Annotated in this window: 79 protein-coding genes, 1 tRNA gene and 1 riboswitch (2 of these 81 running past the window's edge); of the genes, 16 read left to right on the plus strand and 64 right to left on the minus strand. The window is 47.5% G+C overall.

What is annotated here, in order from left to right:
- The 32 genes from WDN47_01950 to tuf form a co-directional block, all read right to left on the minus strand.
- A protein-coding gene (locus tag WDN47_01950; GenBank protein MEJ0021326.1) for a hypothetical protein crosses the window boundary here: on the minus strand, nt 1-77 show its 5' end (the start). The gene continues 97 nt to the left of window position 1, outside the view; only the first 77 of its 174 coding nucleotides appear in the window; its start codon is at nt 75-77; the stop codon falls past the left edge of the window.
- Between the two features lie 74 nt (nt 78-151).
- Entirely contained in the window at nt 152-916 is a 765-nt protein-coding gene (map, locus tag WDN47_01955) for a type I methionyl aminopeptidase (GenBank protein ID MEJ0021327.1), read from the minus strand.
- Nucleotides 888-1,472: a nucleoside monophosphate kinase gene (locus tag WDN47_01960; GenBank protein MEJ0021328.1), complete on the minus strand. Its 585-nt coding sequence runs from the start codon at nt 1,470-1,472 to the stop codon at nt 888-890. The genes map and WDN47_01960 overlap by 29 nt, the downstream gene beginning before the upstream one ends.
- Nucleotides 1,469-2,044: a nucleoside monophosphate kinase gene (locus tag WDN47_01965; GenBank protein ID MEJ0021329.1), complete on the minus strand. Its 576-nt coding sequence runs from the start codon at nt 2,042-2,044 to the stop codon at nt 1,469-1,471. Before WDN47_01965 ends, WDN47_01960 begins: the two co-directional genes overlap by 4 nt.
- A 59-nt stretch (nt 2,045-2,103) precedes the next feature.
- A complete protein-coding gene (locus WDN47_01970; protein MEJ0021330.1) occupies nt 2,104-2,346 on the minus strand; it encodes a hypothetical protein in 243 nt (80 codons plus the stop codon).
- Between the two features lie 19 nt (nt 2,347-2,365).
- Nucleotides 2,366-3,667 carry a preprotein translocase subunit SecY gene (gene secY, locus WDN47_01975; protein ID MEJ0021331.1) on the minus strand — a complete coding sequence of 434 codons (1,302 nt, stop codon included), beginning with the start codon at nt 3,665-3,667 and terminating at the stop codon, nt 2,366-2,368.
- 2 nt (nt 3,668-3,669) lie between these two features.
- Nucleotides 3,670-4,140: a 50S ribosomal protein L15 gene (gene rplO, locus WDN47_01980; protein MEJ0021332.1), complete on the minus strand. Its 471-nt coding sequence runs from the start codon at nt 4,138-4,140 to the stop codon at nt 3,670-3,672.
- 1 nt (nt 4,141) lies between these two features.
- Entirely contained in the window at nt 4,142-4,636 is a 495-nt protein-coding gene (gene rpsE, locus WDN47_01985) for a 30S ribosomal protein S5 (GenBank protein MEJ0021333.1), read from the minus strand.
- Between the two features lies 1 nt (nt 4,637).
- Entirely contained in the window at nt 4,638-4,982 is a 345-nt protein-coding gene (gene rplR, locus WDN47_01990; GenBank protein ID MEJ0021334.1) for a 50S ribosomal protein L18, read from the minus strand.
- Nucleotide 4,983: 1 nt separating this feature from the next.
- On the minus strand, nt 4,984-5,538 hold the full coding sequence (rplF, locus tag WDN47_01995; GenBank protein MEJ0021335.1) for a 50S ribosomal protein L6: 555 nt from the start codon (nt 5,536-5,538) through the stop codon (nt 4,984-4,986).
- Nucleotides 5,539-5,680: 142 nt separating this feature from the next.
- The gene (gene rpsH, locus WDN47_02000; GenBank protein MEJ0021336.1) at nt 5,681-6,079 is read right to left on the minus strand and encodes a 30S ribosomal protein S8; all 399 of its coding nucleotides are present in this window, start codon (nt 6,077-6,079) and stop codon (nt 5,681-5,683) included.
- Between the two features lie 6 nt (nt 6,080-6,085).
- Nucleotides 6,086-6,280 carry a type Z 30S ribosomal protein S14 gene (locus tag WDN47_02005; GenBank protein MEJ0021337.1) on the minus strand — a complete coding sequence of 65 codons (195 nt, stop codon included), beginning with the start codon at nt 6,278-6,280 and terminating at the stop codon, nt 6,086-6,088.
- A 4-nt stretch (nt 6,281-6,284) separates the two neighbouring features.
- Nucleotides 6,285-6,824 (minus strand): 50S ribosomal protein L5, encoded by a 540-nt coding sequence (gene rplE / locus WDN47_02010; protein MEJ0021338.1) that lies wholly within the window; start codon nt 6,822-6,824, stop codon nt 6,285-6,287.
- 4 nt (nt 6,825-6,828) lie between these two features.
- Nucleotides 6,829-7,143: a 50S ribosomal protein L24 gene (gene rplX / locus WDN47_02015; protein MEJ0021339.1), complete on the minus strand. Its 315-nt coding sequence runs from the start codon at nt 7,141-7,143 to the stop codon at nt 6,829-6,831.
- Nucleotides 7,140-7,511: a 50S ribosomal protein L14 gene (gene rplN, locus WDN47_02020; GenBank protein ID MEJ0021340.1), complete on the minus strand. Its 372-nt coding sequence runs from the start codon at nt 7,509-7,511 to the stop codon at nt 7,140-7,142. The genes rplX and rplN overlap by 4 nt, the downstream gene beginning before the upstream one ends.
- Nucleotides 7,512-7,523: 12 nt before the next feature.
- Nucleotides 7,524-7,772, minus strand: a complete 249-nt coding sequence (gene rpsQ / locus WDN47_02025) for a 30S ribosomal protein S17 (protein MEJ0021341.1) — start codon at nt 7,770-7,772, stop codon at nt 7,524-7,526.
- On the minus strand, nt 7,762-7,944 hold the full coding sequence (gene rpmC / locus WDN47_02030; protein MEJ0021342.1) for a 50S ribosomal protein L29: 183 nt from the start codon (nt 7,942-7,944) through the stop codon (nt 7,762-7,764). The genes rpsQ and rpmC overlap by 11 nt, the downstream gene beginning before the upstream one ends.
- A 4-nt stretch (nt 7,945-7,948) precedes the next feature.
- Nucleotides 7,949-8,362: a 50S ribosomal protein L16 gene (rplP, locus tag WDN47_02035; protein MEJ0021343.1), complete on the minus strand. Its 414-nt coding sequence runs from the start codon at nt 8,360-8,362 to the stop codon at nt 7,949-7,951.
- Between the two features lie 3 nt (nt 8,363-8,365).
- Nucleotides 8,366-9,028 carry a 30S ribosomal protein S3 gene (gene rpsC / locus WDN47_02040; GenBank protein ID MEJ0021344.1) on the minus strand — a complete coding sequence of 221 codons (663 nt, stop codon included), beginning with the start codon at nt 9,026-9,028 and terminating at the stop codon, nt 8,366-8,368.
- A 1-nt stretch (nt 9,029) separates the two neighbouring features.
- Nucleotides 9,030-9,611, minus strand: coding sequence for a 50S ribosomal protein L22 (rplV, locus tag WDN47_02045; protein MEJ0021345.1), 582 nt, complete (start codon nt 9,609-9,611; stop codon nt 9,030-9,032).
- 27 nt (nt 9,612-9,638) lie between these two features.
- Nucleotides 9,639-9,962, minus strand: a complete 324-nt coding sequence (gene rpsS / locus WDN47_02050) for a 30S ribosomal protein S19 (protein ID MEJ0021346.1) — start codon at nt 9,960-9,962, stop codon at nt 9,639-9,641.
- Nucleotides 9,963-9,965: 3 nt separating this feature from the next.
- Nucleotides 9,966-10,421: a DUF5818 domain-containing protein gene (locus WDN47_02055; GenBank protein ID MEJ0021347.1), complete on the minus strand. Its 456-nt coding sequence runs from the start codon at nt 10,419-10,421 to the stop codon at nt 9,966-9,968.
- 18 nt (nt 10,422-10,439) lie between these two features.
- Nucleotides 10,440-11,027, minus strand: a complete 588-nt coding sequence (locus tag WDN47_02060) for a hypothetical protein (protein ID MEJ0021348.1) — start codon at nt 11,025-11,027, stop codon at nt 10,440-10,442.
- Nucleotide 11,028: 1 nt separating this feature from the next.
- Entirely contained in the window at nt 11,029-11,670 is a 642-nt protein-coding gene (locus WDN47_02065; protein MEJ0021349.1) for a hypothetical protein, read from the minus strand.
- A 4-nt stretch (nt 11,671-11,674) separates the two neighbouring features.
- Complete coding sequence (rplB, locus tag WDN47_02070; GenBank protein MEJ0021350.1) at nt 11,675-12,505, minus strand: 50S ribosomal protein L2; 831 nt, start codon at nt 12,503-12,505, stop codon at nt 11,675-11,677.
- Between the two features lies 1 nt (nt 12,506).
- Complete coding sequence (rplW, locus tag WDN47_02075) at nt 12,507-12,929, minus strand: 50S ribosomal protein L23 (GenBank protein MEJ0021351.1); 423 nt, start codon at nt 12,927-12,929, stop codon at nt 12,507-12,509.
- Nucleotides 12,930-12,933: 4 nt separating this feature from the next.
- Nucleotides 12,934-13,575, minus strand: a complete 642-nt coding sequence (gene rplD / locus WDN47_02080; GenBank protein ID MEJ0021352.1) for a 50S ribosomal protein L4 — start codon at nt 13,573-13,575, stop codon at nt 12,934-12,936.
- Nucleotide 13,576: 1 nt separating this feature from the next.
- Entirely contained in the window at nt 13,577-14,170 is a 594-nt protein-coding gene (locus WDN47_02085) for a glycerophosphodiester phosphodiesterase (protein ID MEJ0021353.1), read from the minus strand.
- A 58-nt stretch (nt 14,171-14,228) separates the two neighbouring features.
- Entirely contained in the window at nt 14,229-14,834 is a 606-nt protein-coding gene (gene rplC, locus WDN47_02090) for a 50S ribosomal protein L3 (GenBank protein MEJ0021354.1), read from the minus strand.
- Nucleotides 14,835-14,948: 114 nt separating this feature from the next.
- Nucleotides 14,949-15,275: a 30S ribosomal protein S10 gene (gene rpsJ, locus WDN47_02095; protein ID MEJ0021355.1), complete on the minus strand. Its 327-nt coding sequence runs from the start codon at nt 15,273-15,275 to the stop codon at nt 14,949-14,951.
- Between the two features lie 75 nt (nt 15,276-15,350).
- Nucleotides 15,351-15,899: a hypothetical protein gene (locus tag WDN47_02100; protein ID MEJ0021356.1), complete on the minus strand. Its 549-nt coding sequence runs from the start codon at nt 15,897-15,899 to the stop codon at nt 15,351-15,353.
- 56 nt (nt 15,900-15,955) lie between these two features.
- A complete protein-coding gene (gene tuf, locus WDN47_02105) occupies nt 15,956-17,143 on the minus strand; it encodes an elongation factor Tu (protein MEJ0021357.1) in 1,188 nt (395 codons plus the stop codon).
- Between the two features lie 226 nt (nt 17,144-17,369).
- Here tuf and WDN47_02110 point away from each other — a divergent pair, with 226 nt between their 5' ends.
- The 4 genes from WDN47_02110 to WDN47_02125 all read left to right on the plus strand — a co-directional run bounded on the left by WDN47_02110 (nt 17,370) and on the right by WDN47_02125 (nt 19,121).
- On the plus strand, nt 17,370-17,684 hold the full coding sequence (locus WDN47_02110; protein MEJ0021358.1) for a hypothetical protein: 315 nt from the start codon (nt 17,370-17,372) through the stop codon (nt 17,682-17,684).
- A 41-nt stretch (nt 17,685-17,725) separates the two neighbouring features.
- Nucleotides 17,726-18,118 carry a hypothetical protein gene (locus WDN47_02115; protein MEJ0021359.1) on the plus strand — a complete coding sequence of 131 codons (393 nt, stop codon included), beginning with the start codon at nt 17,726-17,728 and terminating at the stop codon, nt 18,116-18,118.
- 475 nt (nt 18,119-18,593) lie between these two features.
- Nucleotides 18,594-18,884, plus strand: coding sequence for a hypothetical protein (locus WDN47_02120; protein MEJ0021360.1), 291 nt, complete (start codon nt 18,594-18,596; stop codon nt 18,882-18,884).
- An 18-nt stretch (nt 18,885-18,902) separates the two neighbouring features.
- On the plus strand, nt 18,903-19,121 hold the full coding sequence (locus tag WDN47_02125; protein ID MEJ0021361.1) for a hypothetical protein: 219 nt from the start codon (nt 18,903-18,905) through the stop codon (nt 19,119-19,121).
- 251 nt (nt 19,122-19,372) lie between these two features.
- Here the strand turns inward: WDN47_02125 and fusA are convergent, their stop codons facing one another.
- From fusA to rpsL, 3 genes are read right to left on the minus strand one after another with little or no spacing between them, the layout of a single operon-like run.
- Nucleotides 19,373-21,505, minus strand: coding sequence for an elongation factor G (fusA, locus tag WDN47_02130; protein MEJ0021362.1), 2,133 nt, complete (start codon nt 21,503-21,505; stop codon nt 19,373-19,375).
- Between the two features lie 4 nt (nt 21,506-21,509).
- Nucleotides 21,510-21,995, minus strand: a complete 486-nt coding sequence (rpsG, locus tag WDN47_02135; protein MEJ0021363.1) for a 30S ribosomal protein S7 — start codon at nt 21,993-21,995, stop codon at nt 21,510-21,512.
- A 1-nt stretch (nt 21,996) separates the two neighbouring features.
- Nucleotides 21,997-22,413 (minus strand): 30S ribosomal protein S12, encoded by a 417-nt coding sequence (gene rpsL, locus WDN47_02140; protein ID MEJ0021364.1) that lies wholly within the window; start codon nt 22,411-22,413, stop codon nt 21,997-21,999.
- 349 nt (nt 22,414-22,762) lie between these two features.
- Here rpsL and WDN47_02145 point away from each other — a divergent pair, with 349 nt between their 5' ends.
- The 4 genes from WDN47_02145 to WDN47_02160 all read left to right on the plus strand — a co-directional run bounded on the left by WDN47_02145 (nt 22,763) and on the right by WDN47_02160 (nt 24,665).
- Nucleotides 22,763-22,933: a hypothetical protein gene (locus tag WDN47_02145; protein ID MEJ0021365.1), complete on the plus strand. Its 171-nt coding sequence runs from the start codon at nt 22,763-22,765 to the stop codon at nt 22,931-22,933.
- Between the two features lie 7 nt (nt 22,934-22,940).
- Nucleotides 22,941-23,255, plus strand: coding sequence for a hypothetical protein (locus WDN47_02150; GenBank protein MEJ0021366.1), 315 nt, complete (start codon nt 22,941-22,943; stop codon nt 23,253-23,255).
- Nucleotides 23,256-23,499: 244 nt separating this feature from the next.
- Nucleotides 23,500-23,985 carry a hypothetical protein gene (locus WDN47_02155; GenBank protein MEJ0021367.1) on the plus strand — a complete coding sequence of 162 codons (486 nt, stop codon included), beginning with the start codon at nt 23,500-23,502 and terminating at the stop codon, nt 23,983-23,985.
- A 128-nt stretch (nt 23,986-24,113) separates the two neighbouring features.
- Nucleotides 24,114-24,665 (plus strand): hypothetical protein, encoded by a 552-nt coding sequence (locus tag WDN47_02160; GenBank protein ID MEJ0021368.1) that lies wholly within the window; start codon nt 24,114-24,116, stop codon nt 24,663-24,665.
- Between the two features lie 41 nt (nt 24,666-24,706).
- Here WDN47_02160 and WDN47_02165 read toward each other — a convergent pair whose 3' ends face one another.
- Nucleotides 24,707-25,360: a site-2 protease family protein gene (locus WDN47_02165; GenBank protein ID MEJ0021369.1), complete on the minus strand. Its 654-nt coding sequence runs from the start codon at nt 25,358-25,360 to the stop codon at nt 24,707-24,709.
- A gap of 91 nt (nt 25,361-25,451) precedes the next feature.
- On the opposite strand from WDN47_02165, the gene rpmB reads away from it, so the two are divergent.
- Nucleotides 25,452-25,643, plus strand: a complete 192-nt coding sequence (gene rpmB, locus WDN47_02170) for a 50S ribosomal protein L28 (GenBank protein ID MEJ0021370.1) — start codon at nt 25,452-25,454, stop codon at nt 25,641-25,643.
- A 33-nt stretch (nt 25,644-25,676) separates the two neighbouring features.
- Here rpmB and mscL read toward each other — a convergent pair whose 3' ends face one another.
- From mscL to leuS, 17 genes are all read right to left on the minus strand, one after another.
- On the minus strand, nt 25,677-26,063 hold the full coding sequence (gene mscL, locus WDN47_02175; protein ID MEJ0021371.1) for a large conductance mechanosensitive channel protein MscL: 387 nt from the start codon (nt 26,061-26,063) through the stop codon (nt 25,677-25,679).
- A gap of 10 nt (nt 26,064-26,073) precedes the next feature.
- Nucleotides 26,074-27,063 carry a DMT family transporter gene (locus tag WDN47_02180; protein ID MEJ0021372.1) on the minus strand — a complete coding sequence of 330 codons (990 nt, stop codon included), beginning with the start codon at nt 27,061-27,063 and terminating at the stop codon, nt 26,074-26,076.
- Nucleotides 27,048-27,184: riboswitch (FMN riboswitch) on the minus strand. (Overlaps the previous gene by 16 nt.)
- Nucleotides 27,183-27,542, minus strand: a complete 360-nt coding sequence (locus WDN47_02185; protein ID MEJ0021373.1) for a riboflavin kinase — start codon at nt 27,540-27,542, stop codon at nt 27,183-27,185. (Overlaps the previous riboswitch by 2 nt.)
- A complete protein-coding gene (locus WDN47_02190; protein MEJ0021374.1) occupies nt 27,539-27,949 on the minus strand; it encodes an adenylyltransferase/cytidyltransferase family protein in 411 nt (136 codons plus the stop codon). Before WDN47_02190 ends, WDN47_02185 begins: the two co-directional genes overlap by 4 nt.
- Before the next feature lie 373 nt (nt 27,950-28,322).
- A complete protein-coding gene (locus WDN47_02195; GenBank protein MEJ0021375.1) occupies nt 28,323-28,532 on the minus strand; it encodes a hypothetical protein in 210 nt (69 codons plus the stop codon).
- A 13-nt stretch (nt 28,533-28,545) separates the two neighbouring features.
- Nucleotides 28,546-28,797 carry a hypothetical protein gene (locus WDN47_02200; GenBank protein MEJ0021376.1) on the minus strand — a complete coding sequence of 84 codons (252 nt, stop codon included), beginning with the start codon at nt 28,795-28,797 and terminating at the stop codon, nt 28,546-28,548.
- A gap of 266 nt (nt 28,798-29,063) precedes the next feature.
- Nucleotides 29,064-29,252: a hypothetical protein gene (locus WDN47_02205; protein ID MEJ0021377.1), complete on the minus strand. Its 189-nt coding sequence runs from the start codon at nt 29,250-29,252 to the stop codon at nt 29,064-29,066.
- 175 nt (nt 29,253-29,427) lie between these two features.
- A complete protein-coding gene (locus tag WDN47_02210) occupies nt 29,428-30,279 on the minus strand; it encodes a ParB/RepB/Spo0J family partition protein (GenBank protein ID MEJ0021378.1) in 852 nt (283 codons plus the stop codon).
- A gap of 14 nt (nt 30,280-30,293) precedes the next feature.
- Nucleotides 30,294-31,031 (minus strand): ABC transporter ATP-binding protein, encoded by a 738-nt coding sequence (locus WDN47_02215; GenBank protein MEJ0021379.1) that lies wholly within the window; start codon nt 31,029-31,031, stop codon nt 30,294-30,296.
- 21 nt (nt 31,032-31,052) lie between these two features.
- Nucleotides 31,053-31,628 carry an ABC transporter permease subunit gene (locus WDN47_02220; protein MEJ0021380.1) on the minus strand — a complete coding sequence of 192 codons (576 nt, stop codon included), beginning with the start codon at nt 31,626-31,628 and terminating at the stop codon, nt 31,053-31,055.
- Nucleotides 31,629-31,850: 222 nt separating this feature from the next.
- Nucleotides 31,851-31,936: transfer RNA gene (locus WDN47_02225), tRNA-Leu, on the minus strand.
- A gap of 12 nt (nt 31,937-31,948) precedes the next feature.
- Entirely contained in the window at nt 31,949-32,461 is a 513-nt protein-coding gene (locus WDN47_02230) for a phosphatase PAP2 family protein (GenBank protein MEJ0021381.1), read from the minus strand.
- On the minus strand, nt 32,454-33,224 hold the full coding sequence (locus WDN47_02235) for an undecaprenyl-diphosphate phosphatase (GenBank protein MEJ0021382.1): 771 nt from the start codon (nt 33,222-33,224) through the stop codon (nt 32,454-32,456). The genes WDN47_02230 and WDN47_02235 overlap by 8 nt, the downstream gene beginning before the upstream one ends.
- On the minus strand, nt 33,221-34,456 hold the full coding sequence (glyA, locus tag WDN47_02240; GenBank protein MEJ0021383.1) for a serine hydroxymethyltransferase: 1,236 nt from the start codon (nt 34,454-34,456) through the stop codon (nt 33,221-33,223). The genes WDN47_02235 and glyA overlap by 4 nt, the downstream gene beginning before the upstream one ends.
- A gap of 93 nt (nt 34,457-34,549) precedes the next feature.
- Nucleotides 34,550-35,716, minus strand: coding sequence for an MFS transporter (locus WDN47_02245; GenBank protein ID MEJ0021384.1), 1,167 nt, complete (start codon nt 35,714-35,716; stop codon nt 34,550-34,552).
- A 51-nt stretch (nt 35,717-35,767) separates the two neighbouring features.
- Nucleotides 35,768-36,406, minus strand: coding sequence for an L-threonylcarbamoyladenylate synthase (locus tag WDN47_02250; protein ID MEJ0021385.1), 639 nt, complete (start codon nt 36,404-36,406; stop codon nt 35,768-35,770).
- Nucleotides 36,407-36,413: 7 nt separating this feature from the next.
- The gene (gene leuS / locus WDN47_02255; protein ID MEJ0021386.1) at nt 36,414-38,687 is read right to left on the minus strand and encodes a leucine--tRNA ligase; all 2,274 of its coding nucleotides are present in this window, start codon (nt 38,685-38,687) and stop codon (nt 36,414-36,416) included.
- A gap of 86 nt (nt 38,688-38,773) precedes the next feature.
- Between leuS and WDN47_02260 the strand changes: the two genes are divergently transcribed.
- Nucleotides 38,774-39,238 carry a hypothetical protein gene (locus WDN47_02260; GenBank protein MEJ0021387.1) on the plus strand — a complete coding sequence of 155 codons (465 nt, stop codon included), beginning with the start codon at nt 38,774-38,776 and terminating at the stop codon, nt 39,236-39,238.
- Here the strand turns inward: WDN47_02260 and WDN47_02265 are convergent.
- The 3 genes from WDN47_02265 to WDN47_02275 all read right to left on the minus strand — a co-directional run bounded on the left by WDN47_02265 (nt 39,235) and on the right by WDN47_02275 (nt 42,669).
- Nucleotides 39,235-40,068 (minus strand): TatD family hydrolase, encoded by an 834-nt coding sequence (locus WDN47_02265; GenBank protein ID MEJ0021388.1) that lies wholly within the window; start codon nt 40,066-40,068, stop codon nt 39,235-39,237. The two genes, WDN47_02260 and WDN47_02265, sit on opposite strands and share 4 nt — an antisense overlap.
- 75 nt (nt 40,069-40,143) lie before the next feature.
- Nucleotides 40,144-41,580: a methionine--tRNA ligase gene (gene metG, locus WDN47_02270; protein MEJ0021389.1), complete on the minus strand. Its 1,437-nt coding sequence runs from the start codon at nt 41,578-41,580 to the stop codon at nt 40,144-40,146.
- 63 nt (nt 41,581-41,643) lie between these two features.
- Nucleotides 41,644-42,669 (minus strand): AI-2E family transporter, encoded by a 1,026-nt coding sequence (locus WDN47_02275; GenBank protein ID MEJ0021390.1) that lies wholly within the window; start codon nt 42,667-42,669, stop codon nt 41,644-41,646.
- A 72-nt stretch (nt 42,670-42,741) separates the two neighbouring features.
- Here WDN47_02275 and WDN47_02280 point away from each other — a divergent pair, with 72 nt between their 5' ends.
- Entirely contained in the window at nt 42,742-42,996 is a 255-nt protein-coding gene (locus tag WDN47_02280; protein MEJ0021391.1) for a hypothetical protein, read from the plus strand.
- Nucleotides 42,997-43,015: 19 nt separating this feature from the next.
- Here the strand turns inward: WDN47_02280 and WDN47_02285 are convergent, their stop codons facing one another.
- The gene (locus WDN47_02285) at nt 43,016-43,858 is read right to left on the minus strand and encodes a deoxyribonuclease IV (protein ID MEJ0021392.1); all 843 of its coding nucleotides are present in this window, start codon (nt 43,856-43,858) and stop codon (nt 43,016-43,018) included.
- Nucleotides 43,859-43,880: 22 nt separating this feature from the next.
- Here WDN47_02285 and WDN47_02290 point away from each other — a divergent pair, with 22 nt between their 5' ends.
- Nucleotides 43,881-44,063, plus strand: coding sequence for a hypothetical protein (locus WDN47_02290; protein MEJ0021393.1), 183 nt, complete (start codon nt 43,881-43,883; stop codon nt 44,061-44,063).
- Between the two features lie 35 nt (nt 44,064-44,098).
- Here WDN47_02290 and WDN47_02295 read toward each other — a convergent pair whose 3' ends face one another.
- The 4 genes from WDN47_02295 to tgt form a co-directional block, all read right to left on the minus strand.
- Nucleotides 44,099-45,364, minus strand: a complete 1,266-nt coding sequence (locus WDN47_02295; protein ID MEJ0021394.1) for a pitrilysin family protein — start codon at nt 45,362-45,364, stop codon at nt 44,099-44,101.
- Nucleotide 45,365: 1 nt separating this feature from the next.
- Nucleotides 45,366-46,715 (minus strand): glycine--tRNA ligase, encoded by a 1,350-nt coding sequence (locus tag WDN47_02300; protein MEJ0021395.1) that lies wholly within the window; start codon nt 46,713-46,715, stop codon nt 45,366-45,368.
- Between the two features lie 146 nt (nt 46,716-46,861).
- Entirely contained in the window at nt 46,862-47,215 is a 354-nt protein-coding gene (locus tag WDN47_02305; protein MEJ0021396.1) for a hypothetical protein, read from the minus strand.
- Nucleotides 47,216-47,268: 53 nt separating this feature from the next.
- Nucleotides 47,269-48,414 carry a tRNA guanosine(34) transglycosylase Tgt gene (gene tgt / locus WDN47_02310; GenBank protein MEJ0021397.1) on the minus strand — a complete coding sequence of 382 codons (1,146 nt, stop codon included), beginning with the start codon at nt 48,412-48,414 and terminating at the stop codon, nt 47,269-47,271.
- Nucleotides 48,415-48,451: 37 nt separating this feature from the next.
- Here tgt and WDN47_02315 point away from each other — a divergent pair, with 37 nt between their 5' ends.
- The 3 genes from WDN47_02315 to WDN47_02325 all read left to right on the plus strand — a co-directional run bounded on the left by WDN47_02315 (nt 48,452) and on the right by WDN47_02325 (nt 50,416).
- A complete protein-coding gene (locus WDN47_02315; protein ID MEJ0021398.1) occupies nt 48,452-49,048 on the plus strand; it encodes a hypothetical protein in 597 nt (198 codons plus the stop codon).
- Nucleotides 49,049-49,091: 43 nt separating this feature from the next.
- On the plus strand, nt 49,092-49,283 hold the full coding sequence (locus WDN47_02320; GenBank protein MEJ0021399.1) for a hypothetical protein: 192 nt from the start codon (nt 49,092-49,094) through the stop codon (nt 49,281-49,283).
- 146 nt (nt 49,284-49,429) lie between these two features.
- Nucleotides 49,430-50,416, plus strand: a complete 987-nt coding sequence (locus WDN47_02325) for a DUF5666 domain-containing protein (protein MEJ0021400.1) — start codon at nt 49,430-49,432, stop codon at nt 50,414-50,416.
- A 60-nt stretch (nt 50,417-50,476) separates the two neighbouring features.
- On the opposite strand, the gene WDN47_02330 is transcribed toward WDN47_02325, so the two are convergent.
- Genes WDN47_02330 through WDN47_02340 form a run of 3 tightly spaced genes read right to left on the minus strand, consistent with a single transcriptional unit; the run spans nt 50,477 to nt 51,609 of the window.
- Entirely contained in the window at nt 50,477-50,986 is a 510-nt protein-coding gene (locus WDN47_02330) for a hypothetical protein (GenBank protein ID MEJ0021401.1), read from the minus strand.
- A 9-nt stretch (nt 50,987-50,995) separates the two neighbouring features.
- The gene (locus WDN47_02335; protein ID MEJ0021402.1) at nt 50,996-51,382 is read right to left on the minus strand and encodes a metallopeptidase family protein; all 387 of its coding nucleotides are present in this window, start codon (nt 51,380-51,382) and stop codon (nt 50,996-50,998) included.
- A gap of 14 nt (nt 51,383-51,396) precedes the next feature.
- Entirely contained in the window at nt 51,397-51,609 is a 213-nt protein-coding gene (locus WDN47_02340) for a hypothetical protein (protein ID MEJ0021403.1), read from the minus strand.
- Nucleotides 51,610-51,716: 107 nt separating this feature from the next.
- Here WDN47_02340 and WDN47_02345 point away from each other — a divergent pair, with 107 nt between their 5' ends.
- Nucleotides 51,717-52,027, plus strand: partial view of a hypothetical protein gene (locus tag WDN47_02345; GenBank protein ID MEJ0021404.1) — the 5' portion only. 79 nt of this gene lie beyond the right edge of the window; the window shows 311 of its 390 coding nt (coding positions 1-311); its start codon is at nt 51,717-51,719; the stop codon falls past the right edge of the window.

The following is a 52,027-nucleotide window of genomic DNA, read 5'->3' on the forward strand; positions in this document are numbered from 1 at the left end:
ACCAGCTTAAAATTGGACTTATCCGCGTTTTCCCGCAGATCCTCGGTGAGATTTTTTTCGTTATGTAAATTTGTCATATTTCTATTAACGATTTTGGCTATCAGGTATTACAGGTTGGTATATTATAACATATTCCACGTCAAGTTCAAAATCATTGCAAGGTAAGGATCTCGCATCCGTTATCGGTTATCATAACCGTATGTTCAAAGTGGGATGATCGGCCATGATCAGAAGTTTTAATGGTCCAGTTGTCTTGTGCAAAGTAAACCTTCCAGCCAAATTCATTGACCATGGGTTCTACCGCGATCACCATGCCTTTGATAAGTTTAGTTCCTGTGCCGTGTTTGCCAAAACACGGAACTTCCGGCTCTTCATGCACGGCTTTTCCCACTCCGTGCCCCACCAGCTCCCTGACAACCTGGAATCCGTAGTCTTTTGCTATCGATTCAATCGCAAACCCGACATCACCTGTATAATTATCCGGTTTCACCTGCATAAGTCCGGCTTTCAAAGCTTCTTGAGCTGCTGCGATCAATTTCAGGTACTTTCCAGAAACTTTACCCACAGGTACGGTGATTGCGGCGTCCGTGAACAACCCTTGATATTGCACTCCGAGATCCAGGCCGACGATATCGCCGTCCTGCATAATTTTATCTTTGCCAGGAATGCCGTGCACGACCTCATCATTGACGGAAACGCAGAGGCTGGCAGGAAAAGGCGTATCGCCCGGCTGCGGGCGGTAATTTTTGAACGACGGAATCCCTCCGAGCTTCCTGATCTCCGATTCTGCCAGCTGGTCCAGGTCAAAAGCCGAGACTCCCGGTTTCACTTGCTTTGCGACCAGATCCAAAACAGCGGCCAAGATCTTGCCTCCTTGGCGCAGAATTTCAAGCTCTTTTGGATCTTGAGTAATCATCTATTGCCTTTTTAACATCCAGGGCAACTTTCACGATAGTTTGGTTGCCATTGATGAATTTAACTTTATGGAATTTCTGGAAATATCGGATCGTTTCCATAACCTGTTTTTTATGGTAACTGATCCGGGATCGGATGTACTGCATGTCTAAATCCTTTTTTTCTCTATCTCTGTGAAAAGAACGTTTTTTTACCAATGCATCAGGCAGGCGGAGGTAGATCGCAAAAAAATCGCGGTGCTTGCGGTCCAGAATTTTTTTTAACAACACAGCCTCGCTTTTCAGTCTTGGTGTGCCGACAAACAACAAGTTTTTACTTCTCGGGGCTCGTTCGACTGATCTTTTGATATATTCGTCAATAATTTTTGAAGGCACGGGAAGACCCCTGTCATAAGTCTGCAAAAAAATTTTTTTATATCTCGGATTTTCCCTCAATTTTCGCAGATACTCGCCGGATTTTACAAGCTTGAACTCATAATAACTTGCCAATAAATCAGCTTGGGTGTCTTTACCGGAAACCGGGGAACCGAGAATTATAAGATCAAAGCCGAGTTTCATAAGATCCCCAGTTGGCTTAAAATTTCCTGCTGGACTCCTTCAATCGACTGATCTCCGTTTATATGGATCAGCATTTCTTTTGATTCATAGTAATCGCGGATCTGGGCGGTCTTTTTTTCATATTCTTCAAAGCGTTTTTCAACTCTGGCAATATCCGAGTCATCAACCCGGCCTTCCGTAGCGCTCCGTAAAGATAACCGGGTCAACAATTTTACCTTATCGACATCAAGCACAAAAATTCTCTGGTCACTTATATTATGCTTAGCTAAGACCGAATTCAGCATCTCCACTTGTCCGGCCGTTCTGGGAAAGCCGTCCAAAATTAAGCCCGGTTTACCCATGACCTTCTCGATCTCCTGATCGAAAACTTGCTTTGTCAGTTCATCCGATACGATCATGCCCTGGTCAATTGTGGTTTTTATCAGGCGGCCCAGATCATTGTCTTGTTTTGCCGCTTCGCGGAAAGTATCGCCCATACTAAAATAGCCGTACCCGAGCTTTTCCATCAGAAGTCTGCTTTGAGTGCCCTTGCCGCTCCCAGGCGGACCCATGAGAATAATGATTTGTTTCATATCAATATTATAGCGTAAAATCGGGACAAAAAAAACGGCTTTTGAATCATTATTGATTCTTAAGCCTGGTCTAGATGCTGCATCCACTTCAAGTATTTCGTCCTCTTGTCCTCGTTGGTCGTGTAGAGCTGATGGCTTTCGATGATCTCTCTGGCCAGCAAAGGATCACCTTCATCTAACGCGCCCGCGGCAAGGTCATAAGGCTCGGCATAACGCACGTTGTTCACATGACCGTTCCGCATTTGCTGAGCCAGGTCCCGCAACCATCGTGAAATTTTTGGCCGAACTTGCTCTGATCCCATTGACACGCATCCTCCTAATCTAGAAATCTTCGTAATCCCGCATGACCATTTGCGACTGGACTTGTTTCATAACTTCAATGACCACGGACACCACGATCAAAAGCGAAGTGCCGCCCAAGGTCAGCGATTGGGTATGAGTGAAAGCCTGGATAATGTTCGGCAGCACAGCCACTAATCCTAAGAAAATCGCGCCGACCAGAGTAATGCGGTTCAAAACTTTATACAAAAATTCGGCGGTCTGCAATCCCGGCCGCAGGCCTGGGATAAACCCGCCTTGCTTCTGGATATTTTCGGAAATTTCTTCGGGATTGAATACGATGGCAGTATAGAAGTAAGTGAAAGCCACGACCAAAATAAAGTAAACAATACCCTGATAAGTAGGATTTTGGAAAAAATTATTGATGGCAGTCGCGGCGTGCGCGATAAATACGGTCTTGGCGTTGGCAAAAAAATTGGCGATCAGGCCCGGGAACAGCAGGATGGAAATGGCAAAAATGATCGGAATGACCCCTGCCTGGTTGACGCGCAGAGGCAAATGCGTGTTCACTCCGCCGTACATTTTATTGCCGCGGATCCTTTTCGCATAAGACACGGGAATATTGCGCTGGGCCTCGGTGATCAAAACCACCGCGCCGATGACCACGACAGCGACCGCCAGATAAGAAAGCGCAGTTATCAAATTCTGAGGGCTTAGAACCGAAGACGAGTTGGTCAAACTCAGGTAAGCCTGCTGGGCGGCAGTTGGCAGCCTGGCCACAATGCCGGCAAAAATGATCAGGGATATGCCATTGCCGATCTTGTATTCAGAAATGATCTCACCCAGCCAGAGCAGGATCATGGTGCCGGTGGTGATGGACAGCAAGGTCACAAACCACTGGAAAGGCGTGAACCCGGACGTGATGTCAATGTTGCTGGTGCGCGCCAGCAAAAGTATCGTGCCGTAGCCCTGGATCGGGGTTAAAAAAACCGTAAGGTAGCGCATATACTGGTTGATCTTCATCCTGCCGGCCTCTCCGCCCTCTTTGCTCAATTCACCAAGACTGGGAATAATAATTGTCAGAAGCTGGATAATGATGGACGCGGTAATGTATGGCCCGATGCCAAGCATGACGATAGAAAAATTACGCAGACCGCCGCCGGAAAAAATATCAAATAATCCCAGCAGCTGGTTGTTATTGAGTAGTGCCCGCAAACTGGTCACATCGATCCCAGGGATGGGAATATGTGCCAGAACCCTGGTGGCGACCAAAAGCAGCGCCACAATGATAATGCGGTTCCTGAGGTCTTTGACTTTCCAAATTTGTGAAATTCTATTAGCCATAACTATTGACCGGCCTTCTCGGTTTCAGTTTTAAGAATGACCTTCCCGCCCGCCTTTTCAATTTTTTCGCGGGCAGCGGCCGAAACCGCGATCTTTTCGAAATTAAGCGCTTTCTTGATCTCGCCGGAGGACAAAACTTTTACCCTGGAACTGCCTGATTTGATGAGGCCCAGATTATATAAAATTTTGGGATTAACCGTATCCCCGGCTTTGAACTTATCACTCAGATCATCCAGGTTGAGTATTGTGGCTTTCGTGTTTCTGCTGGTAAAGCCGCGCCGCTTCGGCAGCTGGCGCTGCAGCGGCATTCGTCCGCCCTCAAATCCGATAGGAATTGAAGAGCCGGCGCGGGCTTTCTGGCCCTTGGCGCCGCGGCCGGAAAAAGTGCCATGGCCAGACCCAACGCCTCTCCCTACGACTTTACGGCGTTTAGTGGATCCTTTATGCGGTTTTAAGCTGTGTAAATTAAGCATATTACTTCCTTAGTTCCGCCATTTCTTCCTTGGAACGCAATTTGGACAAAGCCAAATAAGTGGCCATGGCGTTATTGACCTTGTTTGAAGACCCGAGCATTTTCGACAGGACATTCTTAACACCAACAAGGTCCAACACCTGGCGGATAGCTCCGCCGGCGATGACTCCGGTGCCGGGCTGGGCCGGCTTTAGGAATACAACGGATGATTTATATTTAAACTTGATCTCATGCGGAATGGTATCGTTGACGATCTTGATCGGGATCATGGTTTTTTTGGCAGCCGCCACTGACTTGTTCACGGCTTCGGACACGTCAGCTCCTTTCCGCAGGCCCACACCCACGCGCCCTTTCTTATCTCCGATGACGACCAGCGCCCGAAAACGCATGCGCTTACCGCCTGCCACCACGCGCGTGACGCGCTTGATCTCCACGATCTTTTGTTCAAAATCGCGCTTGCCTGCATCCTGATTTCTGCCTCTTGATTGTCTGCGCATATTAAAACTCCAATCCGGAAGCTCTTGCCGCTTCTGCTAATTCTTTCACGCGGCCATGGTACTGATATCCGCCGCGGTCAAACACGACTTTTTTAATTCCCAATTTTTGCGCTTTTTCTGCCGCCAATTTTCCGACTGCCGCTGCAATTTCCGATTTCTTGCCTTTCATTTTTACTTCAGTGCTGCTTGCTGCGGCCAAGGTCTTACCTGTTTCATCATCGATCAGCTGTACATAAATGTGAGACAACGAGCGAAAAACATTCAGTCGCGGTTTGCTTCCGCTGCCTGAAACTTTTGCCCGAACTCGGCGCTGTCTTAGTTTTCTCTGGGTTCGTCTGGAGTTCATATTATTTGCCTCCGCCGACGGCTTTGACGACCTTGCCCGCTTTGCGCCTGATAACTTCATCGCTGTATTTAATTCCTTTGCCTTTGTACGGTTCCGGCTCCCGCTGCGAACGCACCACAGCCGCAAACTGGCCGACTGCCTGGCGATCGGAGCCGGTAATGGTAATGATATTTTTTTCCACTTTTGCTTCCAGTCCTGTTGGCACTTCCATTTCGATAGGATGAGAATAGCCCAAATTAAGCACTAACTTTTTGCCTGAAATCGCGGCCTTGTATCCGACCCCGTTGATCTCCAAAATTTTGGTAAAACCGGTGGTGACGCCGGTGACCATGTTATTTATCAGTGAGCGGAACAGCCCCCACAAAGCGCGCTCGGATTTTTCATCCGGTTTTTTAACTGTGACAATTATCTCCGTGTCTTTGTGTTCAATCAAAACTTTCGGGTGAATGGTCAGCATTAATTCGCCCTTTGGTCCTTTGACCCTGAGGGTTTCATCTTTGATGTCCACAGTGACGCCTGCGGGAATGACTACTGGTTTTTTGCCTATTCTGCTCATAATTATTGCTTTAGCGAGGATGTTGAATAAAAAAGAATTCTGAGGCCGAAGTTGCTTTGTCGCAACGAGGCCGAGGACTTAGGTCTAAATTACTGCGACTAGCATAATTTAGACCGTCTTTTTTTTGCAACATCCGAGCGCCTCACCAAATCTGGCAGACAATCTCGCCGCCGACTTTGTTCGCCCGCGCTTCCTTGTCTGTCATTAATCCTTTTGAAGTTGAAACGATAGTGGTCCCGATGCCACCCATGACTTTGGGGATCTCAGTCCGGGTGGAGTAGATCCGCTGGCCGGGCTTGCTCACGCGCTTGATACCGGAAATAACCGGGGTACCTGTCTTGTCATACTTTAGTTCCAGCGACAGACTCTTTATCCCTTCGGTTTCTTTCACTTCCACGTTTTTGATATATCCTTCCGACTGCAAAACTTTCGCCAGACTGTGCTTGAAATTGGAATACGGCAAAACCACGTCTGATTTCTTTGCCATCAGGCCGTTGCGGATGCGGGTCAGCATGTCGGAAATTGTATCGCTCATTGTCATATATTTTTACCAGGAAGCCTTAAATACGCCGGGGATCTCGCCGTTTGAAGCCAGCTCGCGGAAACAAATGCGGCAAATATCAAAATCGCGCATGTAGCCGTGCTTTCGGCCGCAGCGCCAGCAGCGCCGCACGATCCGCGACGAATACTTCGCATTGGTGCGGGAACGGAACGATCTGATTGTCTGTGCTTTTGTAGCCATATATTTAGTCCTTTTGAAACGGGAATCCTAATGATTTTAACAATTCCAGTGCTTTCTTGTCATCATTGGTCGAAGTTTGGATGTTGACCTCAAGGCCAAAAACATATTCCAAATGCTCGCGCGTGGTTTCCGGAAAAACGATCTGTTCTTTGATCCCGACATTGTAATTCCCGTGGCCGTCGAATTTTTTCGGATTCAGGCCCCTAAAATCCCGCACACGGGGCAACGCCACATTTACGAACTTTTCCAAAAAATCATACATCCGGCGGCCCCGAAGCGTGACAGTCAGGCCGACGACCTGATTTTCGCGGATTTTAAATCCGGCTATGGATTTCTTAGCCAGCGTTTTGACCGGAGCCAGACCCGCAATGCGCTTAACATCCTCAATGATCGCCTCAAGCATCTTCGGGTCTTTTAGGGTCTTGCCCACGCCCACGTTCAGCACGACTTTCTCAACTTTGGGTACAGCCATAGGATTGGTCAATCCGAAAGCTTGCTTCAACGTTGGCACCGATTTTTCTTTGTAAATAGTCTTAAGACTCATATGATTATATTGCTTTTCCGCAATGCTTGCATTTGCGTAAATTTCCCTGCGCAGTTATTTCATGGCCGATCCTGGTCGGCTTGCCGCAATTCGGACATATCAGCATGACTTTGGAAACATTCAAAGGGGCGGGCAATTCCAAACGCTGGCCTTTCTCGCCCTGATTCTTCGGCCGGGAAAACCGGACGTGGATATTCAAGCCTTCCACAGACACTCTTTTGTCCTTTGGGAACACTTCCAAAACCTTGCCGGATTTGCCTCTTTCCTTGCCGGCCAGCACTTTTACCATATCGCCTTTTTTAATGCTCATCTTCTTCATATTACTTCCTCTGCCAATGAAATGATCTTGGTAAATCCGAGATCCCGAAGCTCGCGCGGAATAGGCCCGAAAATGCGCGTGCCGCGTGGTTCCGGATTGTCTTTATTCACCAATACTGCGGCATTATCGTCAAACCGGATGTAAGAACCGTCAGCGCGCCGGACTTCCTTATGCGTGCGGACGATAACAGCATAAACCTTGTCGCCTTTTTTCACCTGGCCTTTGGGGCTGGCGATCTTAACCGAAGCTGCGACCACGTCGCCTAGCCTTGCCCAGCGGCGGTGGTTTTTGCCGGACACGCCGAACACTGCGATCTCTCGAGCGCCTGTATTGTCCGCGACTTTTAATCTGGTTCTTAGCTGGATCATGGATCTAAATAATTAAACTTTGCTTAATACTTTCCAAAAGACCGTTTTGCTGTAAGGCTTTGACTCTTCAATTATAACCTTATCGCCTATGGCAAACTGCTCTTCCGCGTGCGCCGGGAATTTCTTAAAGACCTTGTAGCGTTTATGGTATTTCGGGTGGACCTTCACGCTCTCAACTTTCACGATCACCGTTTTGTTCATCTTGTTTGAGGTCACGATCCCCGTTAATTTTCGCTTGATGGCATCCATATTATTTGGCATTCATTAAGGTTAAAATTCGGGCAATGTCGCGCTTTACGGCTTTGAGCATATGGTTATTCTTCACTTCGCGCGAGTGCAGCTTGAAAGACAGGTCCCGCACCTGCTCCCGCAGGGTGGCTAGCGTTTTTACCAATTCAGCCTGGCCCATTACTTGTAATTCCTTGATCTTCATAAGATTATGCCTGATTCCTTAATACAAATTTAGTCTTGATTGGCAATTTATGAGAGGCCAACCGCATGGCTTCAGCCGCCTGATCTGACGTAACCCCATCCATCTCGAACATCACGCGCCCTTTTTGCACTACCGCCACAAAGTGATCCACCGCGCCTTTGCCGCCGCCCATGGGCGATTCGTTGCCGTGAGAAGTAATGGGTTTATCCGGAAAGATCCGGATCCAGATCTTGCCGCCGCGCTGAATATATCTGGTCATGGCTCGCCTAGCCGCTTCTATCTGGCGGCTGGTGACCCAGCTGTTTTCCATGGCTTTCAATCCAAAACTTCCAAATGCCACAAAGTTGCCGGACATGGATTTGCCGGAGGAGCGCCCTCTGTGATGCTTTCTGTGCTTAACTTTTTTCGGGATCAGCATAAATTATTCGCCTTTCAGCTTAAGCTTCTTGCCGTCAAAAACTTCGCCTTTATTGATCCAAACCTTCACGCCTATGGTGCCATAGGTGGTAAATGCCGTAACTCTGGCAAAATCAATATTGGCGCGCAAAGTATGCAGTGGCAATTTGCCTTTGAACAACCGTTCACTGCGGGCAATTTCCGCGCCGCCCAGTCTTCCCGCGCATTCTATCTTAACGCCCAAAGCCCCGGCTTCCATGACCTGCTCTATCGCGCCTTTCATGGCGCGGCGGAAGGCGATGCGCTTTTCGATCTGGTCCACGATATTCTGCGCCACAACCTGGGCCTGCAGATTCATGTCTTTGACTTCTTCAATATTGATCTTCATGTCCAATTTCTTCAGCTCCAGATTCTTCAGGATCTTTTTCTTCAGATCTTCAATGCCGGCCCCGCCTTTGCCGATGATCATGCCCGGCTTGGTGGTTTTCACTGTGACGATCAGGTTCTGGCCGAATCGCTCAATATCAATCCTGACCAAACCGGCGCGGCGCAATTCTTGCATCAGAAAAGCGCGGATCCGGGTATCCTGCTGGAGTTTCGCGGCAAAACCGGTCTTGGCCAGCCATTTGGATTTCCAAGTTTCGGTAATGTTCAGTCTTAAACTGTTGGCATTAACTTTCTGTCCCATATTATTCTCCGCTCTTTCTGTTAAATAACCGGCGCTTCAAAGACACTATATTCTGCTTGAGCTTTTCAGAAGGCCTCGGAGCCTGTTTGGCCTTGGTCTTTATAGCCTGTACTTCACCGGCTTTAGGCTGTTCTATCTGGCCTGTGTGCGGCTCTTTTACTTCCGGCGCTGCGGCCCTTGGCCTCAAAGAGAAAATTGACCGGGTTTGCTTGGATTTGGCCCGCTCGCGGGATTCCAAAACAACATTGATATGGCTGGTGCGCTTGCGCTCCACAAATGCCCGGCCCTGGGCTCTGGGTGCATAGCGTTTGAATACCGGGCCTTGGTCTATGGTCACGGCTTTTACGAATAAATTTTCTTTTTTCAGGTCAAAATTATGCACGGCATTGGCCACAGCTGAATTGATGGCTTTGGTCAGGGGCAAAGCGGCATTCTTGGAAGAAAACCGGAGCTGTTCTAAGGCCACATCCACAGGAGTCCTTCGGATAAGGTCCGCCACAAGTCGAAGCTTGCGCGGAGACACATGGATGTATCTGGCGAATGCTTTGACCTCTTTAACTTTTGATAAATCTTGTTTAGCCATAATTATTTCTTAGGAGCAGCAGCTGGTTCAGCTTTTGCAGCTTCCAATGACCGTTTTTTCCGCTTCCTGGGCCGCAATCGCCTCTTCTTTGGCCATGCGTCCGCCGTGTCTGACGAATTTGCGGCTTGGTGAAAACTCGCCTAATTTGTGCCCGACCATGTTTTCCGAACAATGCACGGTTATAAAATTCTTGCCGTTGTGAACAAGGAAAGTCAGGCCTACCATTTCGGGAAAAATAGTGGAGTCGCGCGACCAGGTCTTGATCTCAACTTTCTGCCCAGGCCGAACCTTCTGGATCTTCTCCAGAAGTTTAGGATCTATAAATGGTCCTTTTTTCAGTGATCGTGACATATATTAATTAGTAGATTTATTTGGATCAGGACCGCAAATGATATGTCCCGGGATACTCTGGGTTGTTCCGATCGGCACTTGTCCGGCAGGACATGGCCCGGGTGACGGGATCGGCGCTGGCGCTTCCGCACCAACTGGTGTTTGATCAGCAAGAGTAATTGTGGAAACAGCAATGGTTCCTTCTCCTTGCTGACAAGTGCTCATTTCTTGCAAAGTACCTTTAATATCCACCGCATCACCTGTTTTGAATCCGGCAAGATTGCCTGTCAAAGTGTATTGTTTGCCGTCATCGGTTTGGAACAATTGGCATTCAGCGCCACCTGCTATTAACTTCCCGCTGAAAGAAGTTCCATTGCCTGGCTGATTTCCAGGCCCAACAGGTGCCTGTTTGTTGCAAGCTGCGGCTATTAAAATAATAGCCGGGATCAGGATAATTAATTTTTTCAGCGATCGTGACATGTAATGCTTAATTTGGATTTAATTGTTCTTGTCAGGAGGACATGGCTTGCCCATGTTCGGATCACAAGGATTTAGGCCATTAAGGTTGTTCTGATTTGCTTGAGATTGAGTAAATTTGAAAGTGGAAATTATCTGTTTGAATTCAGCGATCTTATCATTATTTTTCCCGTCAAAAGTTATAAACCTTACTTCTATGGCAGCGCCGGTGCTGGACTGGAAAGTAACCTCATATGAGATCCCTCCTGTTGGAGAGGCTGTCACTACCGGGGATTCATAAGCCGTAATTCCATTTACTTTGGTCTTATTTGGTATGTTTGCGAAATTCTTGTTCAAAAGGAAATCCATCGTGGAATAAGCTGAAGAAAAAGCCGGAGCCTGGGTACTGCCAAACATGCTGACCACATTCTTTGAAACGCTGTAATTGGAAGGGTACATTATCTGAAATCCATATTGAGCGTTCGTATACGTCTGCCAATCAGCCATTGAAACCGTTGAAGGAGCCGGTTGTTGTGTTTGCTGATTTTGGGCAGGTTGAACAGCCGCTTGTTGGTTGCAGGCCGCGGCCACTAATATTATTGAAGCTGTAACTGCCAGGATCTTTTTCATATTATTTTTGTTTAATTTCTAATGTTTTAATTATATTGGTCATATCAATAAGCGCGGTGTTCAAACTTGCGCTGCCCTTCACGGGCAAACTGTTCACGTCCTTTGAATTATAAGCCATTGTCACTACCAAACCGGGAGGCTGATCATCTGTGTAATAATTGAAGTAGCCATTTCTGCTGTCCGTCAGATAAGAAAAATACCAAACAGTAGAACCATTGGTCGGAACATTACAGTAATCTTTTTTGTCAGCAGCGGCAACATACAGATCCGCTCGGGAATAGTCATCAAATGCCGGATTTTTTTCTGAAGTCCCGCAGGGAGGGCTTGGCTGTTCGGTCACAACAGCATCAGCGCTTGGCGCCCCCATGGCAATTTCCGCAAAACGACCTCCCTCAACACCGCTGGCTTGTGAAGCCTGAGTGTTAACATAAAGAATATAGTTTCCCTTGGTAATATTGACCGCTGCGGAATTTGAACCGGCCTGAGCGGCTGTCCATCCGGCAGGGATCGTGATTTTCATGAATTGATTTTCGTAAACCTGGCTCTGTGGCGGCGGAGGTGGAGTAGGCTGAACAGCCGCTTGTTTGTTGCAAGCCGCGGCAAGTAGCAAAATTCCGATTGTAGCTACAAAAATCTTTTTCATAAAATTATTTTTCCCGTCTCTTAACTATAAACTTATTAGATTTCTTTTTATCTCGTGTCTTTACGCCCAAAGCGTGTTTGCCCCACGGGGTTTTCGGGTATTTCAAACCGATAGGATTATGCCCTTCGCCCCCGCCGTGCGGGTGGTCTATCGGGTTCATGGCCTTGCCGCGGACCGAAGGCCGGACTCCCATGTGGCGGACTCTCCCTGCCTTGCCGATCCGCACATACATCCAGTCAGTGTTGGAAACCTGTCCGATCGTGGCGTACGATTTGACCGGTACTTTGCGAAGCTCGCTGGAAGGCAGTTTCAGAGTCGTGTAATCCGGCTCCTGGGCAGCGACGATTGCATATGTTCCGGCAGATCTGGCGAGCAAGCCTCCCTGCCCGCCCAAAATTTCCACATTATGGACATTAGTGCCGAGGGGGATGTGTTTGAGCATCATGCGGTTTCCCGGCTTGATCTCCGCGCGTTCGGAAGTCACCAGAACTTCGCCCATCTTTACTCCGTCAGGTGCGAGAATGTACCGTCTTTCGCCGTCGCGGTAAGCCAAAAGGGAAATGAACGCCGAACGGCCCGGATCGTATTCCAAAGTTTTGACGATTGCCGGAATATCCATCTTGTCGCGCTTAAAATCTATCAGGCGGTTTATCTGCTTATGCCCGCCGCCCTGGTGGCGGATAGTGATCTTACCCTGGTTGTTGCGACCCGCGGTGCGGGCGGCTGATCGCATCAAAGATTTCACGGGTTTGGAATTTTTGGTCAAAACCGAATAATCCGTCACGGAATGGATGCGGCGGCCGGGTGAAGTTGGTTTGTAAATCTTGATAGCCATATTATACTCCTTCGGATAATCCTGCTATCCGTTCTCCGCTCTTTAAAGTAACTATTGCTTTCTTCCAATCCTGGGTTCTTCCCACTGACTTGCCTTGGCGGCGGTTCTTGCCGGAAACATTTATCATATTGACCGCAGAGACATGCACGTCATATACAGCCTCAACCGCTTTTTTGACCTCTATCTTATTGGCGGTCTTGGCTACTTTGAAAACATATCGGCCGATGGAGGAAAACTGGTTGGTTTTTTCCGACAAATGATAACGATGCAGAATATGATGCGCACGACCCGTGTTTTCTTTCAAAACAGTCGGCGTTGAATCGGTCTTTCCTGCAACAGGTTCTTTGACCAAATCCAAAACATTGTCCTCTTTCGGGGCTTTCTTGCTGCCTTGTTTGCTTTTAAATCTGTCTAAGAGCGCCATATCATTAAACTTTTAAATACGTTTTCTCAATAATTGGCAACGCATCTTTCAAAACCAATACATCATGCTTCAAAAGATCCAAAACATTCAGCCGATCGGCGTATAGGACTTTCACATTTTCCAGATTTCGCGCAGCCCGTTCCAGGTCTTTATTATGCGTGGCCAGAACCAGCAAATATTTCTTGCCGAACTCGGCTTTGCCGGCAACAACCGCCAGTTTTGCCGCCAGTTCTTTCGATTTGGCGGTATTATCAAAACTTTCCACGATAACTAACTTATGCTCATTGACCTTGTCGGTCAAAACGCTGAACATTGCTTTTCTTTGGGCTGACTTGTTCATTTTCAAGGACCAATTGCGGGCGCTGGTCGGGCCAAAAGTGACTCCGCCGTGCCGCCAAATAGGCGAACGGACCGAGCCGGCTCTGGCGCGTCCGGTGCCTTTTTGCTTCCACGGCTTTTTGCCGGAACCGGCTACCTCGCCGCGGTTTTTCGTATGGGCGATCGACCGGCGGGCGTTATTTCTCTGCGTTCGCACAGCCGAGTGGACCAGATTACCGTCAATTTTTTCAATGCCAAAGATCTTCGGATTCAGGTCCAGTTCCGTTACTTTTTCGCCTGTTTGGTTGTAGACTGATGTTTTTGCCATATTAGTTCCTAATCAAATTAGGGCAATCAGTAAACACACCGTCTATCTGAAATTCTTTAAGCTTTTCAAATCTTTCCCGGTCATTTACTGTCCAGATGAAGATCTTTTTATTCAGCTTTTTCAGATACTCGATCGTGATCCTGTTGCAAAAAAACGATTTTGGATGAATGGAATAAAGCTGCAGAGTGCGGTCCAGCTTCGGAATGAGCGGAAGAAGAAAAAAATTCTCTCCCAGTATCAGCCCGAGTTTGATATTTTCATCCAAACTTCTGATCTTCTTCAGTATCGACGGATACTTGGAGGAAACCAGAACTTCAGAGGAAAAATTCTTAAGCAATTCTACGAGCTGGGTTTCAAAACCCGTCTCTTTAACTTCCAGGTTCAGCGCAACCTTCGCGACCCGAAGCAGTTCTTCCAAGGTTGCCGGCTGGTTGTGTTTGTTCAAAAAATTATGGCACAGAACGATCTGGCCGTCGGAATTGAGGCGCAAGTCGGTTTCAAGCATGTCCACTCCCAGCTCCTGCGCTTTTTGAAAAGAACGGATAGTATTCTCAGGTTCCAGGCTTGGCGCTCCTCTGTGTCCTATTATTAGCATAAATATTGAATTTTGATTTTAGTTTTTAACCTGTCGCGCATGATCGTCAACGTTGTTACTAACTCTGCGTCTGGATCCTGACTATACCGCCGTTTGCGCCCGGAACCGCTCCTTTCACTGCTATCAGATTTCTCTTGAGGTCCACATCCACGACTTCCAGATTGATGACTGTCCGCACGCCGCCCATGCGTCCGGCCATATGCAAACCTTTTCTGACATGCTGGGGAAACCTGCCGCCGATGGCGCCCACGGCTCTCGGATGGTCATGGCCGTGGGAAGCCGGCGCGCCTTTGAACCTGTAACGCTTGATCGGTCCTGCAAATCCCCGGCCTTTCATTTCTGCCGTAACTTTCACCTTGTCGCCGACGGCAAACGCGTCAACTTTTATCTCCTGGCCTTTTTCAAAACTGTCTTTTTCGGAAATTCTGAATTCCGCCAAAGTTTTAAATGCGCCCGCCTCTTTGCCGTGCCCTAGTTCTGCTTTGTTTGCGTTCTTCTTCTTGCCAAACCCAACCTGCACGGCCTGGTATTTGTCTTTATCCAAGGTTTTGACCTGCACGACTTTGACCGGTCCTGCCAAAAGAATGGTTACGGGCACGACCTTGCCGTCTTTCGTGAACATCTGCGACATATTCAGTTTTTCAGCGAGAATGAATTTGGACATAAATTTGGCTTAAAGAAAAACCATTCAGATCCCAGAAAGCTTCAGAAACCTGAATGGTTCTTCTTCGTTGGCGATTTCCGGGAGGATCTATCCAACATACACTATTATAATTTTTTACATTTTGATCTCTATATCCACTCCTGCCGGCAAATTCAGATTACTTAATGCATCAATTGTTTTCGGCGTAGGAGAAGCAATATCTATCAGGCGCTTATGAATGCGCATCTCAAACTGCTCGCGGGCATTCTTATGCACGAAGGTCGAGCGGTTCACGGTATACTTTGTCTTTTCAGTCGGAAGCGGAACAGGCCCGATGACCGCAGCGCCTGTTCGCTTGGCAGTTTCTACGATCTGCTTCGCGGACTGGTCTATCAGCTTATGGTCATAAGCCCGGATCTTGATCCTTATTCTGCCTTTATTCTCGTCAGTATCTTGCGCCATCTGGTTTGTAAATATTACTTAACGCTCTTGTTAAAATACACATTTTCGAAGGGTTTGTCAACACCGGAAGGGATGTTATTTGGTAAATTTAACACTGGCCAGAATATAGTTTAATATTTGATCGTTCGTGGAATTTTTAAATCTGTTATCATAAGAAATCGCCAAGTAATTGTTAGCTGAAAAAGGAATCGAGATAAGTTGTTCCTTCGCGTCCGAAATACTGGTCGCTTGCTTGCCGCCGACGGTCAATTGCGTAGGGTTCCCTAATTTGCTTAAATTTCCCGTACCATTACCAACACTAAGCGAAAATATACAAACCGCCGAGGCCAAATTCTGCGGGTCAAAACAAGATTTTGATTCACTGACCAGCTTTAATCCCGAAACAAAAAGTGGGGATGGCTGCATAATTTCCATTTGTAAGCTTGTCGGATACTTGAACTCAAATCCATATTGCGCATTGGTATAAGTTTTCCAACCTGCTGTCGGGTCAGTTGTGGGGGCAGGGGCTGGTGCAGGAGTTTGAGTTACCGGCTGCGGGGCGGGAGCGGGCTGAACAGCCGCCTGATTGTTGCAAGCCGCGGCGAGGAGCAAAACTGCTGATGTAATTACTAGAATCTTCTTCATAACTTCCAACCTAACCAAAGGACTACTTGGGGTTTCCTCAAGTAGTCCTTTATTTTTTACTTTGTGATCTTGAGCACTACGCCGGCTCCTACGGTGTGTCCGCCTTCGCGGATGGCGAAACGCATCTTCTCTTCCATGGCCACGGGTGTGATCAATTTAATTTTTAAGGTAACGGTGTCGCCCGGCATGACCATTTCCTGCCCTGCTGGCAGTTCAACTTCTCCGGTCACGTCAGTGGTTCGGATATAAAATTGGGGTTTGTAGCCTTTGAAGAAAGGAGTATGACGGCCGCCTTCTTCCTTGGTCAGAATGTAGACTTCAGCGTCAAATTCAGTGTGAGGGGTCACAGAACCCGGCTTGGCCAAAACTTGTCCGCGTTCAACATCTTCTTTCTTGGTGCCGCGGAGCAAAACCCCGGCATTGTCGCCGGCCCGGCCTTCTTCCAATTGCTTGTTGAACATTTCAATACCGGTCACAACCGTCTTTGTGGTCGGGCGGATGCCGACGATCTCAATTTCTTCGCCGATCTTGACTATGCCGCGTTCAATTCTTCCTGTGACCACAGTGCCGCGTCCTTCAATTGAAAAAATATCTTCTATCGGCATCAGATATGGCTTGTCGGTTTCTCGCACCGGTTCAGGGATATAAGTGTCCAATGCTTCTACCAATTTCAGAATTGAAGGCTCGCCGATCTCTGACTGGTCGCCTTCCAACGCTTTGAGCGCGGAACCGCGGATGATAGGAGTATCTTTTCCCGGAAAGCCGTATTTGGTCAAAAGGTCGCGAATTTCTTCTTCCACCAGATCAAGCAATTCCTTGTCATCCACCATATCCACTTTGTTCATATAAACCACGATGTAAGGAACGCCAACCTGCTTGGCAAGCAAAATATGTTCGCGGGTCTGAGGCATGGGACCGTCAGTTGCTGACACGACCAAGATCGCGCCGTCCATCTGGGCTGCACCCGTGATCATATTCTTGATGTAATCTGCGTGTCCCGGACAGTCCACGTGCGCATAGTGGCGCTTGTCTGATTCGTATTCAACGTGCGTGGTGTTGATGGTTATACCGCGCGCCTTTTCTTCCGGTGATTTATCAATATCATCATACGCGCGGGCCTTAGCCTTGCCGGTTTTGGCCAGCACGTTGGTGATTGCCGCAGTCAATGTAGTCTTGCCATGGTCAACGTGGCCAATGGTGCCGATGTTGATATGCGGTTTGGAACGGTCAAATTTCTCTGCCATACAAAATAGCCTTATTTTATTAAGGTTTAAGCGCTTATCATTCTGATCCTAAGCCAAGGATCTTTCGACCATGACACTTGGCCAAGTTCAGGATGAGGGCTCAAAACCTATATTTAATTATAGTCACTTGGAGATTATATAGGATTTGGAGGGCCTTAGCAAGTCCTCCAACCCTTGTGGATAAATACCCTAAATGATATGCTAGGAAACCATAAGGAGGACGTTTGTGATTGATCCTACTGAGGAGACCATCCTGGCGATCACCGTATATTTGAAAAGACAACGCGCTATCTTTGAAACAATGAGCCAAGGCCTGGATGAAAATGCAAACCTATTCAAGGAAACCCTTGCCCAGATAGATGAGGCCATCGCCCATCTGCAGGCTGGCGCTTTTTCTCGGACAATCAGTCTATTAGAGGAACAACGTCACATTACCTCGAAGATAAATTTAAACACGATCGAAAAAGATGAGGTCAACAGAGTAGTGTTTAAACTGCTGGACGAATGGCTCAGAGTTCTTAAAAAACAGATCCAGTCATAAGCTAAGTTTCTGGAATAATCGGGTCAAAAAGGAGGGCTTAATTGCCCAAGAACATACGACCGCGGGTGAACCGGCTGGCCCGAAACAAGCAAGACGACAAACTTAGCTTTGTGATCAAAGAGGTCGAAGAATATGTGAGAGCCAGGATCAAGTTGCATACAAAGGCAGCTCGGCGAAAAGGCGATAAGCTCTTGGCTCAAATTTTTCTGGTCCAAGACAAAAATGCCCTGAAATATTTGAACACGGGGCATCTGCCGAAAGTAGTTCAATTCCTGGCCGACGAACAGGAACTGTGCCGGGAGTTGGCCAAGAGCGCCCGCGAGGTAATGAAAGAGTTGCCGCGAGCCCAGCTCCTGGTACAAATCCGTGAGGCCCAGATCGAAGCTGAAATGGTCGGTCAGTGGATCAAGGTTCTTTCCAAACAACAGCGATGATCTGCCAAGATCAGCTGCCCCGCCCGCCCAAGCTAAATGCTGCTGCGGGTTCTTTTTTTATACAAAAAAATGATATACTGGAGGCCAAACAAGGAGGAGGATGTGAAATACATGATAGGACTCTTCCGAAGACTGCGTGCTTTGATGCCCGGCAGAAAAGACTGGTATCTAGGAACTTGGGGGCCTGATGTTTGCAAAGGTACGTGGAACTTTGACAACGGACGAGCCGTAATATTCGAACTTACTCCGCTCATATCCGTGGCTCGCTACCATACCCAAAGGGAAGCCGAGGATATAGCGTTGTATCTCAATCAGGTAAATTTTTGCATTGTGCGGCCGGACAAAAGCATCTACGACGCGCCTGTGAGGATGCTGACCCTTTCGCCTGAAAACGACAGGTGGAACAAAATGGCTCTGGGCATCGCAGACAAGAAAACGCACGCTTGGCCGTTTGATTCCATCATAGGAGGACCGAATGAAGATCGAGCTCAACCTTTCGATAAGGGTGACGCAACAAATCCAAACGCTTCCTCTGATCAGGCGGTTTAGGAAAAAGATCGAGATCGACCTGCCCGAGGGAGCCACGGTCGCGGATGTGAAGCTCGGACCAAACAACGAGATCCGCGTCTCAATAAATGCCGATGGGATTGTCAACGAAGCCAGTTTCTGGAAGCTGGATCTTGATTGGCAACCGAACGGTCTGGCTTACACCAAGCAGATGGCACGGCCTATTGATCCGGAAGCCTGGCGCGCGGCCGTGGACTAATGATTATCCGGAGGAGACATGAACAGACTGACCCGCTCAGAACGCTCAATCGGTCTGCGGCAGGCTCAACAGTCGAACCCGGAGCATTTCGCCGCCAAGTTCGAACTCGAACAGAACTATCGCAAAAAAGTCAGGAACGGTAAGCTGGTTCTGCTTGCGATCGTTGTTGTGGTTGTCTGGTGGCCTGATATCTTCAGATCAATAAGCCGGATCATGCACATGGTCGCTCGCAACTGACGACCTGCCGCGAGGAGGAAAACTCCGTGTACTACCCGTCCCGATTCGACCGCTTCATCGTGCGCTTGGCCTACTGGGCCGGATGGCTCACTGATGTGGACAAAGAACTGGTGCAAGCCTTTCTGAACTCGCCCAGACACCCGCCCAAACTCACGCCAAAGTGAATTTGGGTCTTTTTTTTGCTCATGACTTTGCTGCTGAGCATTATCTGGAACAAAAAACCGCCTTTCGGCGGTTTTAAAATTTTAAGTTTACTTACCTACCTGCCCGACTCTTATCTTTCCTGCTTCGCCGATGATCTTTTCTGACACGTGCTTCGGCACTTCTTCGTATTTGAGAAATTCCATGGTATAAGAAGCCTGGCCCTGCGACATGGACCTGATCTGCGTGGCGTAGCCGAACATTTCGGCCAATGGCACTTCCGCATCCACGACTTTGATGTTGCCGCGCTCGGTCATTTCCAGGATCTTGCCCCGCTTGGCGTTGAGGTCTCCGATGACATCGCCCAAAGATGATTCCGGGGTCAGCACTTCCACTTTCATAATAGGTTCCAAAAGAATTGGCTGGGCTTTTTTCACGGCATCCTGGAAAGCCATGGAGCCGGCGATCTTGAAAGCTATTTCGGATGAGTCAACTTCATGGTAGCTTCCATCGTAGAGAGTGGTTTTTACATTCAGCACCGGGAAACCCGCGATGACGCCGCGGTCTTCCGCTTCTTCTATTCCTTTTTCCACCGGCTTGATGTATTCCTTGGGGATCGTTCCGCCTACGACCTCGTTAACAAACTCGTTGCCTTTTGTCGGGTCATCCTGAGGCTCAATGCGGATGTAAACATGCCCGTATTGGCCGCGGCCGCCGGTCTGTCGGATGTATTTGCCTTCCGCTTCGGATTTTCCTTTGATAGTTTCTTTGTATGCGACCTGGGGACGGCCGACATTGGCTTCAACTTTAAATTCCCGCTTCATGCGGTCCACAATGATTTCCAGATGCAGTTCGCCCATGCCGGAGATCAGGGTCTGATTGGTTTCTTCATCTGAGCGGATCCTGAAGGTCGGGTCTTCCTCGGCCAGTTTCTGCATGGCCAGGCCCATTTTCTCCTGGTCCTGCTTGGTCTTAGGTTCAATAGCCACCGAAATGACCGGTTCAGGGAATTTGATGCGCTCCAGTAAAATCGGATGATCGGCATCGCAAAGTGTATCGCCTGTGAATGTGTCTTTCGGCCCCACTAAGGCTGCGATGTCGCCGGAAAAAACTTCTTTCACTTCTTCGCGCGAATCGGCATGCAGGCGGACCAGTCGGCCCACGCGTTCTTTGTTGCCTGACCGGGCATTGAGAATATACGAGCCGGTCTGCAGGGTCCCGGTGTAAACGCGGAAGAATGCCAATTTTCCCACGAACGGGTCAGTGGCTATTTTAAATGCCAAAGCTACGAACTTGTCCGAATCTTTCGGGGTCAATAAAATCTCTTCTTTGGTCTTCAGATTCGTGGCTTTGATCGGCGGCTTGTCCAGAGGAGACGGCAGATAATTCACCACGGCATCCAAAATACTGGTTACTATCAACCCGCGGCCATCACCGCCCAGAACCGGATAGAATTTTCCGGTCAAAGTGCTAAGCCTTATCGCTCTTACTAATTCTTCATCGCTGATCTCGGTTCCCGCCAGATACTTTTCCATCAAGGCATCGTCCGCCTCCACAACTTTTTCCATAAGTTTCAAACGATATTCTTTGCACTTGGCCAGCATGTCAGCAGGCACTTCGCCTTCCACAAAACCTTTGTCTTTAAAATCTGTATAAGTATAAGACTTCATTTTTACCAGATCCACGATACCGACGATGTCTTTTTCAAAACCGATCGGCAGCTGGATAGGATATGCGTTCGGGGACAGCCGCTTATGGATCGCATCCAAGGATTTATAAAAATCTCCGCCGGTTTGGTTGATCTTGTTTATAAAACACATGCGGGGCACCGAATATTTATCTGCCTGGCGCCACACAGTTTCGGATTGCGGTTCCACTCCCATTTTCCCGTCAAACACCACGACCGCGCCGTCCAGCACACGCAAAGAACGCTCCACTTCCACCGTAAAGTCTACGTGGCCCGGAGTATCAATGATATTTATGCGGTGCGTATCTTCGGCCTTGCCGCCACTATGCAAACTTGGAGACCAAAAAGCCGTAGTGGCTGCAGCCGTGATCGTAATGCCGCGCTCGCGCTCCTGTTCCATCCAGTCCATGGCTGTGTTGCCTTCGTGCACTTCGCCTATCTTGTGGATCTTTCCCGTGTAAAACAAAATCGCCTCGGTAGTGGTGGTCTTACCGGCGTCAATGTGGGCAATTATCCCGATATTGCGTGTCTGTTCTAATGAATACTCACGTGGCATTTATTTACCTTCGTTGGAATCTTGCAAAATGAGCGAAGGCTTTGTTCGCTTCCGCCATCTTATGCACGTCTTCGCGCTTTTTGATGGCTGCGCCCTGCTTGTTGTAGGCTTCCATCAATTCCGTGGCCAGTTTTTCGGCCATGGGCTTTCCTTTTTTGGCGCGGGCCGCATCAATCACCCATTTCATGCCGAGCGTGGTTTTGCGCGGCTCCTGCACTTCCATCGGCACCTGATAATTGGCTCCGCCGATGCGGCGGCCCTTGACTTCAACCATCGGCGACACGTTGCGGATAGCCTGCTCAAAAACAGTTTTCGGATCCGCCTTCATATCAGTTTCAATTTTATCCATCGCGCCGTAAACCACTTTTGAAGCCACGGTCTTTTTGCCGCGGGTCATGACATAGTTAATGAACTTCGCGATCTTCACGCTATTGTATTTGTTATCCGCCGTGACCGGATGTTTTTTATAGCTTCTTGCTTTCCTAGGCATACTATTCGGTCCTCTTCGCTCCGTACTTTGACCGGCCTTGCTTGCGGCCTTCCACTCCGGAGGCATCCAGTTTTCCGCGGACAATGTGATATCGAACGCCTGGTAAATCCTTCACGCGGCCGCCGCGGATCATGACCACTGAGTGCTCCTGCAAATTATGGCCGATACCCGGGATATAGGCCGTGACTTCCATGCCGTTTGATAATCTAACGCGCGCGATCTTCCGCAAAGCCGAGTTTGGCTTTTTCGGCGTGGTGGTGGTGACTTTGATGCAAACTCCGCGCTTAAAAGGCGAACCCTTTGGCAAAGAATAAGGACTCCCTTGGAGCAGGTTAAAGCCGCGGTCCAGGGCCGGGGTTTTGGATTTATAAACTGATTTGGTTCGTCCTTTCCGGACAAGTTGATTTACTGTAGGCATGTCGTCGCAATTGGTCGAACCTTCGCAATTTTGCTTTGCAAAATATGCTACGGTCGACGTATTGCTCCTCTCGAAAAAATTGTTCTCGACGCTTCGCGTCTGCGACTCAATTTTTTCGTAATATTAATTTAGTTAAATTCGGCAAATTAAAACGGCTCATTAGCCGTTGTTGCAACTCAAAACAACGAATTTAATTACTGGCAAATCCTAACAAGTTTTTGAAGGTGTGTCAACAAATAAAGCAAAAAATCTGGCAATTGACAAACTAAACATTTTATGCTAAAATAATAAGTTGGCAATACTGTCAACCTGTGATGTGCACAGCGATGTGTGCTTAGAGGAGAACAGTGTGGCGAAACCAAGTAAGAAAAAGGTCTGGACGAATCGAGAGATCTTTGAAGCCGCTCAATTCAAGGCTCTCAAAGTTCTAGATAAATCGCGCCGGCAAAAACTGAGGCCCGATCCGATCGACGATGAGCCTCAACTGAGTCTCGGCCTCGGTATCCATCTCAAGCGTTAGGAGAATGATGGCTGCCAAACGGATCGAGAACTACAAACTTGGGAACATAGCGAACTTCGACAGATTGAAAAACACAGGCATTATCACACCCGAGATTGACGGTTGCAAACTGCAGTTCAGTTTCGAGAGTATCGCCCAACCGAGATTTGAAAACGGCATCATCGTCTGCCGTGGTCTAGTGCAGCCGATAAATCACAGGCGACCCAGGATCGGAGAGCAGATTCTCTATCTGACATCAGGCAATCGGCGCCCGGAGGTCATATCCTGGATAACCCTCACCGACGTCGGCAAGCTTGTCTGGCAAGAGGGGGCAACATCATAGTATAACGTTCGCAGAAATTGGCAAGATCGCCTGGGAGAAGTCTTGCGGACAATACAACATGGCAACTCGCAATAACGAGTAGCTGACAGGAGGATGAACGAAAACTACAAAGGCGAGTTTGCATTAATGCAAACTCGCCTATTCTTTTTGTTCGAAAATTTGCGGCATTGACGGGAACGAAAAAAAATGATAGAAAAAATGCATTGTTCTCATCTAGCCATTTTCAACTGACCAAGGGGGGAAAATGTCAGGGCAACCGAAACTTGCGGACGGCATTGAGCATGGCAAAGTGAAATTCTTCACCAGCACCGGAGGCAGGAACTTCGGGTTCATCACACGCATCGGCAAACCTGATCTCCACTTCCATCACGACTTAGGTACTGCTTGGACATGCGTTAACGGCGAATTCTGTTTCGCAGGCAGGCACTGCAATCTGCCGAGCAGATTTGCCAAGCAGCATGACGATATCTATTTTATCGAAGGCCGGACCAAGAAAGGCCCGACCGCCGCTCCCTGGGCCCTTGGCGAGGACCTCGATCGGTTGATCAAAGCGCGAAGCAGAAACACGGTCACCAACACCGGCACAGAGGCCATCCGTCGGCCGCGCGAGCCCGTGACCTCAGAAGACCGTTTCGAAACCGGCGACGACTTTGTCGATCGGATCGATCGAATAGAAGGTCGCAGAGCCACGGACAGGATGTTGTCGCGAATGCTTCACGATGATGACTGAATCGGCAACGATTTGGAAGATAAAAAACAAAGGCGCCCGGTCATAAAAGACCCGGACGCCTCTTCTTTTTGCCATTGACTTATAGCTCCAATAAGTCTAGAATTATCTCCTCACAACAGGAGGATGAAATGTACAAGGCTGGTACGATCACGCTTGTCGCGCCAAGCCTTGGAACGGCTTTGGCAGTCAATGGCGGAGAAAAATGGCTTGTTCAGCAGAACCGCAGAGGTCAGTTTATACAAGGACTGGAACAACCCGAACTGACTGAATCTTCGGCGGAAACTAGGCAACGTCTGCCGATACGGTCTGAGGTCATTTATTTCATTGAGGATGAGAATGACCCTGCTGCGGTAAAGCTGTGGGCCACAAAACAGGACTACCTGGACATAGAAGAAATCATTCGGCAGCGAAAAGAATCAGACCAGCAGAAAGAAGAAATGGCGTCTCGGCCCAAGATCCGTGTCATGGAGCAACTCATCGAGCGAGGTATCCTGATCGGTGAGGCGAAACCGGTCATAAACGAAATATTCCTTGATGACTTTCTCAGGCAATATTCGATCATCAGACGCCACGATACGTTCGCTACATCAGGCGATTTTTATCAAACCCGCAAACGCTGGTTTGAACAACTAACGCCGGAAGGCTGGGTTCAAACTCCGGACCCGCGCCGGAAGTTATAACACGGCGAGTTTGCGCAGCGCGCTAGCTCGCCTCTTTTTTATTAAAAACCCAGCGGCGCGTTGGGACCCAGCAAAAATTTCAGGAAAAAAACCAGCGGCGGCAGAACTATGCTTTGCAAAACACCTGTATACAGCAATATGGCCAAAACCGCGAACAGCCAAATGCCAAACCGCTCCAAGGATAAAATAGCGTACATCCATGCTTCATTAAAATAACCTAAAATGCTCGCTAAAACTTTGGAACCGTCCAGAGGCGGAACCGGGATGAGATTAAAAAAACAAAGCACTAAATTCAAGCTCACGGTTTCTATCAGCAGATCTTGCCCCATTGCGGAAATATTCGGCACCAGCCTGAAAACTGCGGCCGCCAAAATTGCCAGCAAAAAATTCGTAGCTACGCCCGCAATTGCGACCAAAAACATATCACGCTTAAGATTTTTGAAATTCCTGTAATCCACCGGCACCGGCTTGGCCGCACCGAACACGAACATACCGTGAGTGGCCCAAAACAAAAATAGAGGCAGTAAAATTGAGCCGAACGGATCTATGTGCGGTATGGGATTAAGGGTCAGCCGTCCTGCTTCACGCGCAGTCGGGTCCCCCAGTTTTTCCGCCACCAAACCATGCGCGACTTCATGAAAGATCACGGAGAACAGCAAGATCAAAATAAATATGATGATCGAGATCGGGTCCATATGACTTGATAAATTCCTTTTATTATGCTAACCTTAACCAGTGCTTATTCATCATAAGCATTATTTATTTCTTTAACAAGTGGAGCATTTTATGGCAAGAGTTTGCGAAATTTGCGGCAAAGGCTATCTCGCCACGTTTACGCGGTCCCATTCCATGCGCAAGACCAAGGTCCGGCTCTATCCCAATCTCCAACGGTTGACCTTGGATCACGGCAAGAGGGTCAAGGCTTGTACCAAATGTATCAAGACGCACAACCGTAAAATGGTGGCAGTCGCCGTATAAAAAATCCCCGTCAAATGACCGGGGATTTTTTGTTTAGCTTAATTGCGAGGTGCAGTTCGGGCAGCGTGTGGCTTTCAGTGCTATCGGCGTGATACAGAACGGACATTCTTTCGTATTCGGGACGTCTTTAGGTACACGGCTCAAACGGTTGAACTGCTTGATCACCAAAAATACGGCAAATGCCACAATGAAAAAATTTATAAGCGCATTCAGGAAAGATCCGAAAGCCAATGAATGGTGAAAAAATACCAATTTTAAATTGGCAAAATAAATATGCCCGGTGAATATACTTATGATCGGATTGATGATATCGGTAACCAAAGAGTTGACCACTTGGCCAAAAGCCGCCCCGATCACTACGCCGACCGCCAGTTCTAAGGCGCTGCCTCTGATTGCGAATTCCTTAAATTCTTTCCACATATACCCTATCTTACACTGTTCGGGCTTCGGCTTCAACCGCTTTTTTATCCGGCAGATTTTCGTTCACAATTGTCAGTTTCGTGATCGCAAACAGCAAAATTGCCCCGCCATAAATTTGCATCCCAGATAAAGTAGCACCAAGGAATTTCCAGTTCACGATCACGGCCGCGAACGGAAAAGCCAGCTCGCAAAGCGTCGCTACTGAGGCTTTGGTTGAGCGCAGGCCGTAATAATAGATCATAAGCGAAATAAACCCTGCGACAATGGCGGTGATAAACACGAATCCCCAATCTTTTTTTGTGGTCAAGGCCAGCTCCGGCAAAGCATGATAATAAATTTCAAGAAAGAAAAGAAAAACCAAGGCTGAGAGAAACCGAAGCCCGGTCATAACTTGAAAACTGACTTTATTCAGCACAAACCTCCCGAACACGGTTGACCCGCCCCAGAAAAACGCGGCTCCCAAAGCCAGCAGCACTCCTAAGGTATTGGAGTTCCAGGTAAAACCCGTCGGCCGCAGGTCAGGAAATGAAATAATGTAGGCGCCAAAAATCGCCACAACGGCCCAAAGCCAAAAATTCTTGGACAAATTTTCTTTCAAGATCCAGGCGGCCAGACCGATCGCGATCAAGGGCTGGAGTTTTTGCAATAAAATCGCGACAGTAGGGTTCAAATAGTGGAAGCTTTGCGTAAACAAAACTGTGGCCAGGGCGGAACCGCCAAAACCGATGAAAATAACTGACAGCCATTCGCGCCATGTCAGATTTTTTAATTCATGCAAGCGAGGCAATAAGATCGCTATTGCCAGAACTGCGATCATGATGTGTTCCATCAAAACGATCGTGGTCGATGACAGCTGAGTCGTTAAATATTTGCGGAACGGCGCGTCCACTGCCCACAAAATCGCCGCAAAGGTCACGAACCAAGGCCCAAATTTGTCGTTTTTCATAAAAATAAAACCCTGTTCTTTCAGGGCAAACGCAAAAAACCTGCCTTCTTTCATCCGGACTTTACCGTCGCCTCTGGAATTGCACCAGATCAGCCCAGTTCCAGTTCTTCAAACTGGGGCTGGGGTCGCGGGGTTTACCGCCGGTGGGGACTTACACCCCGCCCTGAAGGATATTAATTGCTTGAATTATAACTTTTGAAAAACTCTCTTGCAAGCTGCTCATCCTGCTTCATTTGTTCGATCAGCGCTTGTTCGGATTCAAATTTTTGATTCTCACGCAGTTTTTTTATTGTCTCTACCTCAATTTTTTGGTTATAAAGGTCATCTGAAAAATCTAAAATATAAATTTCCGCTTTTCGGTCAGTCTCGCCAAAGGTTTGAGCCGCACCAATAAAAACCAAAGCCGGTTTGCTGTTTGCCAGCCCGATATAAAGTCCGTCTGGCAGATCTTTCGGAACGTCAAGATTTGCCGTTGCAAATCCCAGATCTTTTCCGCGCCCTGCTCCTTTTTTTACAATTCCCGAAAACTTCATCTGCTCTTTTTTCTGATTATTGAGCTCTTAAATACCTCGGGTCGAAAGGGTTTGAGTCTTATTACTTTGGTCTTCAACCCTCGCTTCTGCAATTCTTTGGGCAGATTTCCAACAAAAGACCCTTGGTCATAACCAAGCGCAATTAAGTCAGGTTTTTCTTTTTTGATGTGCGGCCACGGGTCTTTGGTGCCGCCCAAAACGACTCTGTTTGCAAGCTTCAGTTGTTTGACATGCTGAGCGCGTTTTTTTTCGTCAAAAACAGGGGACTTCTCTTTGATTCTTTTCACATTCAAATCTCTGGCAACGGAAACTATCAAAAACGTCCCCAATTTTTTTGCCTGCTTAATAAAACTAATATGCCCCGGATGCAGCAGATCAAAAACTCCGAATACCATGACTTTCTTCATGACCAAATCATAGCGAATTTTGGGAAAAAAAAGAAGACTTTGATTATATCTAACATAAAGACTATAATAGACTAGCTAAAAAATTATCGGGGTGTAGTATACCGGTAGTACGCGCCCATGGGGTGGGTGTAGACCGGGTCCAATTCCCGGCACCCCGACCAAGAAAAAATCTCAACGTCTGTTGGGATTTTTTCTATAATAGACAAATATAAAAAAGAAGCCCGAAGATTGCTCTTCAGGCTATATGGTGGCACGAATTTCCGCGATTGTGCGGATAGGCGGACAAACTTTCTCCTGCTCATCGGCGCGGCGCTGCTGGGGTACTGGACGATCATCTGTTCGGCGAGTTTGCTCAGACATGGCTCTCTGTCCTTTATGTTGCGGAGCGGGCTGTGATCCGGAAGATTTTGACTAGTTCGTTGCGGCGTCCGTACCGGAAGCTTTGTTCCGTGTAGATACAAAGTTCCGGCGGAAAGCAAGTCGCATACACGCTTCTCTCCTCTGCCCGGATCAATGCCTCGTTCTCTGATACGGCAAGTTTGTACCCTGTATAGTCCCTTCCGAGACCGATTAGTTCGCGCATGTCCTTCTCCGCGCTAGACGCCATGACCATAGCCCTTCGGGTGCTCATCCGGTTTTCTGGTCAGCTGAGCCGAAAGAAAGACCTGTCCGGGTGCTCCCTGCAGCACTGCGGCTATCCTGTTCGCGGCGGCGCGCTGCGCTGCGAGAGTGCGAGTCAACGCCTGTTTACGGAACTCCGGCACTCTCGGATTGTTCAGGCGGGCCTGGATTCCGATGATATTGGCCTCGATCCGGGTATACCTGGCCATGACCGGACAATGCGGCATATCGTGCATCTTATTCCCCCTTCACTTTCTGAAATTTACGCCTCAATAAAAATCCGACCACTTGGTCGGTTCATTCTAGAATTAAGTTTTGCCTACAACTTACATTCTATGAACCGACATCAACCAAGACAATATTAAGAGCGGCCAAAAGGTTTTGGCTAACGGGCTTAATAAGGTTGCTGAACAAATGTCCGTTCATAGATTTATGCATAGAATATAGTAAATAAAATAACTTGTCAAAAAAAGACCGAGAAAATTTCTCGATCTTAGGAACCCCACAAGGGTTCGATGCTTTCAGGCCAATTGATGGTGGAAGCATTCGCCTTGGGTTTATTGCCGGCAGGGCAATTCGCTTTTTGCCAGTCTTCTTTGTTGGGGTACTTCGTCTTGCAATTCGGACACCTCATGCCGCCGCCCTTTAGGTTGATGCCGCCGAAACTCATGCACTTTGCCATCGTTTCCTCCAATTTTGTGCAACAAAAACACCGACTTTCCGTCGGGTTTGTTTGCTGTTATCTGACAAGCAAAAACGCCCGACTAGCCGGTGAAATAAAACCAAAATGAATTGGTGTTTACATGCGCTTTGCTCATATTAAAAACATTATAATCTTCAAACTAAAAATCGTCAAATTATTGTTCCAATTTATTGATCTTATCCAAAAAACTGTTCAACTCTTCATTTGAAAAAAATTCAATGGTGATCTTACCCGACTCTCCTGACTTCTGTACTCTAACTTTAGTACCCAGCTTTCCTCGAAGCTCAGATTCAAGCGCCGCCACATCGGGATCGGAAGTTCCTCTCGTAGCTCTGATCGCTTTTGGCCGCTCCAGGAGTTCTCGGACTTTTTCTTCCACCTGGCGGACCGTCATCTCTTCTTTGATGATCAGCTCGAGCAGGGCTATTTGTTTTTCCATGCCCGGCAATGCCAAAATTGACCGTGCATGACCTTCGGAAATGCTTCCTTCAGCCAATGAGTTCTGAATTTTTAAAGGCAAATGCAGGAGCCTGAGCATGTTCGTGACCGTCGTTCGTCCTTTGCCGACTCTTTTCGCCACTTCTTCCTGGGTGATCTTATATTCATCGATCAGCTGCTGATAGGCCAGCGCTTCTTCGATCGGATCCAGATTATGCCGCTGGATGTTCTCGATCAATGCCAACTCCAGCTTTTTCTGCTCCTCCATAAAATCACGGATCATGACCGGGACTTTGGTCAGGCCCGCGATCTTTGATGCGCGCAATCTTCGCTCACCGACGATCAGCTGGTACGTACCGTCGGGCAAAGGAACTACGACCAATGGCTGCAAAATACCGTGCTCGCGGATAGAATCGGCCAACTCCTGCAGAGCCTGCTCATTGAACGTCCGCCTCGGCTGCCAGGGATTGGGTTTGATCAGGTCAATCGAAATTTCCGCCAAATTCAAAACCGGCAGATTCTCTGGGGGCGGGACGTATAATACTTCACCTGAATCGATATCATCCATAAAAATATTTTAATTCACGGCCGGATCAGCTGATACAGATGGTCTTCCAAATGGAAGAAGTCAGTCGAACGCAAGGACCTTGGCCTGGGCAGATTATTTTTTACCACCCGCTCAAGCTTTGCGGGTCTTTGCGTAAGTACTGCCACGCGATCCGCCAGCTCCAAGGCCTCAGCAATGATGTGCGTGACCAGCACGATCGTGGTCTTCCGATCGGTCCAGATCTTCAAAAGTTCGTGACGCAGTTCTTCGGCGGTAAAAGAATCCAGTTCAGAAAACGGTTCATCCATAAAAATAATTTTCGGATTTGTGGCCCAGGCCCTGGCGATCCCGACTCTTTGCTTCATCCCGCCGGACAAATCTTTAGGATAAACATGAGCAAATTTCTCAAGGCCGAATTGTTTAAGTTCCTTGGCGACCACGCTGTTACGCAAATTTTCATCCAATTTTTTTGAAAACAAGCCTAGTTCGATATTCTGACGGACAGTCAGCCACGGCAGAAGAGCAAACTGCTGGAAAACAAAACTCATATCCAAATCCGTAATATCCTTGCCCAAAATCACCTCACCTTTGTAATCTTTTTCCAAACCCGAGGCAATGCGCAGAATGGTCGATTTGCCGCTCCCTGACGGCCCTACCAACACGAAAAATTCACCCGCCTCGATCTCCAAACTGATATTATCCAAGATCAAAAGCTGCTTTTTATCTTCTTCAAAATATTTAGTGATATTTTTCAGGGTAATTACTGCTGACATTTGTTAAATTAATCCTATTTTTTATTCTTCCATGAGTCTGTGGCTGGCATCCAGAAGAGGTATCCAGACCAGCTTATTGATGCTGAAAACAATAATCAATAATGCTAAAATTCCCAACAAAGTAATGGTCGTGTCGAGAGAATGGATCTGAAAAAACTCTCCCACTCCGCCGGGCAGTTTGACTATAATTTCTGTTGCCACAAGCGCGCCCCAGCCTTCACCCAAACCGATGATCGAACCGGTGACCAGGCCCGGAATACTAAGCGGCAAAATAAATTTACGGAAATAATTCCAGCCGGACAGATGATAGATCTCAACCGCTTCCTCCACTTCGTGCTTGACCAACCGAAGCGAGCTTAAAACTGAAAACACAACCGGCCAAATAATCGTCAATACCAGAAAAAAAATGACTGTAAAATTAGATTGACCAAAATAGTGGACGGCAAACGGCAAGATCGCAAACTCGGGAAAACTTTGCAGAATGTCAAAAAGCGGCAAAACCACATGCGACAAAATCCCGCGATAAAAAAGTGTGGCTAAAGACCAGCCTAATAAAACGGCGATCACGTAGGCCGCAAACAGGCGTCCGATAGACATAAACATGTCACTAAATAGGCTCAATACATCGAGCTGTTCGACTTTTGCGAAAAAAAGCAGAAATAGGAAAGGTGCGACTATGATCAAAAAAGTTGCAGCCAAATGAATTCCTGAACGATAAATTTTGATTCTATGTTTTGGATTTCGGTTCATACAAAGTGTTGCTTCGCGCTTTGATTATACCATAAAAAACAAAAAAGCGCTTATGCGCTTAATATAATCTGGTGCCGAAGGAGAGAGTCGAACTCTCATGGGATTACTCCCGCGCGATTTTGAGTCGCGTGCGTCTGCCATTCCGCCACTCCGGCATGCATTATATTTTAGCTTAAAAACCTTTTTTTGAGAAGACGGCGGAAAAACAGCACGGTCGCCAAGGCGATGACCATGCTGGCCAGAACATCTGACGGATAATGCACTCCGATAAAAATTCGTGCCACCGAAGCCACTGTGGCCAAAACCAGTAACGGATAAAACAGCTTAGTGCCATAAAAACTGAAGGCAATACAAAACAAGATCACGGCATGGCCGGAAGAAAATGACAGCCCTTTTTCGGTATCCGATACTATTTGATGGACCGGAAAAATTTCATAAGGCCTCGGCCGGTTGACCAGCCTTTTTATGACCTCAACGATCAGAAGTCTGGCTACCAAAGAACTAATGATCGCGAGAATCGAATTCCAAAAGTACCGTTTGTAGAAAAGCAAGATCAATACCCACCCTGCAAGAAAATAGATCAGCCAAACACCGAGAAAAATCCCGACAATATCCAAGACCTGGTTTTTACCGGCCAAACCGTTGATAGAAAAGAAAATTTTGTAGTCTAGATTATACAAATAGCCAAAAAATAATTGCGACTAAGATCCGATACGTGCCAAACGGGGTAAACGTGTGTTTTTGCACATATTTTATAAAATACTTGACTGCGGCCATTGCCACGAGGAAAGCTACCACAAACCCGGTCAGCAGAATCGAAAGGCTTCCCGATTCCAAGGTCTTATAACTGTGCAGCAGATCCAAACCGGAAGCGGCGATCATGGTCGGTACAGCCAGCAAAAAAGAAAACTCAACGATCGTTCTTCGCTTAATACCCAAAAGCAAACCGCCAACTATCGTCGCGGCCGAACGGGACACGCCGGGAATTATCGCGATCGACTGGAACAAGCCGATTATGAAAGCCTGCTGATAGGTAATTTCAACCAGAGACTGTTCCAATTTTTCTTTTTGCGATTTTTCATACCAACGCTCGAACAGGATCAGGGTGATCCCGCCCAAAAACATGCTCCACAAAACTATGGAATTATTGCCCAGAAGATAGTTCTTTACGATCTTGTACAGCACAAGCCCTATCACTCCGGTTGGCACAAATGCCACTGCCAAACGCTTGATAATTTCCCATTTCCAAAGATCTGTCGAATACAGAACGACGACAGCCAAAATTGCGCCGACCTGAATAATAATTTCAAAACTCTTCACAAAGTCGGTTTGACCGATGTGCAAAAGACTGGAAACCAAGATCTGATGCCCTGTGGACGAGATCGGCAGGAATTCTGTCAGTCCTTCAACAATGCCTAAAATTATGGCGTGGATAAAACTCATAAGCCAGGGGCTGGGAAGTTTTTGGTGAACCGCTTGATTTCCATGCGGACTTTTTCCGTGACTGAATGTTCGGTGATGACAGCCGTGATCCACGACGCGATCTTGCTCATTTCTTTTTCCTTCATGCCGCGGCTGGTCACGGCCGCAGTGCCGAGCCTGATGCCGGACGGGTCAAACGGCGAACGAGGGTCATTCGGCACCATATTCATATTCAGGATAATTCCGGCTGACTCCAGGAGTTTTTGCGCATCTTTGCCTCCGATATTCTTATTGGTCAGATCGATCAGCATCAGATGATTATCCGTGCCGTCGGACACCAGTTTGAACCCGAAATCCGAAAGTGCGTGGGCCAGGGCTTTGCAATTTTTCACTATCTGTTCAGCGTATTTTTTGAAAGACGCGGTTTTGACCTCTTTCATGGCCACTGCAATTGCGGCAATCGCATTCTCGTGAGGACCGCCCTGCATGCCCGGAAACACGGCTTTATCAATGGCCGTGGCAAATTTATCTTTGCACATGATGATCGCGCCTCTGGGACCCCGCAAGGTTTTGTGAGTGGTGGTCGTGACCACGTCAAAAAACGGGATTGGAGATGGATGCACGCCTGCGGCTACCAGGCCGCCGATGTGGGAGATGTCAGCCATGGTGATCGCCTTCACCTTGTCGCCGATCTCTTTGAGTTTCCGGAAATCAATTTCGCGCGGGTACGCCGTAAACCCGGACACTATCAGTTTGGGATTGACGCGATCGGCCATTTTCAGGATCTCCATGTAATCCAGCAATCCGGTTTTGGCTGATACGCCGTAATGGACGAATTTGTATGTTTTACCCGAGGCATTGACTTTGGACCCGTGGGTCAGATGCCCGCCGTGCGCCAGATCCATGGCCATGACCGTATCTGCTGGCTCCAAAAGAGCGGCATAAACTTCCAAGTTCGCGGGACTTCCGGAATACGGCTGGACATTCACGTGCCAATCCAGCGGCAGATCAAAACCCTCGCGCACGCGCTCTATTGCCAGTTCTTCCACCTGGTCGATTATTTCATTGCCAGCATAGTATCGCTTGCGCGGGTAGCCCTCGGCATATTTATTAGTCAGCACCGAACCTAAGGCTTCCAAAACTTCATCGGACACATAATTTTCAGACGCGATCAATTCTAAAACTTCAGCCTGCCTGCGGCGCTCTTTTTGGATCAGATCGTAAATTTGCTGATCTTTTTGCTTTAGTGACATAAGTTTAAATTAATTCTGATTACACCTTCAAAAAGATGAGGGTCAAACGAAGTAATTTGTGTAATTAGAGTTGATCAGAATTAACATAAATTATTATTTTCTTGCAGCCCCAGGCTTTAAAAATCCGTAAAATAAGGTTAAGACTCCCACGAACGCGAACACATAAAAGATATTCTTAGTATAGTATAAAATCGCTATCGCACCCAGGGCCGTGATTATTTTCCCGACTGCCAGGCTGAGCTCATAGAACACACTATATGCAGTGGCATAATCAGTACCTTTCGATCCTGCTATCTCATAAGTCAGAGCGATCATGGGGATGTTAAGGAGCCCTTTGGCCGCTTTGGTCAGCGTATCAAAGATCAAAACGGCCGGAGTATTTACCGCCAGGAACCGGCCGAACCAGGTCAAAGAATAAATCAGGGAACTATTTTTGATAAGCTGCACTTTTTTGTCTATATCAGCGCGGCTGCCGATGTACAGCATCAACCCGGTGGCGAGCAGCATAGAGGTCGTGCTGATCAAGCCTACCGAGGCCACTTGCGGCACCACGATGAAAATATACACGGGCCAAAGGCTCATCAGCATCAGATCCTCGGCATAGCCCCAGTATCCGAAAAAATTTGAAGGGTACTCGCGAAAAATTTTCCATAGATCCCGGAATCGGAAATTCTGCCGGGTATAAAGATCGCGCGACAAGAACAACGGCGCGGAGGAAACAGCCATCAATACTGAGGCTAAGGCAAACAGCAAAAAGAAACCAAAAAAATAAGAGATCAATCCGCCTATCAACGGGCTGATGATGAGGGTGACCTGAATGATAGAAAATAATAAGCCGATCTCACGACCCTGCTGGTCTTTTTTGTCTGAAAGCGACACATCCGCGTCAAATGCAGGCCAAAAAAATGATTTCTGCAGGGCAAAAAATACGGGAGCCAGAAAGAACAGCTTCGGATGGAACCGGATGGAATAAAGCGCAGCCCAGTAAGCCACGTAAATGATATTGGAAATAAAAATTGAATGCTTATAGCCTATTTTACCCGCGATCTTCGCCCCCCAGCCTATCAAAACCACATACCAGCCGTATACATTCACATAAAACCACATGATGCTTATCAAAGAAAAGCCCAATTTATACAGATAGATCGGCTCGAATATGAAAACCAGGGAGATCGCGAGATTGGCAATGAAAGTCTGCCAATATACCTCTTTCACTTCCCTGTTCACTTTATGAGAAAAATAATGAAAATAATTTTGCATTTTGTTATTGTCATTCCCGCGAAAGCGGGAATCCAGAGACTGGGTCCCGGATCAAGTCCGGGATGACAAACTATTTTTTTTTCTTAATACTTTGTCAATTTGTTTTTCTGTGATCGGCCCTTCTCTTAGTATTTTAACATGTCTGCCTGACAATATGACCACAGTTGAAGGTTTTGTGCGCTTTAGCTCGCCTCCGTCCAGATAAAAATCAGGCTTTAATTTGGATCCTGTAAATTGTTTTTTGACCTCAGCAACCGAGTAGCAATTGGGTTTTCCCGAAACATTAGCCGAAGTTGTGGTGATCGGTTTGCCCAAACAACCCGACAGATCAAGCGCAAGCTTATTTTTCGGCCTACGAATTCCTAAAGTTCTAGTTCCTGCTGAAAGCATGTCCCAGGACCTGCCTTGGGCCCGCAGCGGCAAAACTAAAGTCAGAGGGCCCGGCATTAGTGATTCGATCAGTTTTTTTGCTTCCGGCCTAAGTTTGACCAATTTTTCTATCCAACCCTTGGTCGGCGGGATGACATGGATCGGTTTGTTATAATCCCGGCCTTTTAGGCGATAAAGTCTTTTTACAGCTGCAAGATCGGCCGCATCCACTGCCAAACCATAAGCGGTGTCGGTTGGATAAACCACGACACCGCCTTGCTTCAAGATCTGAACTGCTTTATTTATATTGTTCGAGCGCATGCGAGAACTATTCCACTACAAAATTAATCAATTTGTCCTGGACAAAAATCTCTTTCACAATTTCCTTGCCTTCCAAATGTCTTTTGACATTTGCATCTGCCAAAGCCTTTTCTTTCACTTCAGACTGTGAAGCACCGGAAGAAAATGCCAAAGACGCGCGGACCCGGCCCAAAACCTGAACTACCACCGTAACTGTTTCTTCCTTGGTTAATTTTTCATTATATTTCGGCCAGGATTGGGTATGAATTGATTCCTTATGCTTCAACTGATGCCATAGATCTTCTGTCATGTGCGGGGCAAAGGGCGCTAGCAGGATCAAAAAAGTTTCCCAATTCTCTTTTGACAGTTGCTTGTTCTCGTTCAAAAATTCCATAAATGAGGCGACAGCGGTATTGAATTTGAAATTCTCAATGTCAGAAGTGATTTTTTTGGTCAATTTATTGATTTGCTTGTTGTCCGTGCCTGCCTCAAAAACCTGCTGATACCGCCAAACTTTGTCCAAAAATCTTTTTACGCCGACAATTCCATTGGTTTGCCAAGGCTTGGCGTCTTCCAAGGGCCCCAAGAACATTTCATACATCCGGAAGGCATCAGCGCCGAATTGTTCGATGACTTCGTCCGGATTGATGACATTGCCTCGCGATTTGCTCATTTTCTCGCCATCAGGTCCCAGGATCAATCCTTGATTGCGAAGTTTGATGAATGGTTCTTCAAAATTAACATAACCCAGATCAAATAAAGCTTTGGTAAAAAATCTTGCATACATCAAATGCAACACTGCGTGTTCCGCGCCGCCCACATACGTGTCCACAGGCAGCCATTCTTTCATTTTTTTCTTGTCGGCAAAAGATTTGTCATTATGAGGATCGGCAAACCGGAAAAAATACCAGGATGAATCCACAAACGTATCCATAGTGTCGTGATCGCGCCGGGCCGGGCCTTCGCACTTTGGACATTTCACGTCATTGAATTTTTTTGATCTGGCCAAAGGGGATTCGCCTGTGGGTATGAAATCAACATCATCCGGCAATTTCACGGGAAGATCTTCATCCGGCACAGGACTCATGCCGCATTTGTCGCAATAAATGATCGGGATGGGCGCGCCCCAATATCGCTGCCTGGAGATCAGCCAATCGCGTAGTTTATATTGAATTTTTTTAGTTCCGAATTTTTTAATTGCTTCCGGAATTGGCATGAGTGGTTTGTCGGCAATAGGGATATCATACTTTTCCGCAAATTGTCGGTCCCGCTCGTCGTGCGCAGGAACTGCCATGATCGCGCCGGTGCCATAAGTCGCGAGTACATAATCTGCGATCCAGACCGGAATTTTTTCTTTAGTGGCAGGATTAATCGCAAAGGCCCCGGTGAATTCACCTGTTTTTACTTTCTCCAATGCTGTCCGTTCCAGTTCTGATTTAGCTTTGGTTTTTTCTATATATTCGTTAACTGCTTTTTTGCGGTCTGCAGTCGTGATTTGAGGTAACAAAGAGTGTTCCGGCGACAAAACCATATATGTTGCGCCGAACAATGTATCTGGCCTGGTGGTGAAGACTTTGATTTTTTCTTTTCCATTTTCCAATTCAAACTCGATCTCTGCTCCTTCGCTTCGGCCGATCCAGTTTTTCTGCATGAGTTTGATCGGCTCCGGCCAGTTCAGTTTAGTAAGTTCATTCAACAGCCTGTCTGCGTAATCCGTGATCTTGAAAAACCATTGGGATAACAGTTTTTGCACAACGACAGTGCCGCATCGCTCGCAGCAGCCGTCGATCACCTGCTCATTGGCCAGAACCGTCTGGTCTTTCGGACACCAGTTCACATATGCCTCTTTTTTGTATGCCAGGCCTTTTTTGTATAACTGCAAAAACAGCCATTGGGTCCATTTGTAGTACTCAGGATCAGAAGTGTTTAATTCACGTGACCAATCATAAGAAAGCCCGATGGACTTTATCTGCTCCCGAAAACGGTTTATATTTTTGGCAATCGATTCAGCTGGAGCGATCCCTTCTTTGATCGCATAATTCTCCGCCGGCAGGCCAAAAGCGTCCCAACCCATGGGATGCAGAACATCGAAGCCCTGCATGCGCATGAAGCGGGATAAAATATCAGTCGCTGTATACCCTTCCGGATGGCCGACGTGAAGGCCAACACCAGACGGATACGGGAACATATCCAAAATATACTGCTTCTTCTTTGGATGCTCAGGCGTTTTATAGAGTTGCATCTTCTCCCAAGCTTCCTGCCACTTCTTTTCAATTGTCTTATGGTCGTAAATTTCTGGCATATACTCAACTTATTCTAGCATTTCGGGCATTTTTTGATAAATGATTTCAAATAGTTTAAAATAGTGTTAACTTCACGGAGGGTCTCATGCCTCTGAACCAGGAAGAACTCGACCGGAAGATCCACCAGCTTACGTTTTGCTACCGGATCGTCGCCAAAAAGCTTCTGGGCAATTCGGAGTTGGGCAAACTCTGGGCACAAGAACAGAACAGACGACAGGACCAAGTCTTTGGGCTAGAAATACTCTGGTCCAAAACGCAACAAAAGTTTCGCGAAGAAAGGCAGAGAATGGACCAGGGTTTTGCGGAGTTTGTCATGCTGCTTGAGTCGTCGATCGAAGAATCATCAGCCGCAAGCACTCTTCGCAACATCAAGGAAGAGATCCAAGGGGCCTACCCGGAATTCTGTATCGGCATTCTGATATCGTCACAGCCGAAACAGACAGCTCTGGTGTGCCTCCCAAAATCATCTCGCTTCGAAATTAATGCCAATGACCGCAGGTTCCTGCGATCTTTGCGAATTGTGGCAGACCAATCAGATCAACAGGATTAACCTGCTGATCTTTTTTTTATGCCAAACAGTTCACAAGCATTCTCAAAAGTTTTTTGCCCGACCTCTTCCACATTCAATTTTCTGATCTCAGCCATCCTTGCCGCCACATGCCGGACATAGGACGGTTCGTTTCTTTTTCCGCGATAAGGCGGGGGGGTTAAGTAAGGCGCATCGGTTTCCGTCAGCAATCGGTCAAACGGGGATTTTTCCACGACTTCCGCCAGCTTACCGGTTTTGTCAAAAGTTAAAATACCGTTGAGTGCAATATAAAATCCCAAGTCAAGAAATTTTTTCGCAGTTTCCCAGTTGTCCGTAAATGAATGCGCCACGCCCGGAAGCCCTTCGTATTCGCTTTTCAAAATTTCTATCAAGTCAGAATAGGCATCGCGGCAATGGATTATGACGGGCAGGCCGTGTTTTTTTGCAAATTCCAATTGTTTGATGAATTCTTGTTTTTGCCGCCGCTTGATGGGTTCCGGATCTTGCCCTAGGGGCAATCGGAAATAATCCAGTCCGCACTCCCCGATCGCCACAACTTTATCCGAAAGCATTGGCTCATAATCCGTTTCCTCAAAATTTTCCGCACGGGATTGGAAATGGCTTTCTTCCTCATCGAGCATTTGCTGATAAGTATGCACCGGATGAAGCCCGATGGCCGCATAAACTCCTTCCGGATGATCTTTCGCCAGATCCACCGCGGATTGGGATGTGTCGGTTTGTGTCCCGACATTGATCATCCAGGTTTCCGCATCCAAAGCACGCTTCACAATTTGGTCACGGTCTTCTTTGAATGCCGAAAAATTAACGTGAGTGTGAGTGTCGAAATACATAGATAAGATTGCTTCGTCGACTTCGCCTCCTCGCAAATTCGAATCTGCGAGCGAAGCGAAGCAGTCTATTCCAAGTTAATCAATCTTCTGGAAAAGCGGCTCAGGTTTTTTTATTTCTCCTGACTCCAGCACCGATTTGATCTTCTGGGCTGTTTCGGGCATGATGGGCGATAATTTTGCCGCGATCTCAAGCAATAGCGCGGCCAAACTTAACAGCAGGGTTTTTACTTTGTCAGGATCGGTCTTGACCAGTTCCCAGGGCTTGGATTTGTCTATCAGCTGGTTGGCCCAGGCGATCTCTTTCCAGATCAATACCAATCCTTCGGAAAAATCAAAATTATAGAACGATTCCCAGGCGCCTGACAGGTCTTTTGGCGAGTCCGCGAAATCCTCGATCTGGCCGTCAAGATATTTTTCTATCATATCGGTCACGCGGGAAAACAAATTGCCCAGGCCATTCGCCAGATCGCCGTTAAAGCGCGCTTTCAATTTTTCCTCGCTGACGTCCCCGTCCTGTCCGAACGGCACCTCACGCAACAGAAAATAGCGCACGGCGTCCGGTCCGTACTTCGCCACCCAGTCATTCGGATCGATAACGTTACCCACGGTTTTGCTCATTTTCTGCCCGTCAACGGTAAAAAACCCGTGCGCAAATACTTTCTTGGGAATTTCCTCGCCGATAGCAAGCAAAAGCGCCGGCCAGATAACGCAATGAAATTTTATGATATCTTTGGCCATGAGATGTGCATCCGCCGGCCAAAATTTCCTGAAATTCTCCTCATCTTCGCCATAACCAATAGCGGAACAGTAATTGAACAAGGCTTCCACCCAGACATATACGGTCTGGTTTTCGTCCCAGGGCAAAGGGATCCCCCACTTAACGTTAGGTCTTGAGATCGCGATATCCTCCAGGCCCTGCCTGACGAAAGACAGAACCTCGTTGCGCCTGGCTTCCGGCCTGATCACGAAATCATTATCGGAAATTTTTTCTTCCAGGATCTTTTGGTATTCGGATAATTTAAAAAACCAATTTTTTTCCTTCAAATGCAGAGGCTTGGTCTTATGCTCCGGACACAGGCCGTTGACCAGTTCCGACTCTTTGATAAAAGCCTCATGACCCACGCAATACAAACCTTCGTATTCTCCTTCATAAAGCTTGCCGGAATCTTTCAGTTTATTTAAAAACTTACCCACTGCTACTATATGTTCCTTATCAGTGGTACGTATAAATTTATCCGGCGCGATGCCTAAGCTATCCCAGGCAAACGAAAACTTGGCGGAGATCTCGTCTACGAATTCTTTCGGCGACTTGCCGCTCTTTTCTGCAGCTTGCGCGATCTTGGCTCCGTGCTCATCAGTGCCCGTGAGAAAAAACACGTCCTCGCCCAAAAGCCTGTGAAGACGGGCCACGACGTCGGCCGCGATAGTGGTATAGGCGTGGCCAATGTGCGGTTTATCATTCACATAATATATCGGCGTGGTGATATAGAATTTTTTCTGCTCTTCTACCATATTTGTAAATTAAAAAAGCCTGACTTAAGGCCTGATAATTATAGCATAAATCCCGCTAAAAAATCAGGCCGGAGGTTCTCCGATCTGCCCGTCCATGATGTCGTTGATAAATACCGAAATTCCGCTGGCCACCGGGATGGCGATCAATGCTCCGACTACTCCTCCCAGCGTTGCTCCGACCAAAACGGCCAAAATGACCATGATCGGGTTTATGCCCACGCTTTTGCTCATAAGGATGGGCACGATCACGTGGGCTTCCAGTTGCAGAATGATGAACCAAAGGATCAATACGGCCAAAGCCAGGGCCGGACTCTGCAAAAATGCGAAGAATACGCCGATGGCCAGTCCGATGAACGGCCCGATGATCGGGACGATCTCGAGCAAACCCGCAACCAAGGCCAGAACGAGGGCGAATTGCACATTCAGAACCGTCAGGCCGATAAAGACCAGACCGAAGATGACAGCAGATAAAATTATCTGTCCCAAAAGCCAGGAGCCCATTTTGCGCTGGATCTTCGTGACCAGCTTCATGACATAAGCCTGATGTTTGTAAGGCGACAGATGTTTAATGAAATTCTTCATGCCGTTTTCCTCTACCGTCAGGTAGAATGAGATCACGAGCACCAAGATCAGGGAAGCGATCCCTGTTAAGACCCCTCTGGTGGTGGCAAACAGCGTACCGCCGAAATTGTTGGCCAGATCATTAAAGCTGTTGTTAATGGCCTGGCCGAGCGCCGAATGGCTCAAATTTTCGCTATAGACGCCGATTTTGGAAATAAACGCCTGGTAAACGTCCGCGCTTTTGATGGCTTCGAATTGTGATGTTACCGGCGGCACGATCAAAAAACCTATCAGTACCACGAGCCCCAGAAAGACTATATATACAAATGTCACGCTCAAGATTCTGGGAATTCTGTACTGGAGAAAAAAATCCGCCACCGGATCGATGGCCGATGAGATGATGATAGCGATCAAAAATATCAACAGCACGTCCCGCACCACCCATAAAAAGCAAAATAAAAGGACGATGAAAACGATCTTCAATAAAGTTACTGTGGAAATATTGATTGTGTCGTGGCGTTCGCTCATGCAATTATTATATGTTTATTGCTTAAGTTTGTCGATAGTGATATATAATAAACCTAACTTGAGGAGGAGCCTATGCAATCCGATTCGGTCTGTCTGACGTCCGAGGAACTGGAGCATTGGCCGCGGCTGCCGAAAGAACGTTCTATCCATCACAGGACTTGTGCGCAATGTGCCGAGAAAGTGCGGAAGCTGGTCCGACCCCGGTTCATTGAAGCCGCCGAGTCGTTCGGAGTGCGCCGGGGTTTGTCTGCCCAAGAAGTGCTGGACGGTGATCGGGCAGCTCTTACCCGCGGGGAGATTGATGAGGAACTTGACGACATGGCCTGATCGTTGGAAGATCAGGCTTTTATTTTCTGAATTTTTCCAAAATTGCAATATTCTTCGGATCGTCCTTCGGATCATCTTTCGGCGTTTCCAGGATCCAATCCCGTTTTCCCAAAACTTTATGATCAACCAGGGCTTTAAATCCCGCAAGCCCGATATGTCCCTGTCCTATATTTTCGTGCCGGTCCAGATGCATGCCCAATTCCGCTTTGGAATCATTAGCATGGACCATGATCAATTTTTCAAACCCGATGACTTTTTCGAATTGTTTCAGGCTTTCCTCTACGACTTTTTTGTCCCTTAGATCATAACCCGAAGCAAAAGCATGGCAAGTATCAAAACACACACCGATATTCTTGCCTTTCAAAAGTTTATGGTCCAAGATCGCAGCAATTTCCTCAAATGTATCGCCCACGATCCTCCCCGCACCCGCCGAAATTTCCAAAAGCAGCTGAGTTGCGCCTGTATAGCCTTCCATGATCTTGCCGATAGCTTTGGCAACTCTTTCCAAACCTTCTTCGTCGGTCAGCTCGCCAAAACTGCCCAGATGCGTCATGATCGCGCGGCATCCCAAAAGTGAGCCTCGATCCAGTTCCTGGCGGACCACGGAAATGGAACCGTAATAAATATTATTTTTTACTGACGAAAGATTTATGAAATAAGGCGTGTGGATATAAAAAGTATCCAGCTTGTGCTTTTTCATTTCGTCCTGGAACTGCTTCGCCACTTCAGGCGTGATGGGTTTTACCGGCCCGCCGTGCGGCGAGCGCGAAAAGATCTGAAACACTTCGGCCCTGACTTTCGCGGCGTTCCCCGGCGCTTTCCAGATCCCGCCGGCAATTGAAACATGTGTGCCTATTCGCATATACTTTATTTAAGGAGGAGGCATGAGAATTAGATACCCGATCTTCAAGTGTGCATTCTTGGCAAGTTTGGCGCTACTTCCATTGACCTTTTCGAACAATCTGGTGCTGGTGCCGTTTGCTCTTGCAATCATCACCATGCTCGTTGCCGGGCGTTTTGAGAAAGACATCAATCAAAAGAGGGTATTCGATAATTGGCCGCCATAGGCTCGATCCTTCATCTCAGAATGAGGGTATTTTTTTTATAACTTCAATTTCTTTTCAAAAACCGATCTGTCCGCGAACGGTCCGATGACTGCGGCGGTGAGGGTGTTTTTAACAAACAATTTTTTCGCCAAATCCTGAATTTCACCGGAAGTGATCTTGTCGATTTTGGCAAAAGCCTCTTTTGGCGTTTCGATTTTTTTCATGAACGCCGCTTGGGTCAGATACCAGTCCAACGTGCCATGCGGGTCTTCCATGGCCAGAACGATCTTGCCTTTGATATATTCCTTGGCTTTCTTAAGTTCGCGGGGAGCGACCCTTTCATTTGTCATTTTCATAACTTCAGCAAGGATCACCTCCATCGCTTCAGGAGCTGAGGTTACCTTAAGGCCTGCTCGGACATAAAAATTCCCTGTGTCCAGATAATTATTTGATGATGCTCCGACGTAATACGCCAATCCCCGGCGTTCCCGGATCTGCAGAAACAATCTGGAGCTCATGCCGCCGCCGAGGATGGTTGACAGCAGCTGCAGTTCCGGATTGAGCTTGCTGTTATAATCAAGCGCGGCAAAACCAACCATCATATGCGCCTGTTCGCTGGGCTTGTTTTGAACCGAAAGTTTAGGCAGGCCTGATCTTTTCACGATCGCCGCAAATTTTCCCCCGGGCTTATCAGAGATCCTGCCCCAAGATTTCCCGATCAGTTCCTCAAGTTCGTTTTGGTCGAACTTGCCGGCGATGGCGATGATCATGTTCGAAGGATGGTACCATTTCTTGCGATAGTCCAAAATATCGGATCTTTTTACGGAGCGGATGATGTCCGCGGTTCCCGCGATATCGCGGCCGAGCGCGGTATCCGGCCACATGGCTTCTTCGAACAGCGACTCAATGTGGATCTGCGGATTATCCTTATACATGTTTATCTCTTCGATGATCACGCCTTTTTCGCGCTCAATTTCTTTTTCATCAAACAGCGGATTCTGCACCAGTTCGGTGAGCACGTCCATGATCAGCGGCAGATGTCCGCTGGCCGCGCGGATATAATATTGAGTGTGTTCTTTGCCCGTGTTGGCGTTAAAATCGCCTCCGACGGAATCCACAACTTCGGACAATCTTTTCGCTGTCGGATATTTTTTCGTGCCTTTAAAATGCAAATGCTCCAAGAAATGCGAGATGCCGTTGACCCGGGGTTGTTCGTACCGGCTTCCCGCTTTGACGAATACCGACATCGTGATGGACAGCGCGGTCGGGATCGGTACGGTCAGGAGCGTTAAGCCGTTCTTGAAAACTTTTTTGTTATACATATCAACAATTCAACTTTTCTTTAAAATAATTTACTAATTCACCAATCTTTATTCTTTCTTGCGCCATTGTATCCCTGTCGCGCACCGTCACGGAATTATCATTGGCAGTTTCAAAGTCCACCGTCAAGCAATAAGGCGTGCCGATCTCATCCTGCCGGCGATATCTTTTGCCGATGGATGCAGTCTCATCGTACTGGCACATCCAGTGCTTATTGAGTGTCTGCAATATTTCTTGGCAAGGTTTCATCAATTCTTCTTTTCGCGACAGGGGCAAGATGGCGATCTTGATCGGCGCCAATTCTTTCGGCAATCTCAAAGTCACTTCGGTTTCATGCACCGCGTCTTCTTTGCCGGAACGGGCATCAGATTCGGAATATGCATCAACCAACACGGCCAGCATCAGCCGATCCAGCCCAAAAGTCGGTTCGATCACATATGGGATAAATTCTTTTTCAGTTGCCGGATCCTTGTATTTTAAGTTTGCCCCGGATAACTCAATATGGTTCTTGAGGTCATAATCAGTGCGGTTTGCAATTCCGGCCATCTCGTCCCAGCCGAACGGAAATTTGTAATACGTATCCACCGTGCGCTTGGAGTAGTGCGCCAGTTCATCTTTCGGCAGTTCCACAGTTTTGATGTTTTCTTTTTTTAATCCAAGGTCTTTTAGAAAAAATTCCTGCTGATATTTGAGCCATTCGTCAAAAGCTTTATCGTCTTCTCCCGGCGCGACAAAATATTCCAATTCCGCGATCGTAAATTCCTTCGTGCGGAAAATCGAGTTACCCGTCGTAATTTCGTTCCGGAAAGCCCTACCGATCTGCGCGATGCCAAACGGCAGTTTGCGGCGCATGGATTCCAAAACCAGTTTAAAATCCGTGAACATGGTCTGCGCAGTTTCCCCGCGCAGATAAACCGTGGATTTGTCATCTTCCGTCGTTCCGATAAATGTTTTGAACAGTAAATTAAAATTTTTCGGTTCGGTCCATTCTACAGATTTGCCCTTATGTGTCTGTTCATGTGCCGCGATCTCAGCAGGCTTGTCAGCGCGAAAACGCATGTGGCAGATCTTGCATTCCACGAGCGGATCGCTGAAATTCTTGATGTGCCCCGACGCTTCCCAGACTTTCGGATTCATGATTATCGGGCCCCGCAGTCCGACCATGTCCGCCCTTTGCTGAACCATTTTTTTCCACCACACATAGCCGATATTATTTATCAATTCCGTTCCCAGCGGCCCGTAATCATAGCTGTTGGCCAGTCCCCCGTAAATTTCCGAGCCGGGAAATATAAAACCCCGCCTTTTTGCGAGCGAGATTATTTTGTCCATCAGGTCATTTTCTTGTTTTTTCATGATTTTTTCAGCAACGCTGGATGTCCAGCTCCAGTTTCAAAAACTGGGGCTGGGCTGGATGCGCTGCCCTTTCTGTAGACAAATAGTAGCATAATTTTAGGATAAAAAAAAGAATCCCCTCACTGATGTAAGAAGATTAGTAGATGTCAATGCACTCGCACAGGAGTTGCCGGCGGCGTCTCTTCTTCCGAACAAACTATCAACACAGTCAGCTTCTTCGGCAGGGCCTGCATAAGATCGCGCAACTGATCTGACAAGTGATCAAATGCCCGCTTGTCAGGGGGGAAAGGCGTCAGTGCCCTCAAATCAAGAATGATGCGTTTGCGGGATGCCGGCTTGTTATCTTTAATGGACTGGAGCACCTTGTCCAAGTCACTAACTGTGCTTGTGGCAGGATCATCGGTCAGAATCATCTGACCCTCACAGGTAATAGTAACGATCTGCCGTTTCCTATCTCGTTTATAGACGACACTGACAGTGAGCTTCGGACTTTCGTCCATGACCATTCCTCCGTTCATTCACATCATCATTAGGCAATCGATTGCTCACTATATCACTTTGTCCGATCTTTGTAAACCCTCAGCAGCTGGCTGAATTTATCGGATTCAATGTGCTCGCGGATCCTCTGCATGAGGTTGAGATAAAATCTTAAATTGTGCATAGTCGCAAGCCGCAGGCCCAAGGGCTCTTCGGACATGAACAAATGACGGATGTATGCACGCGTATAATTTACGCACCCATAGCAGTTGCAAGTGTTGTCGATCGGTTCAAAAGCCTCTTTGAATTCTTCATTAAAAATGTTCATTGTAAAATACCCGTCCCCGTCCTGCGGTTTTAAATTCACATAAAATTTGCCGTGGCGCGCTTCACGTGTGGGAATGACGCAGTCAAAACTGTCGCAGCCCAAAGCAACTGCTTGGACGATCTGGGAAGGCGTGCCCACTCCCAGCAAATGTTTGGGTTTTTCTTCTTCCAAATACGGGATGGAATAATCCACTGCCCGGTACATCAGCTCTTCTGATTCGCCGCCGTTGGCCACTCCGCCAATACAGTATCCGGGAAAATTCAGGCTCTGAATTTCTTCAGCAGACTGTTTGCGCAGATCTTTAAAGATCGCTCCTTGGACAATTCCCCACTGCGCTTGCATGGGATTTATGGAATTTCCCACAAGTTTGATATGCTCAGCCACAGCCCGATGCGCCCACAATGCGGTTCGCGCCACCATGGCTTTGACCGTGGATTTTTCCGCTTCTGCCGCAGGAAACTCATCCAGGACCAATGCTATGTCTGAGCCCAAGTTTAACTGGATCTGAACAGACGCTTCCGGCGTCAAAACAAAAGTTGAGCCGTCCAGGTCAGATTGAAATCTGACTCCCCCGTCCGTTACTTTCACCATTTTACCCAGGGAAAAAACCTGGAATCCGCCGGAGTCGGTAAAGATCGCGCCTTTCCAGTTCATAAATTTATGCAGTCCGCCGGCTTTCGCGATCAGGCCGTCTCCGGGCCGCTGCCACAAATGATACGTGTTGGCTAGGATCATTTCCGCGCCCCAGAACCGCAGTTCTTCCGCGGCAATGGATTTGATGGCGCCTTTGGTGCCGATGGGCAAAAACACCGGCGTATGGACTTCTCCGTGCGCGGTTTGAATAATGCCAGTTCGGGCCTTGGTCTTAGAATCTTTTTTCGTAATTGAAAACATAGCTTAATGATTATACCAATTATGATACAATTTCAACATGAGCAATTACAAAATCTTTCTGGGATACTTAGCTGTTGCGATCGAGCTGGCCAGCTATGCACCTTACTTCTGGGGTATCTACAAAGGAAAAATAAAACCTCATGCATTTACCTGGTTTGTTTGGGGAACTCTTACCGGGATCGGATTTGTCGCTCAGATTCTTTCCGGAGCAGGTGCAGGCAGTTGGATCATGGCGCTCAATTCCATCTTCTGTTTCGCGATTGCGGGAATCGGCTTTCGGCAGAAGCACGTAAAATTCGTCTTGTTTGATTGGGTGGCGCTGGTCGGGGCTTTTTTAGCAATTGTATTTTGGAGGATTACGGATAATCCGCTCACCGCCGTAGTTTTGATTTCCGTATCTGACGGAATCGGTCTTCTGCCCACCATACGCAAAGTTTATTATTTCCCGGATGAAGAGTCGATTTCTCCTTGGGCTTTAGGAATTCTTTATTATATTATTTCGCTTTTTGCACTACAATCCTTTACCATAACTACTTGGCTCTATCCCGCAGCGATCATCTTATTTGATTCAATCTTCGTCCTGGAAGCAACTATCCGCCGAAGGCAATTTGCAAATAAACGTTTACAACTCTGAAGAGATCTAATAAACTATTCTGTGTTATGCGAGAGGAGGACACTTGCCGCCAACTGACCGCGACCTGATCAATTCCGTCAACAACAAGCTCATCTCCCGCAAGGTTCGAGAAAAATTCATCAGGCAGATCATGAACCAATCCGATCTCGAACACTTCTCAGTTAGCGAAGGCCTGCCGCCCGAACTGCGCGAAGCCGCCAGCAAACGGTTGGCGGAACTACGTCAGCAATCCTAAGGTTTACAGCCGGACATTTGCCTGGCTTTTTTTATTTGAAAAAAACACCTGAAACAATTTCCCGTCTGGCTCGTATAAATGAGTACAGAGTTAGTGATCGAACTAATTCCTTCTAAATTAATAAATCCTTTTCAACATTACAACATATGTCTAACAAATATCGTTTGCTTTTAGCTGCAAGTTTAATGGGAAGTTTGGCTCTGGCAGCGCCGGCATTTGCCCAAGGCCCCCAAGGTATAGGCCGCGTGGGTCATATGGGCATGATGCGCGGCAATGGCGTATTCGGTTCAGTCACCGCAATTAGCGGCAACAATTTGACTGTGGCCAGCAAAATGAGGCCGATGGCCAACACTACAACAACTTCCGCAACCTACACAGTAGATGCCACCAATGCCACGGTGACTAAAAACGGTGCAGCATCTACCGTTTCAAACATCGCCGTGGGTGATATGGTTATGGTCCAGGGAACAGTGAACGGAACGAGCGTCATTGCTACAAAAATCAACGACGGAATAATGATGAGAAAACCCGGCGTGTTTGGCACCGTTGCTACAATTAACGGCAACACCTTGACCGTCACAAGCAAGGTTTGGTCAAAGGGAAATACCTCGGCTGCCACATCTACTACCTACACTGTAGACGACACCAATGCCACTGTCACCAAAAACGGTGCAGCATCTTCCGTTTCAAACATTGCAGTCGGTGATACTGTCATGGTCCAGGGAACCGTGAACGGCACAAGTATCACGGCTACCGCGATTAATGACGGAATGCCTCCACGTCCGAATAAGGGACAAAACCCGCTCATTGAGGGCAATGGCCAGCCGGTCATCGCCGGCACAGTGAGCGCCATCAACGGCAATACTTTAACCGTTGCGAACAAAAACGTCACTTACACTGTGGATGCTACCAGCGCCACAGTAACGAAAAACAATGCGGCCTCTGCTGTTTCAAGCATCGCAGTCAATGACAGCGTGATCGTTCAAGGAACAACCAATGGCACCAATGTTACCGCCTCTTCCATAACGGATCATTCAGCATCTACAACCACTTCAGCAAACGGCACAACCAATCAGCACCTCGGATTCTTTGGCAGTATCGGCAACTTCTTCAAACACCTCTTCGGATTCTAATAATTAATCCCAAATAAAAAACAGCCTCCATAGAGCGGCTGTTTTTTATTTGAAGTTCAGTTATTTAACTAAGGCAGCGATTTGCTCGGCTACGTTTTCAGGAGCTAAGTTGTTGGTGTCTATAATTGTTGTATGATGCCCCTCGCATTCTTTTCTCAGAATATCTGAAAAATACACATTATCAGCTATGAATTTTTCTAGTAGTTTACCAGAAACTTTTTCGATAACCGCAACGCTATGCGGGCTCTGATATCTTTTCGCCAACCGCTGTTTGATCGTGTCGTGGTCTGCATCGAGCAAAATAAATTCAATTGATTCATTGCCTGCGATCTCACTGGGCCGGGCAAAACCGCAAATCAGAGTAGTAATGTTATTTTTAATATTTTGCAAACCTAAATCTACCCAGTGTTTGGTTTCTTCTATCCGCCATTGGCGATCAACGTTATCCGGTACGCCGCGTTCATCGAAATCATGCAATTCGAAATCTGGACCAAGCAAAGATTTCAGAGGTGCCATTACCGAGGTTTTTCCCGCTCCGTTTACACCCGTAATAAAAATTATCTTTTTCATATTAAACTGCTACTTCCCTCTCGCCCGTCTTTTCGTCTCAGCCTTCCTGACCTCCGCTTCATCCATGCCGAAATGATGGGCGATCTCATGCCAGACGGTATCTTTGACCATTTGCTTGATCCTATCGGGCTCGACAGCTATGCGCAAAATCGGCCCGCGGAAGATCGTGATCTTGTCCGGGAGGACAGCCGTATAATTTGCGCCGCGTCTGCTCTGCGGCACGCCTTCATACAAGCCCAAAAGAGTCCTGCCATGGACAAGATTATGTTTTTGTATCTGTTCGGGATTCGGCTCCTGCTCGATCACGATAGCCACATTATTCAGCAGATCCAAAAACTTCTGAGGAATGGCCTCAATCCCATCATTGACCAATTGTTCAAACTCTTCGTCGTTCATGCTGTCGATTCTTTTCAAATACCTAATTCTTTGAGTTGCTCCTGAACATCGACTTTATCCATTTGAAGAGTATCCAAAGTCTCCTTAAGCGAGCTTATCTGAGGCGAATTAGCATCTTTTTCCTCAACTCTGTGCAATTCTGCCAATGTATCCGTTATCATGATCTCCAACTCCATTTGGCGCGCTAACAATCTTTTTATGTCTGGATTATTTTCTGGATTTTCCATAATATTTTTTAATTCTATGGTAATCATATCAAAAACCCGGGAAAGTAGACAAGCTAAAAAGAAAATAATATAGTTACTCTGTTCACACTTTCCCCAGGAGGAGAACTATGTTAGCGTTCGTCAGCGCACCCGCCGCCCCGCTAACCCGCACACCCGTACGACTGACCCTCGAAGAGGAGGTCGAAGCCGCAGGACTCCGAGTCATACCGATCGATCGTGTCCGTGCCTTCCAAGCCCGCATCAAGCGCGAATGGGAGGCGATGGATATCTCCTACCGCGGTGATTGGGAAAAAGTGCCTGACGTCCAGATCACGGCACTCCAGCCGCCTGCTGACATCGTCAGCGACATCGCGCGCGCCAGCGAGATTCCGCGTTCGCAAGTTCACGCCGAACGATTCAAATACGATCCGTTCGTGTT

This window comes from Candidatus Doudnabacteria bacterium (assembly GCA_037200925.1).
Classification (GTDB): Bacteria; Patescibacteriota; Doudnabacteria; order UBA920; family O2-02-FULL-48-8; genus JBDTSL01.

Coding starts and splice junctions, on each gene's coding strand:
- map (MEJ0021327.1), bottom strand. CDS start 916: ATGATTACTCAAGATCCAAAAGAGCTTGAAATTCTGCGCCAAGGAGGC.
- WDN47_01960 (MEJ0021328.1), bottom strand. CDS start 1,472: ATGAAACTCGGCTTTGATCTTATAATTCTCGGTTCCCCGGTTTCCGGT.
- WDN47_01965 (MEJ0021329.1), bottom strand. CDS start 2,044: ATGAAACAAATCATTATTCTCATGGGTCCGCCTGGGAGCGGCAAGGGC.
- WDN47_01970 (MEJ0021330.1), bottom strand. CDS start 2,346: ATGGGATCAGAGCAAGTTCGGCCAAAAATTTCACGATGGTTGCGGGAC.
- secY (MEJ0021331.1), bottom strand. CDS start 3,667: ATGGCTAATAGAATTTCACAAATTTGGAAAGTCAAAGACCTCAGGAAC.
- rplO (MEJ0021332.1), bottom strand. CDS start 4,140: ATGCTTAATTTACACAGCTTAAAACCGCATAAAGGATCCACTAAACGC.
- rpsE (MEJ0021333.1), bottom strand. CDS start 4,636: ATGCGCAGACAATCAAGAGGCAGAAATCAGGATGCAGGCAAGCGCGAT.
- rplR (MEJ0021334.1), bottom strand. CDS start 4,982: ATGAACTCCAGACGAACCCAGAGAAAACTAAGACAGCGCCGAGTTCGG.
- rplF (MEJ0021335.1), bottom strand. CDS start 5,538: ATGAGCAGAATAGGCAAAAAACCAGTAGTCATTCCCGCAGGCGTCACT.
- rpsH (MEJ0021336.1), bottom strand. CDS start 6,079: ATGACAATGAGCGATACAATTTCCGACATGCTGACCCGCATCCGCAAC.
- WDN47_02005 (MEJ0021337.1), bottom strand. CDS start 6,280: ATGGCTACAAAAGCACAGACAATCAGATCGTTCCGTTCCCGCACCAAT.
- rplE (MEJ0021338.1), bottom strand. CDS start 6,824: ATGAGTCTTAAGACTATTTACAAAGAAAAATCGGTGCCAACGTTGAAG.
- rplX (MEJ0021339.1), bottom strand. CDS start 7,143: ATGAAGAAGATGAGCATTAAAAAAGGCGATATGGTAAAAGTGCTGGCC.
- rplN (MEJ0021340.1), bottom strand. CDS start 7,511: ATGATCCAGCTAAGAACCAGATTAAAAGTCGCGGACAATACAGGCGCT.
- rpsQ (MEJ0021341.1), bottom strand. CDS start 7,772: ATGCCAAATAATATGGATGCCATCAAGCGAAAATTAACGGGGATCGTG.
- rpmC (MEJ0021342.1), bottom strand. CDS start 7,944: ATGAAGATCAAGGAATTACAAGTAATGGGCCAGGCTGAATTGGTAAAA.
- rplP (MEJ0021343.1), bottom strand. CDS start 8,362: ATGCTGATCCCGAAAAAAGTTAAGCACAGAAAGCATCACAGAGGGCGC.
- rpsC (MEJ0021344.1), bottom strand. CDS start 9,028: ATGGGACAGAAAGTTAATGCCAACAGTTTAAGACTGAACATTACCGAA.
- rplV (MEJ0021345.1), bottom strand. CDS start 9,611: ATGGCTAAACAAGATTTATCAAAAGTTAAAGAGGTCAAAGCATTCGCC.
- rpsS (MEJ0021346.1), bottom strand. CDS start 9,962: ATGTCACGATCACTGAAAAAAGGACCATTTATAGATCCTAAACTTCTG.
- WDN47_02055 (MEJ0021347.1), bottom strand. CDS start 10,421: ATGTCACGATCGCTGAAAAAATTAATTATCCTGATCCCGGCTATTATT.
- WDN47_02060 (MEJ0021348.1), bottom strand. CDS start 11,027: ATGAAAAAGATCCTGGCAGTTACAGCTTCAATAATATTAGTGGCCGCG.
- WDN47_02065 (MEJ0021349.1), bottom strand. CDS start 11,670: ATGAAAAAGATTTTTGTAGCTACAATCGGAATTTTGCTACTTGCCGCG.
- rplB (MEJ0021350.1), bottom strand. CDS start 12,505: ATGGCTATCAAGATTTACAAACCAACTTCACCCGGCCGCCGCATCCAT.
- rplW (MEJ0021351.1), bottom strand. CDS start 12,929: ATGGCGCTCTTAGACAGATTTAAAAGCAAACAAGGCAGCAAGAAAGCC.
- rplD (MEJ0021352.1), bottom strand. CDS start 13,575: ATGGCAAAAACATCAGTCTACAACCAAACAGGCGAAAAAGTAACGGAA.
- WDN47_02085 (MEJ0021353.1), bottom strand. CDS start 14,170: ATGCTAATAATAGGACACAGAGGAGCGCCAAGCCTGGAACCTGAGAAT.
- rplC (MEJ0021354.1), bottom strand. CDS start 14,834: ATGTCCAAATTCATTCTCGCTGAAAAACTGAATATGTCGCAGATGTTC.
- rpsJ (MEJ0021355.1), bottom strand. CDS start 15,275: ATGGCGCAAGATACTGACGAGAATAAAGGCAGAATAAGGATCAAGATC.
- WDN47_02100 (MEJ0021356.1), bottom strand. CDS start 15,899: ATGAAGAAGATTCTAGTAATTACATCAGCAGTTTTGCTCCTCGCCGCG.
- tuf (MEJ0021357.1), bottom strand. CDS start 17,143: ATGGCAGAGAAATTTGACCGTTCCAAACCGCATATCAACATCGGCACC.
- WDN47_02120 (MEJ0021360.1), top strand. CDS start 18,594: ATGAAGATCGAGCTCAACCTTTCGATAAGGGTGACGCAACAAATCCAA.
- WDN47_02125 (MEJ0021361.1), top strand. CDS start 18,903: ATGAACAGACTGACCCGCTCAGAACGCTCAATCGGTCTGCGGCAGGCT.
- fusA (MEJ0021362.1), bottom strand. CDS start 21,505: ATGCCACGTGAGTATTCATTAGAACAGACACGCAATATCGGGATAATT.
- rpsG (MEJ0021363.1), bottom strand. CDS start 21,995: ATGCCTAGGAAAGCAAGAAGCTATAAAAAACATCCGGTCACGGCGGAT.
- rpsL (MEJ0021364.1), bottom strand. CDS start 22,413: ATGCCTACAGTAAATCAACTTGTCCGGAAAGGACGAACCAAATCAGTT.
- WDN47_02150 (MEJ0021366.1), top strand. CDS start 22,941: ATGGCTGCCAAACGGATCGAGAACTACAAACTTGGGAACATAGCGAAC.
- WDN47_02155 (MEJ0021367.1), top strand. CDS start 23,500: ATGTCAGGGCAACCGAAACTTGCGGACGGCATTGAGCATGGCAAAGTG.
- WDN47_02160 (MEJ0021368.1), top strand. CDS start 24,114: ATGTACAAGGCTGGTACGATCACGCTTGTCGCGCCAAGCCTTGGAACG.
- WDN47_02165 (MEJ0021369.1), bottom strand. CDS start 25,360: ATGGACCCGATCTCGATCATCATATTTATTTTGATCTTGCTGTTCTCC.
- rpmB (MEJ0021370.1), top strand. CDS start 25,452: ATGGCAAGAGTTTGCGAAATTTGCGGCAAAGGCTATCTCGCCACGTTT.
- mscL (MEJ0021371.1), bottom strand. CDS start 26,063: ATGTGGAAAGAATTTAAGGAATTCGCAATCAGAGGCAGCGCCTTAGAA.
- WDN47_02180 (MEJ0021372.1), bottom strand. CDS start 27,063: ATGAAAGAAGGCAGGTTTTTTGCGTTTGCCCTGAAAGAACAGGGTTTT.
- WDN47_02185 (MEJ0021373.1), bottom strand. CDS start 27,542: ATGAAGTTTTCGGGAATTGTAAAAAAAGGAGCAGGGCGCGGAAAAGAT.
- WDN47_02190 (MEJ0021374.1), bottom strand. CDS start 27,949: ATGAAGAAAGTCATGGTATTCGGAGTTTTTGATCTGCTGCATCCGGGG.
- WDN47_02195 (MEJ0021375.1), bottom strand. CDS start 28,532: ATGCGCGAACTAATCGGTCTCGGAAGGGACTATACAGGGTACAAACTT.
- WDN47_02200 (MEJ0021376.1), bottom strand. CDS start 28,797: ATGCCGCATTGTCCGGTCATGGCCAGGTATACCCGGATCGAGGCCAAT.
- WDN47_02205 (MEJ0021377.1), bottom strand. CDS start 29,252: ATGGCAAAGTGCATGAGTTTCGGCGGCATCAACCTAAAGGGCGGCGGC.
- WDN47_02210 (MEJ0021378.1), bottom strand. CDS start 30,279: ATGGATGATATCGATTCAGGTGAAGTATTATACGTCCCGCCCCCAGAG.
- WDN47_02215 (MEJ0021379.1), bottom strand. CDS start 31,031: ATGTCAGCAGTAATTACCCTGAAAAATATCACTAAATATTTTGAAGAA.
- WDN47_02220 (MEJ0021380.1), bottom strand. CDS start 31,628: ATGTCTATCGGACGCCTGTTTGCGGCCTACGTGATCGCCGTTTTATTA.
- WDN47_02235 (MEJ0021382.1), bottom strand. CDS start 33,224: ATGAGTTTTATCCACGCCATAATTTTAGGCATTGTTGAAGGACTGACA.
- glyA (MEJ0021383.1), bottom strand. CDS start 34,456: ATGTCACTAAAGCAAAAAGATCAGCAAATTTACGATCTGATCCAAAAA.
- WDN47_02245 (MEJ0021384.1), bottom strand. CDS start 35,716: ATGCAAAATTATTTTCATTATTTTTCTCATAAAGTGAACAGGGAAGTG.
- WDN47_02250 (MEJ0021385.1), bottom strand. CDS start 36,406: ATGCGCTCGAACAATATAAATAAAGCAGTTCAGATCTTGAAGCAAGGC.
- leuS (MEJ0021386.1), bottom strand. CDS start 38,687: ATGCCAGAAATTTACGACCATAAGACAATTGAAAAGAAGTGGCAGGAA.
- WDN47_02260 (MEJ0021387.1), top strand. CDS start 38,774: ATGCCTCTGAACCAGGAAGAACTCGACCGGAAGATCCACCAGCTTACG.
- WDN47_02265 (MEJ0021388.1), bottom strand. CDS start 40,068: ATGTATTTCGACACTCACACTCACGTTAATTTTTCGGCATTCAAAGAA.
- metG (MEJ0021389.1), bottom strand. CDS start 41,580: ATGGTAGAAGAGCAGAAAAAATTCTATATCACCACGCCGATATATTAT.
- WDN47_02275 (MEJ0021390.1), bottom strand. CDS start 42,669: ATGAGCGAACGCCACGACACAATCAATATTTCCACAGTAACTTTATTG.
- WDN47_02280 (MEJ0021391.1), top strand. CDS start 42,742: ATGCAATCCGATTCGGTCTGTCTGACGTCCGAGGAACTGGAGCATTGG.
- WDN47_02285 (MEJ0021392.1), bottom strand. CDS start 43,858: ATGCGAATAGGCACACATGTTTCAATTGCCGGCGGGATCTGGAAAGCG.
- WDN47_02290 (MEJ0021393.1), top strand. CDS start 43,881: ATGAGAATTAGATACCCGATCTTCAAGTGTGCATTCTTGGCAAGTTTG.
- WDN47_02295 (MEJ0021394.1), bottom strand. CDS start 45,364: ATGTATAACAAAAAAGTTTTCAAGAACGGCTTAACGCTCCTGACCGTA.
- WDN47_02300 (MEJ0021395.1), bottom strand. CDS start 46,715: ATGAAAAAACAAGAAAATGACCTGATGGACAAAATAATCTCGCTCGCA.
- WDN47_02305 (MEJ0021396.1), bottom strand. CDS start 47,215: ATGGACGAAAGTCCGAAGCTCACTGTCAGTGTCGTCTATAAACGAGAT.
- tgt (MEJ0021397.1), bottom strand. CDS start 48,414: ATGTTTTCAATTACGAAAAAAGATTCTAAGACCAAGGCCCGAACTGGC.
- WDN47_02315 (MEJ0021398.1), top strand. CDS start 48,452: ATGAGCAATTACAAAATCTTTCTGGGATACTTAGCTGTTGCGATCGAG.
- WDN47_02325 (MEJ0021400.1), top strand. CDS start 49,430: ATGTCTAACAAATATCGTTTGCTTTTAGCTGCAAGTTTAATGGGAAGT.
- WDN47_02330 (MEJ0021401.1), bottom strand. CDS start 50,986: ATGAAAAAGATAATTTTTATTACGGGTGTAAACGGAGCGGGAAAAACC.
- WDN47_02335 (MEJ0021402.1), bottom strand. CDS start 51,382: ATGAACGACGAAGAGTTTGAACAATTGGTCAATGATGGGATTGAGGCC.
- WDN47_02340 (MEJ0021403.1), bottom strand. CDS start 51,609: ATGGAAAATCCAGAAAATAATCCAGACATAAAAAGATTGTTAGCGCGC.